Source organism: Sphingomonas sp. IC081 (assembly GCF_006874585.1).
In the GTDB taxonomy this organism is placed as follows: Bacteria; Pseudomonadota; Alphaproteobacteria; order Sphingomonadales; family Sphingomonadaceae; genus Novosphingobium.
In genome coordinates this window covers 855107-912492 of sequence record NZ_CP029762.1, presented here as the reverse complement: position 1 = coordinate 912492, position 57386 = coordinate 855107, and the positions used below count along the sequence as shown (strand labels likewise).

At 67.2% G+C, this 57386-nt stretch carries 50 protein-coding genes and 1 pseudogene (1 of these 51 cut by a window edge); 32 read left to right on the top strand and 19 right to left on the bottom strand.

The genetic code is table 11. The features are described from left to right. From DM450_RS22130 to ectA, 10 genes are all read right to left on the bottom strand, one after another. Positions 1 to 1331: the 5' portion of a DUF389 domain-containing protein gene (locus tag DM450_RS22130; protein WP_260610518.1), read on the bottom strand. The gene continues 202 nt to the left of window position 1, outside the view; only the first 1331 of its 1533 coding nucleotides appear in the window; the start codon lies at positions 1329 to 1331; its stop codon lies beyond the left edge, outside the window. A gap of 146 nt (positions 1332 to 1477) precedes the next feature. Next, positions 1478 to 2317: a hypothetical protein gene (locus DM450_RS22125; protein ID WP_142639169.1), complete on the bottom strand. Its 840-nt coding sequence runs from the start codon at positions 2315 to 2317 to the stop codon at positions 1478 to 1480. Positions 2318 to 2374: 57 nt separating this feature from the next. After that, the gene (locus tag DM450_RS22120) at positions 2375 to 3550 is read right to left on the bottom strand and encodes a mechanosensitive ion channel family protein (RefSeq protein WP_260610662.1); all 1176 of its coding nucleotides are present in this window, start codon (positions 3548 to 3550) and stop codon (positions 2375 to 2377) included. Positions 3551 to 3656: 106 nt separating this feature from the next. Beyond that, complete coding sequence (locus tag DM450_RS22115; RefSeq protein ID WP_409529369.1) at positions 3657 to 4982, bottom strand: MFS transporter; 1326 nt, start codon at positions 4980 to 4982, stop codon at positions 3657 to 3659. Next, positions 4979 to 6247, bottom strand: coding sequence for an MFS transporter (locus tag DM450_RS22110; protein WP_142639167.1), 1269 nt, complete (start codon positions 6245 to 6247; stop codon positions 4979 to 4981). Before DM450_RS22110 ends, DM450_RS22115 begins: the two co-directional genes overlap by 4 nt. 48 nt (positions 6248 to 6295) lie before the next feature. Then, on the bottom strand, positions 6296 to 7735 hold the full coding sequence (locus tag DM450_RS22105; protein WP_142639165.1) for an aspartate kinase: 1440 nt from the start codon (positions 7733 to 7735) through the stop codon (positions 6296 to 6298). After that, positions 7732 to 8658 (bottom strand): ectoine hydroxylase, encoded by a 927-nt coding sequence (gene thpD / locus DM450_RS22100; protein WP_142639163.1) that lies wholly within the window; start codon positions 8656 to 8658, stop codon positions 7732 to 7734. Before thpD ends, DM450_RS22105 begins: the two co-directional genes overlap by 4 nt. A gap of 21 nt (positions 8659 to 8679) precedes the next feature. Next, entirely contained in the window at positions 8680 to 9066 is a 387-nt protein-coding gene (locus tag DM450_RS22095) for an ectoine synthase (RefSeq protein ID WP_142639161.1), read from the bottom strand. 28 nt (positions 9067 to 9094) lie between these two features. Next, positions 9095 to 10411 (bottom strand): diaminobutyrate--2-oxoglutarate transaminase, encoded by a 1317-nt coding sequence (ectB, locus tag DM450_RS22090; RefSeq protein WP_142639159.1) that lies wholly within the window; start codon positions 10409 to 10411, stop codon positions 9095 to 9097. Between the two features lie 35 nt (positions 10412 to 10446). Further along, positions 10447 to 10935, bottom strand: a complete 489-nt coding sequence (gene ectA, locus DM450_RS22085; protein WP_142639520.1) for a diaminobutyrate acetyltransferase — start codon at positions 10933 to 10935, stop codon at positions 10447 to 10449. Between the two features lie 314 nt (positions 10936 to 11249). On the opposite strand from ectA, the gene DM450_RS22080 reads away from it, so the two are divergent. The 5 genes and pseudogenes from DM450_RS22080 to DM450_RS22055 all read left to right on the top strand — a co-directional run bounded on the left by DM450_RS22080 (position 11250) and on the right by DM450_RS22055 (position 16358). Then, positions 11250 to 11696 (top strand): MarR family winged helix-turn-helix transcriptional regulator, encoded by a 447-nt coding sequence (locus DM450_RS22080; protein ID WP_142639157.1) that lies wholly within the window; start codon positions 11250 to 11252, stop codon positions 11694 to 11696. 120 nt (positions 11697 to 11816) lie between these two features. After that, positions 11817 to 12113 (top strand): annotated as a pseudogene (locus tag DM450_RS22075) (chloride channel protein); the annotation flags it as partial. Positions 12114 to 13214: 1101 nt separating this feature from the next. After that, a complete protein-coding gene (locus tag DM450_RS22065) occupies positions 13215 to 14264 on the top strand; it encodes a hypothetical protein (protein ID WP_260610516.1) in 1050 nt (349 codons plus the stop codon). A gap of 512 nt (positions 14265 to 14776) precedes the next feature. Then, the gene (locus DM450_RS22060; RefSeq protein WP_185928813.1) at positions 14777 to 16126 is read left to right on the top strand and encodes an EAL domain-containing protein; all 1350 of its coding nucleotides are present in this window, start codon (positions 14777 to 14779) and stop codon (positions 16124 to 16126) included. Then, positions 16116 to 16358 carry a hypothetical protein gene (locus DM450_RS22055; protein ID WP_142639151.1) on the top strand — a complete coding sequence of 81 codons (243 nt, stop codon included), beginning with the start codon at positions 16116 to 16118 and terminating at the stop codon, positions 16356 to 16358. Before DM450_RS22060 ends, DM450_RS22055 begins: the two co-directional genes overlap by 11 nt. 23 nt (positions 16359 to 16381) lie before the next feature. Here the strand turns inward: DM450_RS22055 and DM450_RS22050 are convergent, their stop codons facing one another. Beyond that, positions 16382 to 17743 (bottom strand): HAMP domain-containing histidine kinase, encoded by a 1362-nt coding sequence (locus DM450_RS22050; RefSeq protein ID WP_142639149.1) that lies wholly within the window; start codon positions 17741 to 17743, stop codon positions 16382 to 16384. A gap of 602 nt (positions 17744 to 18345) precedes the next feature. Between DM450_RS22050 and cpaB the strand changes: the two genes are divergently transcribed. The 12 genes from cpaB to DM450_RS21990 all read left to right on the top strand — a co-directional run bounded on the left by cpaB (position 18346) and on the right by DM450_RS21990 (position 29780). Continuing rightward, a complete protein-coding gene (gene cpaB / locus DM450_RS22045; protein ID WP_142639147.1) occupies positions 18346 to 19350 on the top strand; it encodes a Flp pilus assembly protein CpaB in 1005 nt (334 codons plus the stop codon). Beyond that, positions 19347 to 20579 carry a type II and III secretion system protein family protein gene (locus DM450_RS22040; protein ID WP_409529368.1) on the top strand — a complete coding sequence of 411 codons (1233 nt, stop codon included), beginning with the start codon at positions 19347 to 19349 and terminating at the stop codon, positions 20577 to 20579. The genes cpaB and DM450_RS22040 overlap by 4 nt, the downstream gene beginning before the upstream one ends. A gap of 1 nt (position 20580) precedes the next feature. Next, positions 20581 to 21747, top strand: a complete 1167-nt coding sequence (locus tag DM450_RS22035; RefSeq protein WP_142639143.1) for a histidine kinase — start codon at positions 20581 to 20583, stop codon at positions 21745 to 21747. Then, on the top strand, positions 21744 to 23102 hold the full coding sequence (locus DM450_RS22030) for a CpaF family protein (RefSeq protein WP_142639141.1): 1359 nt from the start codon (positions 21744 to 21746) through the stop codon (positions 23100 to 23102). The genes DM450_RS22035 and DM450_RS22030 overlap by 4 nt, the downstream gene beginning before the upstream one ends. After that, a complete protein-coding gene (locus DM450_RS22025) occupies positions 23096 to 23998 on the top strand; it encodes a type II secretion system F family protein (protein WP_142639139.1) in 903 nt (300 codons plus the stop codon). Before DM450_RS22030 ends, DM450_RS22025 begins: the two co-directional genes overlap by 7 nt. Beyond that, on the top strand, positions 23998 to 24903 hold the full coding sequence (locus tag DM450_RS22020) for a type II secretion system F family protein (protein ID WP_142639137.1): 906 nt from the start codon (positions 23998 to 24000) through the stop codon (positions 24901 to 24903). Before DM450_RS22025 ends, DM450_RS22020 begins: the two co-directional genes overlap by 1 nt. Further along, positions 24900 to 25682: a tetratricopeptide repeat protein gene (locus DM450_RS22015; RefSeq protein ID WP_142639135.1), complete on the top strand. Its 783-nt coding sequence runs from the start codon at positions 24900 to 24902 to the stop codon at positions 25680 to 25682. The genes DM450_RS22020 and DM450_RS22015 overlap by 4 nt, the downstream gene beginning before the upstream one ends. Next, on the top strand, positions 25675 to 27513 hold the full coding sequence (locus DM450_RS22010) for a TadG family pilus assembly protein (RefSeq protein ID WP_142639133.1): 1839 nt from the start codon (positions 25675 to 25677) through the stop codon (positions 27511 to 27513). Before DM450_RS22015 ends, DM450_RS22010 begins: the two co-directional genes overlap by 8 nt. Positions 27514 to 27589: 76 nt before the next feature. Continuing rightward, a complete protein-coding gene (locus tag DM450_RS22005; protein ID WP_142639131.1) occupies positions 27590 to 27763 on the top strand; it encodes a Flp family type IVb pilin in 174 nt (57 codons plus the stop codon). Between the two features lie 66 nt (positions 27764 to 27829). Continuing rightward, entirely contained in the window at positions 27830 to 28216 is a 387-nt protein-coding gene (locus DM450_RS22000; protein WP_260610514.1) for a TadE family protein, read from the top strand. A 1-nt stretch (position 28217) separates the two neighbouring features. Then, positions 28218 to 28682, top strand: coding sequence for a hypothetical protein (locus tag DM450_RS21995; protein WP_142639127.1), 465 nt, complete (start codon positions 28218 to 28220; stop codon positions 28680 to 28682). Between the two features lie 120 nt (positions 28683 to 28802). Next, positions 28803 to 29780 (top strand): response regulator, encoded by a 978-nt coding sequence (locus DM450_RS21990; RefSeq protein ID WP_242526494.1) that lies wholly within the window; start codon positions 28803 to 28805, stop codon positions 29778 to 29780. Positions 29781 to 30121: 341 nt separating this feature from the next. Here DM450_RS21990 and DM450_RS26500 read toward each other — a convergent pair whose 3' ends face one another. Both DM450_RS26500 and DM450_RS21980 read right to left on the bottom strand, forming a co-directional pair. Next, positions 30122 to 31165, bottom strand: a complete 1044-nt coding sequence (locus DM450_RS26500; RefSeq protein ID WP_142639125.1) for a MucR family transcriptional regulator — start codon at positions 31163 to 31165, stop codon at positions 30122 to 30124. 188 nt (positions 31166 to 31353) lie between these two features. Continuing rightward, complete coding sequence (locus tag DM450_RS21980; RefSeq protein WP_185928812.1) at positions 31354 to 31554, bottom strand: hypothetical protein; 201 nt, start codon at positions 31552 to 31554, stop codon at positions 31354 to 31356. A gap of 142 nt (positions 31555 to 31696) precedes the next feature. Here DM450_RS21980 and DM450_RS21975 point away from each other — a divergent pair, with 142 nt between their 5' ends. The 3 genes from DM450_RS21975 (at position 31697) to DM450_RS21965 (ending at position 34648) form a co-directional block, all read left to right on the top strand. Further along, positions 31697 to 32857 (top strand): glycoside hydrolase family 76 protein, encoded by a 1161-nt coding sequence (locus tag DM450_RS21975; RefSeq protein ID WP_260610513.1) that lies wholly within the window; start codon positions 31697 to 31699, stop codon positions 32855 to 32857. Continuing rightward, positions 32854 to 34002, top strand: coding sequence for a DNA alkylation repair protein (locus DM450_RS21970; RefSeq protein ID WP_142639121.1), 1149 nt, complete (start codon positions 32854 to 32856; stop codon positions 34000 to 34002). Before DM450_RS21975 ends, DM450_RS21970 begins: the two co-directional genes overlap by 4 nt. A gap of 70 nt (positions 34003 to 34072) precedes the next feature. After that, positions 34073 to 34648: a hypothetical protein gene (locus tag DM450_RS21965; RefSeq protein ID WP_142639119.1), complete on the top strand. Its 576-nt coding sequence runs from the start codon at positions 34073 to 34075 to the stop codon at positions 34646 to 34648. Positions 34649 to 34687: 39 nt separating this feature from the next. Here the strand turns inward: DM450_RS21965 and DM450_RS21960 are convergent, their stop codons facing one another. The 3 genes from DM450_RS21960 to DM450_RS21950 form a co-directional block, all read right to left on the bottom strand. After that, on the bottom strand, positions 34688 to 34903 hold the full coding sequence (locus DM450_RS21960) for a hypothetical protein (RefSeq protein WP_142639117.1): 216 nt from the start codon (positions 34901 to 34903) through the stop codon (positions 34688 to 34690). A gap of 130 nt (positions 34904 to 35033) precedes the next feature. Next, the gene (locus tag DM450_RS21955; protein WP_142639115.1) at positions 35034 to 36410 is read right to left on the bottom strand and encodes a sensor histidine kinase; all 1377 of its coding nucleotides are present in this window, start codon (positions 36408 to 36410) and stop codon (positions 35034 to 35036) included. Then, on the bottom strand, positions 36407 to 37075 hold the full coding sequence (locus DM450_RS21950; protein ID WP_207080541.1) for a response regulator transcription factor: 669 nt from the start codon (positions 37073 to 37075) through the stop codon (positions 36407 to 36409). Before DM450_RS21950 ends, DM450_RS21955 begins: the two co-directional genes overlap by 4 nt. Before the next feature lie 233 nt (positions 37076 to 37308). On the opposite strand from DM450_RS21950, the gene DM450_RS21945 reads away from it, so the two are divergent. From DM450_RS21945 to DM450_RS21930, 4 genes are read left to right on the top strand one after another with little or no spacing between them, the layout of a single operon-like run. Beyond that, on the top strand, positions 37309 to 38106 hold the full coding sequence (locus DM450_RS21945; RefSeq protein ID WP_185928811.1) for a hypothetical protein: 798 nt from the start codon (positions 37309 to 37311) through the stop codon (positions 38104 to 38106). A gap of 29 nt (positions 38107 to 38135) precedes the next feature. Beyond that, the gene (locus DM450_RS21940) at positions 38136 to 38852 is read left to right on the top strand and encodes a nucleoside triphosphate hydrolase (protein WP_142639113.1); all 717 of its coding nucleotides are present in this window, start codon (positions 38136 to 38138) and stop codon (positions 38850 to 38852) included. Next, a complete protein-coding gene (locus tag DM450_RS21935; RefSeq protein WP_242526492.1) occupies positions 38852 to 40234 on the top strand; it encodes a lipopolysaccharide biosynthesis protein in 1383 nt (460 codons plus the stop codon). The genes DM450_RS21940 and DM450_RS21935 overlap by 1 nt, the downstream gene beginning before the upstream one ends. Continuing rightward, positions 40231 to 41070 carry a hypothetical protein gene (locus tag DM450_RS21930; protein ID WP_142639111.1) on the top strand — a complete coding sequence of 280 codons (840 nt, stop codon included), beginning with the start codon at positions 40231 to 40233 and terminating at the stop codon, positions 41068 to 41070. The genes DM450_RS21935 and DM450_RS21930 overlap by 4 nt, the downstream gene beginning before the upstream one ends. Before the next feature lie 46 nt (positions 41071 to 41116). Here DM450_RS21930 and DM450_RS21925 read toward each other — a convergent pair whose 3' ends face one another. From DM450_RS21925 to DM450_RS21915, 3 genes are all read right to left on the bottom strand, one after another. After that, entirely contained in the window at positions 41117 to 42124 is a 1008-nt protein-coding gene (locus DM450_RS21925) for a class 1 fructose-bisphosphatase (RefSeq protein ID WP_142639109.1), read from the bottom strand. A 73-nt stretch (positions 42125 to 42197) separates the two neighbouring features. After that, the gene (locus DM450_RS21920) at positions 42198 to 43061 is read right to left on the bottom strand and encodes a shikimate 5-dehydrogenase (protein WP_142639107.1); all 864 of its coding nucleotides are present in this window, start codon (positions 43059 to 43061) and stop codon (positions 42198 to 42200) included. A 6-nt stretch (positions 43062 to 43067) separates the two neighbouring features. Continuing rightward, a complete protein-coding gene (locus DM450_RS21915) occupies positions 43068 to 44078 on the bottom strand; it encodes a LacI family DNA-binding transcriptional regulator (protein WP_142639105.1) in 1011 nt (336 codons plus the stop codon). 178 nt (positions 44079 to 44256) lie between these two features. Between DM450_RS21915 and ptsP the strand changes: the two genes are divergently transcribed. The 8 genes from ptsP to DM450_RS21875 all read left to right on the top strand — a co-directional run bounded on the left by ptsP (position 44257) and on the right by DM450_RS21875 (position 57139). Then, positions 44257 to 46779, top strand: a complete 2523-nt coding sequence (ptsP, locus tag DM450_RS21910; RefSeq protein ID WP_142639103.1) for a phosphoenolpyruvate--protein phosphotransferase — start codon at positions 44257 to 44259, stop codon at positions 46777 to 46779. After that, positions 46779 to 47771 carry a 1-phosphofructokinase gene (pfkB, locus tag DM450_RS21905; RefSeq protein ID WP_142639101.1) on the top strand — a complete coding sequence of 331 codons (993 nt, stop codon included), beginning with the start codon at positions 46779 to 46781 and terminating at the stop codon, positions 47769 to 47771. The genes ptsP and pfkB overlap by 1 nt, the downstream gene beginning before the upstream one ends. Next, positions 47771 to 49465 (top strand): fructose-specific PTS transporter subunit EIIC, encoded by a 1695-nt coding sequence (locus tag DM450_RS21900; protein WP_142639099.1) that lies wholly within the window; start codon positions 47771 to 47773, stop codon positions 49463 to 49465. The genes pfkB and DM450_RS21900 overlap by 1 nt, the downstream gene beginning before the upstream one ends. A gap of 53 nt (positions 49466 to 49518) precedes the next feature. Then, positions 49519 to 50892 (top strand): carbohydrate porin, encoded by a 1374-nt coding sequence (locus DM450_RS21895; protein ID WP_142639097.1) that lies wholly within the window; start codon positions 49519 to 49521, stop codon positions 50890 to 50892. A 91-nt stretch (positions 50893 to 50983) separates the two neighbouring features. After that, entirely contained in the window at positions 50984 to 51601 is a 618-nt protein-coding gene (locus DM450_RS21890; RefSeq protein ID WP_185928810.1) for an RNA polymerase sigma factor, read from the top strand. After that, positions 51588 to 52514, top strand: coding sequence for a FecR family protein (locus DM450_RS21885; RefSeq protein ID WP_185928809.1), 927 nt, complete (start codon positions 51588 to 51590; stop codon positions 52512 to 52514). The genes DM450_RS21890 and DM450_RS21885 overlap by 14 nt, the downstream gene beginning before the upstream one ends. Before the next feature lie 80 nt (positions 52515 to 52594). After that, entirely contained in the window at positions 52595 to 55450 is a 2856-nt protein-coding gene (locus DM450_RS21880) for a TonB-dependent receptor (RefSeq protein ID WP_142639091.1), read from the top strand. 54 nt (positions 55451 to 55504) lie between these two features. Then, complete coding sequence (locus DM450_RS21875; RefSeq protein WP_142639089.1) at positions 55505 to 57139, top strand: alkaline phosphatase D family protein; 1635 nt, start codon at positions 55505 to 55507, stop codon at positions 57137 to 57139. The last annotated feature ends 247 nt before the right edge of the window (positions 57140 to 57386 follow it).

The window sequence follows — 57386 nt, the reverse complement described above, 5'->3', positions numbered from 1 at the left end:
CACGCCGAGGTCAGGACCGCCTCGCGAGAAGGCGCGTCCAGCTGGTCGTCGGTGCCGACAAAGGCGATTTGCGGATAGGCCATTTGCGGCGGGATCAGGACAATGTCCCAGCCTTGCGCCTGCGCGGCGACGCGGCGCTCCAATGTGCGGTAGGTTGCCAGCGAGGCTCCGGGCAAGGGACCCGCCGTTGCCATGGCGCGGTGATGGTCGCGGTCGATGGTGACACTGTCAGGGGCAATGCCGGCCGTAAGCGCCAGAACCTGCGAAAGCGCGGCAATACGCTGGCTCTCGATTGCGGCGGCTTCACCTGCCTGGCGCAGCTCTTCGCGCTGCGCATCGATGGCGCCCGCTCCTGGCTCCAGGACGACCTGATCCAGCCGCAGTTTCAACGGCCGTCCGAGCCTTTCGGTCAAATCCTGTTGCAAGCCGCTGGATCGTTCGAGGCTTGCGCGCGGAGCGATGACGACGGCACGCACGACCAGCGGCTTGCTGTCGAAGTCGATGTCGAGCTGGGTAATGCGCGCGTCCGCGCCGAAGCGCTGCGCCAGGAACGTCCGGGTCTGGTTGAGGGTCACGGTTTCACTGGCGATTTGCCGCAGGGAAATGCCGAGCGGGATTGCCATGCCCATGAAGACGAAGAGCAGCACGAAAGTCTGCGTCCAGGTCTGCTGACTGCTGAGGTGGTGTCCAAAGCCATAGAAGCGCGCCATGACCATGGCGGACAATGCGATCGTCACGAAGTTTGTCACGAACAGGGCAAAGGCGCCGCCGAGGATCGGCATGTTCCAGGTCGCAAGGCCGTAACCCACGACTGCAAGCGGCGGCATGAGGGCCGTAGCGATCGCGACGCCGACAATCGTGTCGCCGCGCCCCCGGATGATCGCGAATGTTCCGGCGAGCGCCGCGAACAGCGCGACGGCAAGGTCGAACAGGTTGGGCCGGGTGCGCGCGATGATCTCGGCAGTCGGGGCCTGCAGCGGCGAAAGCGCGACGATAAGCGCGGTGAAGACGACGGCAGCTACCGCGCCGATGGCCAGAGCCGTCAGCGAACGGCGCATTTCGGAGAAATCGAAGAGGGCGAGGCTGAAGCCGAGCCCCAGGATCGGGCTCATCAGGGGGGAAATCAGCATCGCGCCGATTACCACTGCCGGAGACGACAGGAGCAGGCCGAGAACTGCGATCCCCGCGGACATCATCACCATGAAGGCATAGCGCGGTGACCAGCCACTATCCTCCTGGATACGCTCCAGAACGAGAGCGTGATCGACGCGGCCGACGATCGCGCGCCGCCACCAGCGATAGAGCGGCACGTGCTGGAAATGTGCTGCCACGTTATCCTGCGATGGCAATGGCGCGCTCGCTTTGTCCAAATCCGCTCTCCGTGTCGGCTTGTTCGATCAGGGTAACAACGTCCCTGATATTATGCTGTTTCCGTCATAAAGTCGGCAATTTTCAAGCGCGTTTCGGTTCGGATCATTCACTGGCTGCGTTCGCATGGGCCGAGCGCTGCAAGGACCATGCGATAGTCCGCATAAGCCTGCTGCTTGGAGGGAAAGCTGCCTGACACGTAAGCACTTTGCGGCGGCGAAGCCGGCATGAAACAGGCAAGGTTGTACCATTCGAGGGTGTCTCTGGCAGGGGGACGCAGATCGCCTCCCGTCACTTCCGAAAGCGAGACGCCCCAAGTCTCGGCCTGGCCGGGCAGGTGGCGAACGGCGATGGTCACCGGCCCCTTTTTCGTATCGAGGAAGATCTGCGTGCGCCCTTGCCCTGCAAGATTGCCCGGAACGTAGCTGAGTTCCCTGACCCCCGTGACCGGGGCCGGGGCGTGCGGCGAGACCAGAGCACGAAGGACGGCGCGCAGCCGATCTTCCCGTTCCGGCGACCACAGTTGCTGTGCCGTAGGTTCCACCAGCTTTATTTCCTCGGGGCGGCCGGGAACGGGCGAGGCGAAAAGAAACACATCCTTGCCTGTCAAATCGGCGCTGCCTTGGCCTGGCGCCACCGGCAGGTCGACCAGATATCGCAGCGAGCCCCCGATCCCGCTCTGGCCGTACAGCAGCGCCTTGGTGCTGGCTTCTGCATAGTAGCGGCGATGGCTTGGCACCAGTGCGCCTGGCGTCGAGGTCGGCACAGGCTTCATTTGCGTTACCCTCGCCAGTACGACCAGATCGGCCTTTTGGGAGAGCTCTACCGTGTCGACGTATGTTCCCTGATCCGCCGAATGGGAGCGGACCTGAGCCGGAGCGGCGCTCGGCGCGAGCGAACAGGTGGCGGCCGCAAGGCCGATCAGCTGGGTTGAGAGGCGGGGGGGCATGGTCAGGGGTTCCGCTGAAAGGACATGGAGGCGGGCGACAGGAACGTGCGTTCAGGGCTAGGCGGCGTGGACAAAGGCAAAATCCGCCCCGGTCGGATGCTGGAACACTCGTAGGCCGAATTCGGGCATGATCGCGATGAGATGATCGAAGATATCCGCCTGGATGTCCTCGTAATGCGCCCAGGCAGTGGTCGCGGCAAAAGCGTAGATCTCAAGCGGCAGGCCGTGTTCACCGGGCGCGAGTTGGCGGACCAGCAGGGTCTTGTCTTCGGCGATGTCCGGCCGGGCTTTCAGATAGGCCAGCACGTAGGCGCGGTAGGTGCCGATGTTGGTGAGGCGGCGTGCGTCGAGGATTTCCGAGGGTGCGTTCCTTTCGTTCCAGTTGCGGACCTGCGCCTGACGGTCGCGCAGATAGTCGCCAAGCAGGCCGAAGCGCGCGACCTTGGCGAGACCCTCATCATCGAGAAAGCCGATCGAGGTCTGGTCGATCATGAGCGCACGCATGATGCGGCGGCCGCCCGATTCCGACATTCCCCGCCAGTTCCGGAAGCTTTCCGTGATTAGCCGATGCGTGGGGATGGTGGTGATGGTCTTGTCGAAGTTCTGAACCTTCACCGTGTGCAGCGCGATATCTATCACATCGCCGTTGGCGTCGAGCTTGGGCATTTCGATCCAGTCGCCCACGCGCACCATGTCGTTGGAGCCGATCTGGACCGAGGCGACCAATGAGAGAATGGTGTCCTTGAACACCAGCAGGAGTACGGCAGCCATCGCACCAAGCCCCGAGAGGAGCAGCAGCGGGGACTGGTTCATGAGCGCCGCCAGCACGAGGATCGCGGCGGCGGCATAGACCAGCAGGTTGGCAACCTGGACATAGCCCTTGATCGGCCGGTTACCTGCATCGGGCCGCCGCTGGTACAATTCGTTGCCCAGCGTCAGCGTTGTCGTCACAGCCAGCGCCAGGGTGAGGATGATGAACGCGGCGCTCAGGCTGTGGACGAAGGCGACCAATTCGGCCGGCAATCCGGGGACCGCGGCGATTCCGGACTGGACGATCAGTGCGGGCAGGATGTTGGACAGGCGCGCGACGATGGCACCGACATGCTGCGCTTCGGCCTCGAACGGGCTGCGGCCGAGCAGCCGCAGCACGCCTTTCAGGACGATGCGCTTGGCCACCCAGTTCGCAAGGCAGGCGCCTCCGGCAAGGGCGAGGAGCGTGAGGCCCGTCTGCATCCAGGGCTCGCGGGCCCAGGGCATGTTGGTGCCGGCGAAGACGATGGTCGATACGAAAGGCTGGTCAGGCAAGGGAGAATACTCGAGACGGGAGGCGGAAGGGGCTTCAGGTGCGCGGAAGGGGTTTTCCCGCGCTTTCGGGTGTGAAACGCAGCGCCAGCAGGCCGCAGAGGCAGGCGGCGATCATGACATAGGCGGGAACGAGCGGATTGCCCGTCACATCGATCAGCCAGGAATTGAACGCCGGCGCGGTTCCTCCGAACAGCGAGGTGGAAAGATTGTAGGCAAGCGCGAAACCCGCAAAGCGAACCGGTGTCGGAAAGAATGCCGGAAACGTTGCCGAGATCGTGGCGAGTTGCGGCACATAGAGCAGGCCAAGCAGGACGTAGCCGATCGCGGTCGGCGCCGTGCCCAGACCCATGAGATGGTAGAGCGGGATGACCAGCAGGATCAGCCCCAGCAGCGAGAAACGCCACATCGGCTTGCGGCCGATCCGGTCGGACAGCGAACCGGCCAGGGGTAGGAGAACCATCATGAACACCATGCCCGCGATCGGTACCATCAGCGCGGTGTCGGTGGCGAGGCCCAGCCGGCGTTCGAGATACGTCGGCATGTAGCTGAGCAGCGTGTAGTTGACGACGTTGAGCGCAATGACGAGGCCGCTCATCGCCAGAAGCGGGCGGCGATGGCGCTTCAGCAGGTGGCCGAGGCCTCCATGGCCGGCCGGGCTGTCGTCGCGGTGTGCTTCCGCTTCCTGAAACAACGGCGTTTCCGCCATGCGCGCACGCAGGTAGACGCCGACAAGGCCGAGCGGCCCGGCGAGCAGAAACGGCAGGCGCCAGGCCCATTGGCGCATGGCCTCCTCGCCCAGCGCCAGCGAAAAGCCCAGCATCAGCAGGGCGCCCGCACAAAAGCCCGCCAGCGTGCCGACTTCTAGGAAACTTCCATAGAAGCCGCGCTTCTCGTCCGGGGCGTACTCCGCCATGAAGATGGCGGCACCGCCATATTCGCCGCCCGTGGAGAAACCCTGGAGCATGCGCATCGCGATGAGGAGGGCCGGCGCCCAGACGCCGATCGCAGCGTAGGAGGGGATCAGGCCCACGCCCACGGTCGCCCCGGCCATGAGCAGGATCGTCAGCCCGAGAACGGCCTTGCGGCCATAGCGGTCGCCGAGCGGTCCCCAGAAGAGGCCGCCCAGTGGGCGAACCAGGAAAGAGATCGCGAACGTGGCAAGCGCAAACAGGGTGGCGTCGGCAGTGTCGCCGGGAAAGAGCGCGGCGGAGATGTAGCTCACACCGTAAGCATAGATGCCGTAGTCGAACCATTCGGTGGCATTGCCGATGGCAGAGGCGGCGATCGCCCGGCGCAGTGCGCGTGGACTTGCTGACAGGTTTGCAGATGGGCTGGCGGGTTTGGGGATGGGCGGGTTCAATGGGTGCTCCCTGTTTTGGTTTGCTCAGCCGATCCGGTCGCCGGATCCAAGGCGAGGGGATCAAGCGAGGCGGCCAGCGGCGACGTGCGCGGCAGGATGACGAAGTCTTCCTGCAGATGAGCCGGCACGGGCTCGGATCTGGCCTGCCGCATCAGCGCAAACGAAAGGGCAGCGCTGGCGCAGGCGGCGATGAACAGGAACAGGCCCGAAGCTCCGGCCAGCGCCACTGCAAGAGATCCGATCGCCGGACCGGCCGCTGCACCCAGCGAATAGACAAGCACGAGGCCGCCGCTTGCCGCCACGCGCCGGTCCGCGGAGAGGTGATCGTTGGTGTGCGCCACGCACAAGGGATAGAGCGCGAAGCTCAGTCCGCCGAACAAGGCGCCCAGACCAAGCAGCAACGATCCGGGGGCTGCCGCAAGGACGATCGTCAGCGCTGCGGCAAGCGTACCTGCAAGAACGAGCACGATCACCTTGCGCCGGTCGATACGGTCGGACAGCCAGCCGAGCGGCCATTGCAGGATCACGCCGCCCAGGATCACCGCACTCATGAAAAGGGTGGTATCGGCAAGGTCCATGCCCAGCCGGCGCGCGAACACCGCACCGAGTGCGTAGAACGCGCCGAGCATCATGCCGGTCAGTCCTGCGCCGACCATTCCGAGCGGGGATGCCTTGTAGAGTTCGGCAAATGGCAGCGGGGCCAGTGCGCCGGTATCGGGTGCGGCGATACGGGTAAGGAGCACCGGGATCGCCGCGACGGAAACGAGGATCGAGCCGATCAGCAGCGGCATGGCCGGATTGCCGGCGCCGAGGCGGATCAGGAATTGCCCCGCCGCCTGCCCGCCGTAGAGCAGGATCATGTAGCCTGTCAGCACTACGCCCCGGCGCTCGGGACTGGCCCGTTCGTTCAGCCAGCTTTCGATGCAAACGTAGATCCCGGCGAGGCAAAGCCCGTCGACAAGGCGCAGCGCTCCCCAGAACAGCGCGTGGGTATAAAGCGCGTAAGCGAGGGTGTCAGCGCTCAGCAGCGCCACGAACGTCGCAAAGGCGCGGATATGGCCGATGCGGCCGACAAGTGCCGGAACCCGGATCGAACCCAGGGTCAGGCCAGCGAAATAGGCCGTGCCGACAAGACCGATCGTCAGGGCACCGCTTCCCGACCGCTCCAGTCGCAGGGCGACGAGCGTGTTGAGGAAGCCGCCCCCCGCCATCAGCAGGAAAATGGCGGCCAGCAAGCTGCGGACAGGAAGAATGGCGCTGAGCATGAAACGGCCCCCCTTGCTGCCGGTCGCGGCAGCAAGGGGGCTTTCCCATCAAGCCGCGGCGCGGTCGGTCAGGGCGTCGCTCTCGACGAGTGCCGCGTGCAGCGCCTGGATCGCGCCTTCGAAATCCGCCGGATCGACGATGAACTGGATGTCGACGCCCTGGATCTGGTGCTGGAGCGCGACAAGACCGATGCCCGCCCGGTCGAGCGCGGCGAGCGCGCGCGGCACCAGTGTCGGTTCGGACAAGGCGCTGCCGATCACCGATACCATCGCCACTTCCTGCGCTGTCACTTGCGCGCCCGGCCATTGCCGGCGCAAGTCCTCGACGATCCGTGCAGCCTGTTCGGCACCGGTTCCGCTGAGGTAGTGGGTAATCGTATTGGCGTTGGAGCTCTTGCTGACGATCCAGGCGCCATGGCGCGTGAGTGTTTCGAGGATCGCGGCGTCGTAACCCTTCTCCCCCACCATGTCCTGCTCGAAGAACTGCAATGCCTGGACCGAGGCGAGCCCGGTGACGATTTCCACGCGGGGCGTTTTCGAAACGAAGTCCCCTTCGATCAAGGTGCCCTCGTCATGGCGTTCGAAGGTGTTGCGAACCCTGAGCGGGATGCCCGATTGGCGCAGGCCCCGGCCCGCGCGCGGATGGATGGCTTCCATGCCGAGATTGGCGAGCTGATCGGCGACGTCGTAGTTGGTGCGACCGATCTTGCGCGCCCGCTCTTCACCCACAAGGCGCGGATCGGCGCTGGAGAGATGGAACTCCTTGTGGATGATGGCTTCGCGGGCGCTGGTGACGACGGCAATGCGCGAAAACGTCATTTCGGAATAACCGCGCGCGTAACGGCGGACCATTCCGCCCTCGCAGCCTGCGTATCCAGTGACGATCGGCATTTCGCGCGACAGGTCTATGGTGTCGAATGCGGCGTGGATGCGTTCATCCAGACTGACCAGATCGTCGTGGTTCCAGACGGAAAGGTCGACGAAGACGGCGTTGACGCCGCGATCGCGCAGCAGCAGCGCGGTAGAGTGCGCGGCATGAGCTTCGCCGAGCCCTGCCAGCATCTCGCGCACGGTGCTCATCTGTTCACTGAGGCAGAAATGGCCGCGACTGCGCAGCCGGTCGAGATCCTCGAGGCAGGCATCGAGCGTCGCAATCCGCGCGGCCACGAAACGGTCCGCTTCCTCGCGGCTTTCCGGGCGGGCGAACATCTCGGCATTGCGGGCCCACATCGCGCCGAGCACGTCGGTCAGGGCCGTGCGCCAGGCACCCGGCGTTTCATTGCGGAGAAAATGACCATGGACGCCGGGGGCGCCGGTCTTCTTGTTTTCGAGCAGCAGGTCGGTCATCCCGGCATAGGCAGAGACAACGAAGATCCGATTGTAGAGCTCCGCGCCCTCCCGCCCGGCGATCAAGACGTTTTCGAACACGGTGGAGGTTGCCGCCATCGATGTGCCGCCGATCTTTTCGACGCAGTGTGTTCTCGTCATGCCGGTGCTCCCTGGGTAATGCCGCCAATCGGGCCGGAAACCGGCGTGATGGGACGAACGAAGCGGGTCGCAATGAATTCGGGGCGACGGGCAGGGGCCGCGAAGGGATCTTTCAACCGGTTGCTGACCGCGTTGTAGACGAGGAACGCATTGGCGCGGGGGAAAGGCGTGATGTTGCCGTTCGAACCGTGCATCGTGTTGCAGTCGAACAGCACCACGGTGCCCGGCTTGCCGACAGGGGCGACGATCCCGTGCCGATGGGCCAGTTCGGCAAGGCTCATCTCGTCGGGCACGCCATATTCCTGGCGTCGCAGGGACTGGCGGTAGTGATCGGGCGGGGTCTCGCCGACGCAGGAGACAAAAGTGCGATGCGAACCGGGCAAGACCATGAGCGGTCCGTTGTTCGGCGTGTTCTCGGCCAGCAGGACCGACATCGACAGAGCCCGCATGGAGGGCATCCCGTCTTCGGCGTGCCAGGTTTCGAAGTCGGAATGCCAGTAGAATTCCTTGCCCGCGAAGCCCGGCTTGTAGTTGAGCCTCGACTGGTGGAGATAGACTTCATCGTCGAGCAGGAAGCTGGCCACGCCCGCCAGTCGCGCGTCGGCAACCAGGCGAGCCATCACCGCGCTCTGCAGATGGATTTCGAAGATCGAGCGCACTTCGCGGCTGCCGGGCTCGATCACGACCGTCTCATCCTTGAGGCCGGCCGGATCGGCCAGAAGGCTTCCGGTTTCGGCCTGCAGGGCGGCGACTTCCTGCGGTGAAAACACGTTCTCCAGAACGAGGAAGCCGTCCCGGTCGAATTGTTCGATTTGTGCCGCGCTCAGCGGCGCCTGCGGGGTCCAGTCCCGGCGCGCGACGGGTTCGCCGCGCGGCAACAGCCGGGGTTCGCTTGCGCACCGGGTCGGATAGAGATCCTGCATCTTGAACCTGTCCCTCCCTGTTCAGTCCGCGAGCGCCGGGTAGGCGCCGTTCTCGTCGTGCACCTCGCGGCCGGTGACCGGCGGGTTGAAGGCGCAGGCACACAGGATGTCCTGCGTCGGCCGGACGATGTGGCGGTCATGGGCGTTGAGCGCATACATCACGCCCGGCTTCAGTTCGTGGGTGAGCCCGGTGCCGAGATCCTCGATGGTGCCGGTGCCCTGAAGGACAAGCACGGCTTCCAGGTGGTTCTGGTAGTGCATGTGCAGTTCCTCGCCCGCGAACATCGTCGTGACGTGGAAGGAAAAGCCCATCTGGTCGTCCTTGAGCAGCAGGCGGTCACTGACCCAGCCTTTGCCCTCGACGTGGCGGTCGGACGTGCGGATATCTTCGAGATTGCGAACGATCATGCGTGAATTCCTTTTGGTGGGAGGAGGCTCAGGCCGCGACGCCGAGCGCGTGCTGCTCGGCCGAGGCAGGCAGCGCCTCGGCGACGGCTTCTTCCAGAATGTCGAGACCGGCATTGAGCACGGCATCGTCGATGACGAGCGGGGCAAGCACCTTGACGATCTCGTCATGCGCGCCGCTGGTCTCGATGATGAGCCCCTGCGCGAAGCAGGCGGAGGTGATCTTCGCGGCGATCTCGCCGCTCCCCACGTCAATTCCGCGCATCATGCCCCGCCCGCGCGTCGAGAGACCATGGCGCGTAGCCATGCGTTCCAGCCGCCGCTCCAGGATATCGCCGCGCCGGGTGATATCGTCCTGGAAAGCGGGATCGGCCCAGAACTCGCGCAAGGCGGCCGTGGCGGTGACGAAGGCGTGATTGTTGCCGCGGAACGTCCCGTTGTGCTCGCCCGGCGCCCACTGGTCGAGGTGGGGGCGCATCAGCGTGAGCGCGAAAGGCAGGCCCATGCCCGAGAGCGATTTGGCAAGCGTCACGATGTCGGGTGTGAAACCCATTGCATCGAAGCTGAAGAAGCTGCCGGTCCGCCCGCAGCCGGCCTGGATGTCATCGACGATCAGCAAGGCGCCATGCTTGCGGGCGATCGCGGCAATGCGGCGCAGCCACTCAGGCGATGCCGCGTTGAGGCCGCCTTCGCCTTGCACGGTCTCGACAAGGAAGGCGGCGGGTGAGTCGAGCCCGCTCGAAGGGTCCGACAGGCGCTGTTCGAGCAGGTCCGCGGTATCGACGTCGGGTCCGTAGTAGCCGTCGAAGGGCTCGTGGCTGACGTGGCTCAGCGGGACACCGGCGCCGCTGCGTTTTCCGGCATTGCCGGTGCAGGCCAGCGCGCCCAGGGTCATGCCGTGGAAACCGTTGGTGAAGGCGATGACCATCTCGCGTCCGGTCACCTTGCGGGCCAGCTTGATGGCCGCTTCCACCGCGTTGGTCCCGGTCGGCCCGGTGAACATAGCGCGGTAATCGAGCCCGCGCGGCTCCAGGATTATGTCCTCGAACGCGCGCAGGAACCGGGTTTTGGCCTCGGTATGCAGATCGAGCGCATGGGTCACGCCGTCGCGCGCGATGTAGTCGATCAGTGCCTGCTTCAGTACCGGATGGTTGTGACCGTAGTTCAATGAGGAACAGCCCGAGAGGAAGTCGAGGTAGCGCCCGCCCTTGCTGTCGTGCAGCCATACGCCTTCGGCGCGGTCGAACTGGCGCGGCATGGCGCGCGAATAGCTGCGCACCTGCGATTCTCGGCGGTCATAGATGCTGGTGTCCGGCGCATCGGCGCTCGGTGTGGGAATCGTCGTCATGTGGAGGAAACCCCCTGTTCGTTTGGAAGTGACGTTCAGTTGGACGAATTGAAGGGCAGGGGGGCGATGCACGCCTGCCATTCGGTATCGTGTGCTCCGGCAAAGTGGCTTTCGCGATCGAAGCGCACGGAGCGGGTCAGCACGGCGCCGTGGCGCCGCGCGAAGGCCGTGAAGAGGGCCCAGGAAGCCGGATTGGCCTCGGTAATGGTGGTGGTGAGTTCGCAGGCGCCGCGCGATGCCGGGCGCACGATCAGCGCGTCGAGCATGCGCCCGCCGAGGCCTTGGCCGCGCGCTTCGGCCGCGACGGCAACCTGCCAGACGAACAGCCGCTCGGGATGCGAAGGAGGCCGATAGGCGGAAATCCAACCGACAATGCGGCCGTTCCTCTCGGCAACGACGCAAGTGCCGGCGAAATCGCTGCACTGCAGGAGATTGCAATAAGCCGAGTTGCCGTCGAGCGGCGGCGAGGCGGCGATCAGTGCGGAAACGGCCGGTCCATCCTCTGCTTTGGGTTCGCGCAGGATAATCGCTGCGCCCGCGTCCACTGAAGTGCGACGGCCGACGGCGTGCGCGCGGATCGGGCCCGCGGAATCGCTCCGCAGGCGGGCATTGTTTACATCATCATCAAATATTACTTCACCCTCCGAAGCACGTTCGCGTGCTTGGCTGTTGCCATGTCATCCGTGGTTCTCGGCCATTACCATAGGCATTACGAGAAGATGCGCAACAGTACGGAGTCGAAAATGACCTCTCAAAGCTGTCATTGAAGTGCAATTAATTCGACAATCGAAGCATCTTCACGCTTGGCGCAAACCCGCAGGAAAGCTAGCTGTCGGGCATGGAAATCGACCTCACGCCGGCGGCCCTTCTGGCCCTGCGAAAAATTCTTGACGCGGCCGAGTTGGAGAACCGGAAAATGGCTGCCGCGACGGGCCTGACCTCCTCGCAGGCATTGGTGCTGCGGCAGATCGGCGGCCATGAGACGATTACGCCGAGCGCCGTCGCCAGCGTCCTGGGCTTTGGGCAGGCGACGATCACCAATATTGTCGATCGTCTCGTGGCAGCGCAGCTCGTAACGCGAACGCGCGGTCTTGCCGATAAGCGGCAGGTCCTGTTGCAGGTCACCGAACTGGGGCGGGAAAAGCTCAGGGCTTCGCCGTTTCCGCTCCAGATGCGCTTCAGTCAGGGGTTTGCCGGTCTTGCTGCCTGGGAACAGGCGATGATCCTGGCCGGGCTCGAGCGGCTCGATGCCTTGCTCGCGCCCGAGGTGGCAGGCCCGAACTGACAGAGCGGCTTGTTCCCGGCAGCGGCGATAGGCGGAACAATCCAGAGCGGGGAGAAATATCGGACTTGCCAGGTGGACATCCAGCCGGTTGAGCGTGATGTGGCGCGAGGCCGCCTGTGAATAGTTCTTCGTCGGCATGGTCCTGAAGCGGAAGTTTGGCGACATCGCATTGCCAAGTTCTTCCTCACGATCGGCGCGCTACCGATCGGCGCTTCGGTCGGGAGGGAAGGGCCCACTGTCCAGATTGCGGCTGCCGTGATGGGCCGCATTCACAAGATATTCCGAATTCCTCTGAAATCGTCGGTTTACATCGCTGGCGGTGCGGCAGGCGTCGCGGCTGCCTTCAACACGCCGCTCGCCGGAGTGGCATTTGCGATCGAGGAACTGGCCGCAGCCTACGAGCAACGCATGACCTTGTCAGGTCGTAAACGCATAAACGGGACCATCGAGGTTTGATGGCAAAATGGCCCAGCGCTGCGTCGGGAAGTCTTGAAATATCGACATAGTCCTGCGCCTCCTCTCCTTGAATTGACGGGTTTTGCCTCCGGTCGTGACCTCGAGGAATTTGTCCACGCCGCCTAGCGAAGCCATCTCCCTTGCGGCCACCACCCCCGTCCTGAGGGCGCGGCAATTGCCCTCGCACCGGCGCTAATGGTGCGGGGCGCCCTTTGCGTCCGAGGCGGCGCCCTTGCGGCGGTTTTCCCTCGCCAGAACATCCCCAAGCACGGGACGCGGCTTGGCCGGTCGCCATTTGCGCGCCTGCGATGACGCCTTGCGCAAACGCGCGCGGACGGGGTGCACGGCGGGCATCTCGCCACATTCCCGGTGGCTTCTTCTTCGCGCGATCCAACCGATTGGACTGCCTAGGCTCCTTCGAACTGGGCAAATTCCAAGGAGGTTGTGAACATGAGAGGCGAACGGACAAACGGCGCGAGGAGGGGCGCAAGGAGCGGCGCAACGATGCGCTCCATCACCAGACATGCATTGCTGTGCGCAACGGCGATCCCGGCTCTGTTGCTGGCCGGATGCGCCGATGGCGTGGGCTTCAAGCTGGGCGCCGGTGGTTCGCCGTCCGGACCTGGCAGTCCCAGCGGACCCAGCGGCCCGAGTGGCCCCAATGGTCCGACCGGCCCCGGCGGTCCGACTGGCCCCGATGGTCCGACCGGCCCCGGCGGTCCGACCGGCCCCGATGGTCCGACTGGCCCCGGCGGTCCGACTGGCCCCGGCGGTCCGACTGGCCCCGGTGGTCCGACTGGCCCCGATGGTCCGACTGGCCCCGGTGGTCCGACTGGCCCCGATGGTCCGACTGGCCCCGATGGTCCGACTGGCCCCGGCGGTCCGACTGGCCCCGGCGGTCCGACTGGCCCCGGCGGTCCGACTGGCCCCGGTGGTCCGACTGGCCCCGATGGTCCGACTGGCCCCGATGGTCCGACCGGCCCCGGCGGTCCGACCGGCCCCGGAGGCCCGACCGGTCCCTCGGACCCGTCGTCGTCCGGCTATACCGGGCCGATCGCGGGGGTGTCCGTCGGCGACGGCGCGCTATTGGGGCCGAGCGGTTCCGGCACGCTGATCGACGTCAATCTGGCGCCTGCGACGACGACGGCCAGTGGTGGCGGCCTGGCGGTCGATCTGCTCACCGGCGACGGCAATGTCGTGGCCGTCAACCTGCCCACCATCACCGCGCAGACCCAGGCGGTCCTGGCGCCGGTCGGCTCCCTGACCGGAGCGCTGCTCGGCGATCAGGTCGGCGGCACCGTGACCCAGCTCACCGACGGGCTCTCGCCGGTCGTCGCCACGGTGACGTCGACCGTCGACGGCATCGCTTCGCCGGTGCTGGGCACGGTGAACGGGTTGCTGGCCCCGGTCGTGGGTGAAGGCGGCGTGCTGGCGCCGGTGACCGCGCCGCTTGGCGGGCTGGTCGATGGCCTTACCGGTACGCTTGGCGGCAGCGGCGATCCGGCGAGCAGCTACAATGGACCGCTCATCGGCCTCGACCTCGCCGACCATGCCATTACCGGGGCCAGCACGGCGGATACCCTTGCCGGGGTGAACCTGCTGTCCAGCGATCCGGGACTGGTGTCCGGCCAGCTGGTCACGGCCGACGTGCTCTCGGACGGCAAGGTGCTCGACCTGACGCTGCCGACCACCAGCGAGGCCGTCGTCGCCGGGCTGGCGCCGGTCGGCAACCTGGCGGGCGCGTTGCTTGGCGAGCAGGTGGGCAGCGGGGTCGACCAGCTGGCCGGCGGTCTGGCGCCGGTGGTGGCGACGGTGACGGCAACGGTCGATACCGTGGCCGCGCCGATCCTCGATACCGTCAACGGCTCGCTGGGAGACCTGACCGGGCAACTCGGCACGGCAACGGGAGCGGGCACGGACGCCGGTTCGATCCTCGCGCCGGTCACGGGCGTGGTGAGCACGGTGCTGGGGGCGGGTTCCGGCGGCGATGCGCTGGCCCCCGTTACCGGACCTGTTGAGGGTGTGCTGGGCGGGCTGGGCACCGGTTCCACCAGCACCGAGCCGCCGCTGGCACCGGTGACCGGACTGCTCGGGGGGCTGCTTGGCAGATAGTGTCCTGACGTGCTCGGTGCCCAGGAACCCCCGATGGCCGAGCACGTCACACCCCGGTTGTTGACGGGGTGGGGTGAGGGGGCGGCCCGGTGTCTCCGGCCGCCTCCTCATTTCGGGATCAGGCCCGGGCCGCGCGGATGGCGCGGTCCGGGCCTTTTTTGTGGGGCTGCCGTGGCCTGGCGTACCATCAGAATGAACCGGAGTGGGGATTTAACCATTCCTTCAGAGTTTCCCGCCGCATCGGCGCCTTGGCGTGCCGCGCCCGGCGGTATGCGTTCCCGTCCTGTCCGTTTTCCCGGCTTTTGCGCATGCACCGCGCCCGCTTGCGTGCCGGCGCGCAGCCGGTCCGCACGCCCCGCGCGGCGATGCGCGCACCGGAGCGGCGGACAGGGCCGGGGCGGCTCCTTCTCGGTGCGACACGCGCTGTCGCCGCGCCCTATGGTTTGCGGACGGAGAGGGCGATGGAACGCGTGCACCGCGTTTTTCAGGCCCCACAGAGGGGAAGGCTCGACATGATAGACCTAGACCGGATCACCCCGCCCGATCGCCGCGGCAACTATCTGCTTGCCGTGCGGATCGACAATGCCCGCGCCATCGAGGCGGCCTATGGCAGTGCCGCCCTGTCGGCGGCGCTCGACCATGTCCGCGCCGGGCTGCGCGCGCAGATCGAGACGGCCGAGATCGTCGAGACACGCGCGGCCGGATTGACCGCGACGGCCCATGCACCGCTGCTGGGCCCCGAGTTCCCGCGCCAGCAGGCCGATGCGCTGTGCATGGCCATCAGCACCGCGCCGCTGCGTTTCGGCAGGGCGCGGATCCTGCTCTCGGTTTCGGCCGGCTACAGCGATCCCTTCGAGGTCGGCGCCGAAGGCCACTACGCGCAGGCCCGGCGGCTTGCGCATCGGCGGCTGGAGGGCAGCCGCGCGCCCGCGCGCGCGGTGCTGCCGTGCAACCCCGGCGACGAGGCCCGCTACCGCGAGGACATGCAACTGGCCGCCCAGCTGATCGAGCGGCATCGCGCCGGCGAGACGTTTTTTGCCTGGCGGCCGATCTTCAGCCCGGACGATCCCGGTGTTGTCCTGCGCCACGAGGCCCTGCTGCGCTACGCGGGCGAGCGGGGCGAACAGTTCGATTGCGGGCGCTACTACCGCGCCCTGACGCGGCTCGGGCTGGCGCACCTGCTGGATCGGCTGCTGGTCACGCGAGTCCTTGACGAGCTTGCCGCCGATGCCGACGCGGAGCTGTCGCTGGAGATCTCGATGCAGAGCCTGTCGTTTGATCTCAACGGTCAGGACAGCGCCTGGACCGAACTGATGGGGCGGCTCGAACATCGCCCGGATCTGGCGGCGCGGCTGGTGCTGGAGGTCCACGAAGGTACGGCCCGCGCCGCGCGCGAGGACATTTTCACGTTTCTCGGCGTGTTCCGGGCGCTGGGCGGGCGGCTGGCCTTGTCCGGGTTCGGGTCGTGCAGCGCCTCGATCCGCGAGGTGGCGCGGCTGCGGCCCGACACGCTCAAGCTCGACAGCGCCTTCCTGCGCACCGCCGCCAGTTCCGGTCCGAACCGCGCGCGGTTTGCCGATCTGGCCGGCCTTGCCCGAAGCCTGGCGACGACGGTGATCGCCGATGGCGCGGAAACGCCCGATCAATGGGCGATCGTTGCCGAACAGGGCGTGCGCTGGATCGCCGCTGCCCGCCGCAATCGGGCCAGCACCCGCCGGGGCTGGGCTGCCGCCCGCCCGGCCAGCCCGGCGCCCGAGCGGCTTGCGCCCCTGAATCCACTGCCGCTGCCCGCCCATGCGACGGGCATTTCGGCACTGACCGTTCTCTTGACGTCACAGAAAGGAACCGGACATGAGCGTTGATGCCCTCCAGCGTGCGCACAGCCTTCTGGCCATCGTGCTCGACATTCTCGACGAAAGCGATGTCGACCTCAGCGCGGCCCTGGTTTCCAGTGCCATCGATGCGCTTGGCGAGGAGCGTCTCGGCAGGATGCGCGCGGCACGGACGAAGGCTCCTGCGGCGGCGCCTCGGCCTGCCCCCCGGCTTGGTGTGGGCGTGGGCGTGGTTGTGCCGCTGCGGCGCAGCTGCGCCTGAGTGACCGCTTGGAAATTCGCGGCTCAGATGTCGTCGCGGCCGAGCCGGATCAGGAAGCGGGTACCCTTGCCGTCCCGGTGCTGGACGCGAAAGTCGCCCGATGCGGCGGCGGCGACCTGCTCGACCAGCCAGTGCGTGGCGGGGTCGAGCATTGGCCCGGTCAGCGGCAGGCCGTGCTCGTCGCTGCATTGCACGGTGATCGACACGAAGGCAGGGCCCAGCGAGGCGGCCACCCGCACCGTGCCCTTGCGCTTGCTGCCGTCGGCGCGGATGTAGGCGGCAAAGGCATTGAGCAGGGCGGCCACCGCCATCATCTCCAGCGCGCCGTGATGGGCGGGCACGGGATGGTCCAGCGCGTCGCCGCCAATGTCGAGCACGACGCCGTGGTGGCGCACGTTGGACCTGGTGGCGGCGATCGCCCGGGCCAGCACGTCGCGCACGGCCAAATGGCCAGGCTCGCCCTGGCTGTCGCGCCCGAAGCCCCGAAACAGCGCGAGGATCTGCGCGGCCGCCTCGGTATGCGTGGAGATCCGGGCGATCCGGTCGGCGAGATTGGCCTTGGTCTGGGCGTCGATGTCCAGCTGGTCGATGATGTAGCCCATGTTGCCATTGGCCATCGAGATGACGTTGAGCGGCTGGGCCAGATCGTGGAGCATGCCGCTGGTGACGCGGCCAAGCAGCAGGTCGCGGGTGACCGGCACCAGCCCGTCGTCGCCCCACGACAGCAGGCGCGCGTCGCCCACCGCCAGATGACGGGCCAGGCCGGCGCCGAGATAGGCGGCCAAGGGCATGCCGATGATCGTGATGGCCGCGTCGGAAAGGCCGATTGGCGTCAGGCCGGATTGCTGCAGCGCGGCGGCGCGGCAGACGATCACCAGGGCAAGCACCACGACCCAGGCCCAGCGGGGCGGTTGCAGCGAAGGGGTCAGCAGCCGCTGCGGCATGAACAGACCGGCCATCGCCAGGCCCACCAGGGTCCAGGATTCCGGGGCCTGCTGGGCCTGGCCGCTCACCAGCAGGTTGATGCCCAGGACAAGCGTGACCAGCCCCAGCTTGAGCCGCCGGTTGAGCACCACCAGCGCGCCCACGGCGAGGGCGGCCAGCATGGCGGTTTCCGGTGCATGGGGGATCGCCAGGCCAAAGACGATCGTGCCCAGCGCGGTGACCAGCGGGAAGAACCGGGTGCCGTCCTCCCAGGCGCGCATCCGCAGCATCAGTGAGCCCCGGCCCTTACCCCGGCCCTTACCCCAGCCCTTACTCTTGCCCGGGCTGCTCGGGACCTTGCCGGCAGGCGGGGGCGCACCGGGATCACCATCGGCGGCATCCCGGTCACGCCGGGCGGTAAAGTCCGCCAGTTCGACCACGGTGCTGGTTGATCTGGTCATGCCCTGTGTACTCCCGCAAGCTGACGCCGACCGGCAGTCGATAACGTCGCTGGCTCAGTCTTCATTGCCATGAGCCGTGCCGGCAATTGCAATCGCGCCAAGATCGCAGCACCGCTGCGCGTCTGTAATGAACATGAATATTTCCTTGGACCAGAAGGCAAGTCTTCAATGCGCAGGATTTTGTTTATTGGCGTCCCGTCCATCTGCCGATCAAGGCCTTGATCGTCCGTTGAAGTGGCGATGAATCAGGCGATTTGTGCGCTGCGACACTCTTTTCCACCAGGACGGGGACCAAGAACACACCGTAAAAGAACCAATCCGAACACGATCGGAAGCAGATCCCCGCTGGGAAACCGGTCCGGAAGCCAGCATTTGGCGCGTGTTTGAGGCAAGCATCGGTTTGTGCGGGCAAGTGTAAAGTCATCGTATACCGAACAATGCCCTCGCATCGGCTTTTTCTCCATGCCCCGATGTATCCCGATCCGGATACTCTGTGCACGCAACATCGGTATTCGATCGTGCAACCGGGGGAAACATTCATTCGTGGATGTCGGTGCTGACGATGGGATTTGCGTAAGCGCAAGATCTTTGGGGGTTATTGCATGCGCTTGGGTTCGAAAGCGAAACTGACGATCGGCATCGGCCTTGTTGCGGCGGCTGGTTTCGCGGCTCTCGGGCTGCGGGAGATGGGCAAGGCCGGACGGGACGTGGCCGATCTGGCGGCCAGGGCCGCGGTCCAGCCCTCCACGCCGGCAAGGCCGCTGCTGGTCGCCACCACCCGCCCGATCCGGACCGGCGAGACGATCCGCGCCGACATGATCCGCAATGCCAAAGCCGATCCGATGCGGTTCCCCACCGCCGTTTCGGCCGCCGAGATCCTCGGAAAAGTGGCGACGCGCGACATTGCGGGCAATTCCCTGATCCCGCGCGAGGCGATCGGCGAGGAGACCAAGCTGGCCATCCGCGTGCCGATGGGCATGCGCGCGATCAGCATCGACACGACCGCCGAGATCGCGGTGGCGGGGCTCGTGCGGCCGGGTGACCGGGTCGACGTGCAGGTCGTCTATCCCGGCGAGGATGCGATCACCGGCGCGCGCGGCATGGGCCGCAGCGAGGCGCGGACGCTGCTGCAGATGGTGCCGGTCCTTGCCGTGGGCGACGTGGTTGTCGGTACTTCCGTGGAGAGCGGGATCGGGCAAAGTGGGATCGGGCAAAGTGGGATCGGGAGCGGGATCGGGCAGGGCGGCGGGACTGCCGAGGTCCGCGCCCCGGCGGCGCCGGCGCGCACGGTGACGCTGGCGCTGTCGCCCGAACAGGTCTCGCGCCTCTCGCTCGCGAAGAGCACCGGCGCGCTCTACCTTTCGCTGCGCAATCCCGACGACAAGGCCGAAGTCGCGCTGGCCGGGGAGGACGGTCCGCGTCCGCTCGCCCGGGCGGTGCCGCGCGATCCCTCGCCGGTGCGAACCGCGCACAGGGGCGCAGCCCGGTCCCCCGCAGGCGGCCCGCGCGCGCCCCGTTCCGCGCCTACTGCCCCCAAGCCCCACGCCATTGAACTCGTGGTCGGCGGCAACAGCGCAACCATCTATTCCGGGAGTGCCTCGCAGTGAAACCCATGACGGCATCCGGTCTCGTGCTTGCAGCGGCGCTGCTTGCGCTTCCTGCCGCGCAGGCCCGCGCAGCAGCAGACGGCGGAAAGGCGGACGGCGGAAACGCGCGGCGCGACACCCTGCAGGTCGGCGAGAAGCGGACCCTGTCCTATCCGCGCGACATCGGCCGCATCGAGGTGAGCCGCGAGGGCGTGCTCTCGGTCGCGGCGCCGACTTCCAGATCGCTCAAGGTGAACGGCATCGGCGCCGGAGAGGCCGAACTGACCGTCTATGCCGCCGACGGCAGCGTGCTGGGGCAGTCGCTGGTGGCGGTGGGCAGGGCGCAAGCGCCCTCCGCCGGTGACCGTTCGGGCTTCACGGCGGGCGAGAAAGTCGTGGCGGTGGACGTGCAGTTCGCCGCCGTCTCCAGTTCGACGCTCAAGGAACTGGGCTTCAGCTTCACCAAGCTGGCGGGGGATCTGCAAGGCGCGGTGATCTCGCCCAGCAGCCTCAACGGCTTCAGCGCGGGCAGCGGCGGCCTCAGCATCGACGCTTCCGCGCCGATCCAGAGCGCGTTCAACCTGTTCCTGTCCTCGTCGAGACACGGCATCGGCGCGGTGCTCAGCGCGCTGTCGTCGAACGGGCTGTCGCAGCTGCTCGCCCAGCCGACGCTGCTGGTGCGCTCGGGCGAGCAGGCGAGTTTCCTGGCCGGCGGCGAGTTTCCGGTGCCGGTGCCGCAGTCCAACGGCGGCAACGGCAACACGATCTCGATCCAGTACAAGGAATTCGGGGTAAGACTGTCGGTCACCCCCTATGTACTGTCCAGTGACCATATTGTTCTCAAGCTGGCGCCCGAAGTCAGCGAGCTTGACTATGGCAACGGTGTCCAGCTTCAGGGCTATACCGTGCCCGGAATCCGCCGCCGTTCGGCGGAAACGACGGTGGAACTGGGCAGCGGGCAGAGCTTCGTGATCGCCGGGCTCAACTACAGCAACAGCCAGGTGACCAAGGGCAAGGTTCCGCTGCTGGGCGACATTCCGGTGCTGGGGGCGTTCTTCAAGCGCCAGCAGAACCAGAAGGAACGGCAGGAACTCATCATCGTGGCGACGCCGCGACTGGTCGAGCCCGAAGCGGTGCCGCCCAGCCTGCCTGCGGCGATGAAACCGCTCGACCCCTCGATCGGCCAGATGGTCCTGAACACCGACGGGGTCGAGCAGGCGACCAATTCCTTTGGCGTGGTGAGGCGCTGACATGCCGACGATCAACCTTCTTTCCGTCGACCGCGCGCTGGAACGCCGCCTTGTCGAGGCGGTGGGCGAGCATGTCGAGGTCGAGATGATCCAGTCGCTCGAACTGGCGGACCTGTCCGCACCGGGCCTCATCGTCATCGATCATGCCTCGGTTCCGTCCGAGCGCTCGCTGGCATCGTCGATCGGGCAGGTGCTGCACGGCGCGCCGGGGCGCAGCGTGGTGGTCGCCACCGACGACATGTATGCCGAGCACGTGCTGGGCGCGATCCGCGCCGGTGCCGCCGATGTCTTTGCCCGCAACGCCGAGAGCAGGCAGATCGGCGAGGTCATGACGCGGCTGCTCAACACGGCGCTGACCGCGCAGGGGCGGCTCGGCCGCTTCACCCTGGTCCTGGGCACCGATCCCGAGGCCATGGCGGTGCTGGCGACCGACATGGCGCTGGCGCACAGCCGGAACGAGACGCCCAGCCTGCTGATCGATTGCAGCCTGCCGTCGAGCACGGCGGAGGCCTATCTCGACCTCAAGGTCGATTACGGCATTGCCGCCGCGGTCGCCGATCTGGGCCGCATGGATACCAGCCTGCTCTCCGATGCCCTGGCCCGGCACGAGGCGAGCGGGCTGTCGCTGCTCACCTTCGACGGCGGCACCGGCGCCGAGCCGACCGGGATCGGGCCGAGCGACATCGTCGGGCTGGTGCAACTGCTGCGCGCCAGTTTCGGGCAGGTCGTGCTGGGGGCGGGCAGCCTGCGTCATCCGGGGCTCCTGCGCGAGCTGGCGGCGCAGGCGACCGCGGTGGAAGTGGTGTGCAGCCAGTCGATCCGCGAACTCGACGCCTGCCGCCGCCTGCTGGAAAAGACCGCGCTCGATACCGCCACGGCGGCGCGCCAGCGGCTGATCGTGTGGGACTATGATCCCCGCATCCTGCTCGACGGGCGGCGCATGGCGGACGTGCTGGGCATCGATGCGGTGCTGGGCGTGCAGGTGGACCGGGTGCGGGCGCGCAATGCGCTCAATGCCGGACGGCCGATGCTGCTCGACCGCGAGGCCGGGCCTTACGTGCAGGCGGTGCGCCGTGCCTGCAACATCGCCGCGCCGGTCACCGGCGCCCGCCTCAGGATCGACAGGATGCGCCAGGCGGTGCTGCGCCGGATGGAGAAGAGGGCATGAGCCTGCTGACCGCAGACGACGAGATCCTGCGCCACGCCGGTTCCGGCCGCCGCCATGCGGTGGCCCAGCCCACCGCGCAGCGCATGAGCGACAGCTATCAGGCGGTCAAGGCGCTCACCTGCCAGCAGGTGATCGACCAGTTGGAAGCGCAGGGCGTGACCGCCGAGGCGCTCGACCAGCGGGCGCTGCGCCAGGAGATCGAGCAGGTCATCTCCAGCCGCAGCCGCCGCGGCCAGCTGGCGCTCAACAGCGCCGAGCGGCTGGTGCTGATCGAGGATGTCGAGGACGAGGTGGTCGGCCTCGGGCCGCTGGCGCCCTTGCTGCGCGATCCCGGCATCGACGACATCATCGTCAACGGCGCCCACACCATCTACGTCGAGCGCGCGGGCCTGCTGGAGCAGGTGGAAACGCGCTTTCGCGACGATGCCCACCTGATGAACATCATCCAGCGGATCGTCGGCCCGATCGGCCGCCGGGTCGACGAGGCGACGCCGTTTGTCGACGCCCGGCTGGCCGACGGATCGCGCGTCAACATCGTCATCCCGCCGATCGCGCTCGACGGGCCGCTGGTCTCGATCCGCAAGTTCCGGCTGCAGGCGCTGACGCTGGAAGACTGCGTGGGCGGCGGGGTGATGAGCGCGGCGATGGCCGCCTATCTTTCGGCCGCCGTGCGCTCGCGCCTGAATATCCTGATCTGCGGCGGCACCGGGGCGGGCAAGTCGACGCTGCTCAACGTGCTGTCGGGCTGCATCGGCGAGCGCGAGCGGCTGGTCACCATCGAGGACGCGGCCGAACTGCAACTGCATCAGCGCCATGTCGTGCGCCTCGAAACGCGCCCGCCCAATGTCGAGGGCAGCCGCGAGGTCAGCGCCCGCGACCTGCTGCGCAATGCCCTGCGCATGCGGCCGGATCGCATCATCCTGGGCGAAGTGCGCGGGATCGAGGCGGTGGAGATGCTGCAGGCGATGTCGACCGGGCACGACGGCTCGATGGCGACGCTGCACGGCAATACCCCGCGCGATGCGCTGGCCCGCCTCGAGATGCTGCTGGGCTTTGCCGGACAGCAGAGCGACGTGCGCGCGATCCGCCGTTTCGTGGCCAACAGCGTCCACGTGATCGTCAACATCCAGCGCCTTGCCAACGGCACCCGGCGGATCACCAGCGTCACCGAAGTGACCGGCGTGGAGGGCGATGCCTATTCGCTCAACGACCTGTTCCGCTTCGAGGAGCTGCCGCCTTTGTCGGGCGAGGGCACGTTCCGCACGCTGTCCCCCCGGCCCTATCACGCCGCGCGCCTGCGCGATTTTGTCATGCCCGGCGCGCCGGGCGGCACCGGGGGGAACGCGCCGTGGTGAGGGCAGGGGCCTATCTCGTGCTGGCGCTGCTGACGCTCGGCGGCCTCGCCTGGTACCTCCTGGCCGAACGGGCGCGCGGTATCGCCGCGGTGGACCGGCGGCTGGCGCAGATGGTCGCGCCGAGCCGGACCGCGGCCCCCGGTGCGGCGCGGATCTCGGTGCCCGAACGCATGGCGCCGCTGCTGGCGCAGGCCCAGGTCGAGATGACGCGGCAGGGCCTGCGCCATCTGGCGCTGGCCGCGCTGGCGGTGGTGCTGGCGGCGTTGCTGCTGGCCGGGCCGGTCGCGGCGCTGGTGCTGGTGATCGGCGTGCCGATGGCCGGATATTCCTGGCTCCAGTCCCGTGCCCGCAAGCGGATCGAGGCGCTGACCGATGCCTTGCCGCTCTATCTCGACGGGGTGCGGCAGCTGCAGGCGGTGGGCAATTCGCTGGCGCAGGCGCTCGAACGGGCGCTGGCCGATGCCCCGGACGCGGTGCGCGGCTACTTCGCGGCGACCGGACGGCGGCTGGAGATGGGCGCGCCGGTTGCCGAGACCATGCAGCAGCTGGCCGACCGGTTGCGCGTTCCCGAAGTATCGATGCTGGCCGCCGCGATCCGCACCAACTTGCGGTTCGGCGGCTCGCTGGGAACCGCGCTGACCAACCTTGCCGCGATCCTGCGCGAGCGGGTGCGGATCCGGCGCGAGCTTTCGGCGGCCACGTCGGAATCGCGGATCAGCGCGCGCGTGCTGATCGCGATGCCGCTGCTCGCCATGGCGCTGCTGATGTTCATGAACCCGGGCTACCTCGATTTCTTCACCGGCGATCCGCGCGGGCAGAAGCTCTCGGTCTTTGCCATCGGTCTCGAGGCGCTGGGCATCGTCGTGGTGCGGCGGATGATGAGGCTCGAATTCTGATGGCCTCGCTCGCCTCGCTTGTGCTGTTGTCGTTCGCTGCGGGCAGTCTGGCCGTGGCGGGGCTTGGCTTGCGGCTTCTGCGCGCGGATGCGCGGCTGCAGGAGCGGGTGAACGCGGCGGGGCGGGGCGCCGCCGCGCCGCGTCCGCAAGGCGGGCTGTTGCGCTACCCGTTGCCGCGCATCTTTGCCGTGCGGGGGCGCGACCGGGACGAAGTGGAGCAGCGTCTGCGCAAGGCGGGCTATTTCGATCCGTCCGCGATCGAGGTCTTTGCCTGGCTGCGGGTCGGCGCGGCGGCGATGGCGGGTCTTGCCAGCATGGCCGTCTGCCTTGCGGTGACCGGCAATCCCTTCAAGCCGCTGTTCCCGACTTTTGCGCTGGCCGGTCTCACGTACATCGCGGCCAAGTACGTGCTCAGGATGCGGGCGGCGGGGCGCGAGCGGGTTCTCACCGCCGAGTTTCCATTCCTGCTCGATCTCATGCTGATGATGCTCGAAAGCGGCGTATCGCTCGACCAGTGTTTCCGCGCCATCGCGCGCGAGGAACAGGTGGCGGTGCCCCGCCATGCGCGCCTTGTCGCCATGCTGGTCGACGATCTCGATCGCGGGCAGGACTACCAGCTTGCGTTCGACCGCTGGGCGGCGCGGGTGGCGGTGAGCGGTTCGCGCGAACTGGCCACGGTTTTCCGCCAGTCGCTGTTCCACGGCATGGAACTGGTCCCGGCCTTGCGCGAATTCGTGCGCGAGTTCTCGCAGCGCCGGGTCGCGCGTGCGCGCGAGGCGATCGGCGCGATCACCGTGCGCATGGTGATCCTGATGCTGGTCTTTTTCATGCCCGCGCTGTTCATCGTGCTGGCCGGGCCGCCGGTCGCCGCGATCCTCGATACCTTGCGGAGTTCGGCCCCATGATCGTACCCCTCGCGTTTTGTCGCCATGGCCGCGTGTTGCTGGCGCTGGCGCTTGTTGCCCCCGCTGCCTCACCGGCGCTGGCGGCCGAGCACGGCTCGCCGGCGGCGGGGCTGAGCGATCCGGCCGTGCAGGGCTCCACCCGCACGCTCTACCTGTCGCTGATCCGGCAGGCGCGGGTGGACGGGCGGGCACGGGCGGCGCTGGCCTATCTCGACGATTTCGACCGCCAGTATCCGCGCGACCGCGATGCCCTGATGCTGCGCGTCAATTGCTTGCTCGACCTTGGCCAGACCGATGCGGCGGAGGCGGCTCTGAAGCGCATTGCGCAAAACCCGCAAGACGGCGGCGTGCTGGAAGTGCGCGGCCATGTCGCGGCCGCGCAAGGCCGCTGGCAGCAGGCCGCCACAGACTATGCCGAGGCGCTGGTGCAAAGCCCGGCCAATCCCCTGATCGGCAATGCGCTGGGGTATGCGCGGCTGCGTTCCGGCCAGCCGGAGCTGGCGGTGGAAGCGCTGAAAGCGGCGTACGATCTGGCCCCGCGCGAAGCGGTGATCCGCAACAATCTGGTGCTCGCGCTCACCGTGGCGGGGCGCGGCGGCGAGGCCGACACCGTGCTGGGATCGGTGCGCGACCCGGCCGCCCGCGCCCGGATCCGGCGCGAGGTCGCCGCGCAGGCGCCGTCGCTGGCAGCGCCCGTGCCCGCTGTTCCTGGCCCCGTCCTTGGCCCTGTCCCTGCCCCTGCCCCTGCCCCTGCCGAGACGGGAGGGCAGCATGGCTAGCGCCGGGCACGCATTCCTGCGCCGTTTTGCCCGCCGGCTGGCGCGCGACCAGCGGGGCGTCGTCGGGCCGGCGGTGGCGGTCCTGGGGGTCATGCTGCTGTCGGCGGCGGGCATGGCGCTGGACAGCGGCCTCTACTATTTCGGCAATCGCGAACTGCGCTCGGCCACCGAAGCGGCGGCGCTGGCCGCGGCCATGTATCCCGACCAGGCCGGCGCCCGCGCGCAGGACTATCTGGTGCGCAACGGCTATTCCGATACGACCATCCTGCAATCGGTCGAAGTCGGCCGGTACTGTGCGGATTCGGGTCTCGACGCGGCAGACCGCTTCGACAGGAGCTATGCGCGCTGCCCGGGCAACGGCCTCAGCACGGCGGTGCGCATTCACACAACCAAGCCGAGCCGCCGCTATTTTTCCAAGCTGCTCGGCCCGATCAACCCGATCCCCGATCTGGCCGCCACCGCCACGGCGGCGCGGATCGACGAGGCGGGCGTCGGCGTCACCTCGGACGTGCTGACGAACGTCGTCTCGCCGCTGCTGGATTCGATCACGACGCCGCTGGTCTCGACGCTCAACAGCCTGCTGAGTTCGCTGCTGGGCATTCCGATCTCGCTCGGCAAGACCGACGTGCAGTGGCTGATGCAGGGCAATGTCAACGCGGGCCTGTTCTTCGACAAGCTCGCCGCGAAAGAAGGGTTCGAGGGCACCTACGGCGAACTGGTGAGCCGCTCCCACGGGCTGAAGGACATCGCCGAGGCCGCGGCCGAGGCGGCGGCCGACGCCGATACCCGGGCCGCGCTCACCGTCTTTGCGGGGCAGGTCGGCAATGGCTACAAGGTTCCGTTCAGCGGGCTGTTCGGCCTCGGCGTGTGGAAGAATATGCCGGTGGGAGGCGCCGCCAATCCGCAGGCGCTGCGTGCCGGGATGAACGCCTATCAACTGCTGATCTACGCGGTGCAGGCCGGGCCGACCGCCGTCGACCTTTCCACCGCGGTGAGCCAGCTGGTGCCGGTCAGCACCGTCAGGATCGGCCTGGTGTCTAGCGGTGCGGGCGATCGTCCCCGTTTCGCCTTCGGGCCTGCGGGGGAAACTTTCGTCGCCACCTCGGCGCTGCGGGTGCAGGTGCTGATCGACCTGCCGGTCAATCTCGCGGTCGCCTCGGTCAACGTGCACCTGCCCGTCATCCTCGACGTTGCCGCGGCGCAGGCGCAAGTGACCGGGATCAACTGCCCCGACACCGGCGAACAGGCCAGCGACACCACGGTGAACGTCCTGGCCAGTTCCGGCCTCGTCAATGCCTATGTCGGCGATGTGCCTGCCTTCGATCCGATGGCCAGGACGCTGCCGGCGCTGCAGGCGGCGGACTTCAAGCAGACCGAGATCGCCGGCATCTCGCTGCTGGGCATCGGCGCCACCGTCAGCGGCAGGGCGGTGGTGCAGCCGGTCGCCGGGGCGCAGAGCGCGGCGCTGACGTTCGGCCCCGGCGCCGGCACGCCCGCGCAGCCCACGCATGCGCAGACGATCGGCAATGCGGTGAAGATCGGCCAGACCCTCAGCAGCGTCACCACCAGCCTGCTGCGCTCGGACGGGCTCGACGTGAAGCTCGACGTTCTGGGGGCCTGCCTGCCGCTCGCCTGCTCGCTGCTGGAATCGACCGGCCTTTCGACCGTCACCGGCACCGTCCTGCCCGCGCTCGTGCAGCCGGTGACCGATCTGGTCGGCACGGTGGTCGATCCGCTGCTGACCAATGTGCTGACCGCGCTCGGCATCCAGCTCGGCACCGCGCGGGTCTGGACCACCGGGGCACGCTGCGGGGTGCCCGTGCTGGTGTGACATTCACGGACACCGATGCCGGGCAAGCCCCCGTCCGGCATCGGTACTCTCAAGGGGGGCAATGGGGAGAAATACGATGAAGGACATGGTTCTCAAGTTCCTGGTCCGCCTCAAGACCGATGAACGCGGCCTCACGGCCGTTGAATACGCGGTTCTCGGCGCCATCGTAGTGGGCGGGATCGTTGCGGTCGGCGATGCGTTCCAGGCCGATCTTTCGACGGCATTCGGGCATCTGTTCGACCAGACCTGAACGGGAGGTTCTGCCATGCGCATGTCCGCCGGATGCTTGTCCCGGTTACGGAGGTGCACGCGCGGGATGGCGGCGCTGGAGTTCGTTTTCCTGGCTCCGGCGCTGCTTCTCCTGGTCTTCGGCACCATCGTCTATTCGATCTATTTCAGCGCGCTGATCGGCGTGCGGCAGGCCGCTGCCGAAGGCGCGCGGGCGGCGGTTGCCGGGCTCTCGTCCCCGGAACGGGCGAGCCTCGCCCGGGCCCGGGCGGCGGCGGTGATGGACAATTACAAGACGCTGCTCGGCAACAGCAGCACGCCGGTTATCACCGCCAGCGCCGACGGCACCGGCGCCTTCACCGTCGCGGTCAGCTATGACATGAGCAGGAGCCCGATCATGCGTTACGGCAACATGGTTCCGCTGCCGACGGCGAACCTCAGTGCCAGCGTCACCGTGACCAACGGCGGCTATTGAGATGGTGGCGCTGGACTATATCCGCCTGGCGGTATTGATCGTGCTGGTCCTGCCGCCGGTGGTATTGCCATGGGAAGGGCGCCGGGCACCGGATGCGGCTTATGCCGCGATCGCCCTGGCGGGGTTGGCCTTTGGCTTTGCCCGCTCGGGCCCCGAAGGCGCGGCCCTGGCCCTTGCCACCGGGGCGGCATGCCTTGCGCTTATCCTGTCTCAGGTTGCGGCACTGCGGTTTGCCAGTGGAATGCAAATCCTCACCGGTGGACAAATTAAACTTCTGTCATCGGCGGCCTTATACCTCGGGCCTGTCGCCGCTTGCGCCATGGTATTGATAACAGGGTTAATGCTATTTATTATGGGGGCAATTTATAGCATAAGCAGTAAAGGGAGGCGCCCGGATGCAAATGCTATCGCAGTCATGGCGATACTTTGCACTGGATTCGGCCAGATCATGATGCTGGTTCGATAATCGGGGGATGCCTGGATAACGGACCGAAAAGGCTTTCGGAGGTCTTTGGCGTATATGAATGAAATGACACCGAACTGGAGAGCGCGGCTGGGGGCCATCCTCAGCCCGGCAAACGCAACGGTGACAAGACCCGTGGAAGAAGAGATCGCCGGTTCGCTTCCGATCGAGACGGTGCTGATCGTCGATGACGATGCGGACTGGTGCGAGGAATGCGCCTTCAGCCTGCGGGCGATGGGATATGCCCCGCTGGTGGCCGGTAGCGCGCGCGAGGCGGAACGCCTCTATGCCGAGAATGACGTCGCCATCGTCATCGTCGATTACAACATGCCCGGGCAGGACGGCATCTCGCTGATCTACGAGCTGTCGCAAAGGGCTGACCTGCGCGGGCGGCGGCTGCAGTTCATCATGGTCACCGGTAATGCCAGCAAGGACGTCGCGGTTGACGCGATGCGCGCCTCGGCGATCGATTTCCTGGAAAAGCCGGTGCAGCAGGCCGATCTGCGGCGGGCGCTGCAGCGCACCAAGGGGCTGCGCGATGCGCCCGGCGCGCGCGGGGACCTGCTGGGCAAGATCAGCAATCTCAGCCAGGAACTGCGCAGCCTGGCGCAATTGCTGGATGAACCGGAGGAGCAGCAGGGTGCCGCGGCCGCCCAGGGCGCTGCCGGCGGGCCGATCGGCCCGGCCCAGGCCTCCGTCCGCCTGTCGCACGATCACCAGCCGGGCGAGCTTACCGCCTATATCCGCGAAATCCTGCGCAAGGAAAGCAAGCGCCGCGAGATCGGCGGGGGCGAACTGTTTGGCGATCCGGCCTGGGAAATGCTGCTGGATCTGCTGCTGGCCAAGATCGAGGGGCGCGAAGTGGCGGTTTCCAGCGCCTGCATTGCCTCGGGCGCGCCGATGAGCACGGCCCTGCGGCTGGTTCGGCGGCTTGTCGCGGAAGACGTCCTGTGCCGCCTGCCCGACGAGCATGACCGGCGGCGGCACTTCCTGGTCATCAACCCCAATCTCGAACAGCCACTGATCGACTATCTGTCCGAGCAGCTGCACGCGCGCAAGGTCGGTGCAGCCCTCAGGGCGCCGGGGCTGGTGGGCCAGTAACGGGATCCGTAACGGGATCCGTAACGGGGCGGGCGAGACCGGAGCTTGTCGGGAAGACACGGTGCGTCTGCGCCTGCGCGCCCTGCGCGGTGATGAGCTGCGCGGTCATGTCGGCCGTATGGGGGCGGTGAACAGTGCTGACGCAGTCGCTCCGATGCTATCGGACCTGACACTGCTGTACTGGCACACATCGTCCCGGAACACGCACGATCCTAGACGGTATTCGTGAAGCCCAGGATGGAAAACGATCCGGTTGATGCCGGTTCTGCTTCCAGGCCCTGCCGCATCATGAGCAAAGGAGCATCACGAGGCCGGTCCGGCTGAACCGGCCTCGAAGCCTTTTACGCGTCAGGGGCCGGGCTGCTCGCAGCTGGTTTTGCGGCCGGCTTTGCGGCGGGCTTTTCCTTGGCGGTCCTGGTCGCATCCGGCTTGGCCTTGGCGCCTGCTTTTGCCGCTGCCTTGGCCGGAGCCTTCTTTTCCGCGGGCGTCGCCTGCCTGGCTGCGGGAGCCACGGGCTTGTCCTTGGGCGCGGCCTTGGCGTTCTTGGGTTTGGCGCTTTGGGGCTTGGCGGCAGCAGCCTTGGCCGGAGTGGGTTTGGACTTGGTTGCAGCGGTCTTGGCGGGCGCAGCCTTGGCGGCGGCGGCCTTGGCCGGCGTGGATGGCGGCGAAGCGGGCCGGGCCATGCGGCGGGGCTTCTTGGCGCCGCCTGTCGCGGGCGCAGCCTTGGCGGGGGTGGCAACCGCGGCAACCGCCGGGGCCGAGGCGATCGCGGGCGCCGGGCTGTCCTTGGCGGCGGCGGCAGCCGGGGCGGCGGCCTTCTTGGCAGTCACCTTGCGGGCAGGCTTGGCGGCCTGCGCTTTTGCCGCCGGAGCTTTCTCGGCCAGAGTTTCGGTAGGCGGAGTTTCGGTGGCCGGCGCCTTGGTGGTCGCAGCCTTGGCAGGCGCCTTGCTGGCAGGCTTTGCCGCGATGGCGGGCGTTGCCGCCTCTGCCGGACGTCCGCCAAGACCGAGCTTGCGGGCAAAGTTGCGGCGCAATACGGAATAGTCCGGGGCGACGAGAGGATAGTCGGCGGGCAGGTTGTAGCGCGCCTTGTATTGCTCGGGCGTGAGACCGTTGTTCGACAGATGCCGCTTGAGCGTCTTGTAACCCTTGCCGTCGATCATGCTGAGGATGTGCTGCGGCGAAGCCAGGCTTTCCTCGATCGTGACGGCGGCGACGTAAGTCTCGATCACCTCCTCGCCGGGCGCAGGCGCGCCGCGCAGCGCGGTCCTTGTGGCTTCGATCAGGCTGGGCAGCTCGCTGCTGGGGACACTGTTGTTGGCGAAGTAGGCGCTCAGCAATTCTACGGTGAGGCGTGCCAGTTCCGGTTGATCGTTGTCAGACATCGGTGAAGCTCCCGAATACCATTTTGGACAGCAGGTATCGTTCCTTCCGCGCGAACGGCCGATAAGTAAAGCTATAATATTGCAATCGTCCGTTCGGACGCCGGTGCGGGTCCGGTGAAATGGCAAGGGGGAGTGCCTGGACCGGCCTCCCCCTTTTTTGTGTTCGTCTTGCGATGCGGCGGCGGGATCTATCCCTTGGGGGTCACCCAGACCTCGACCGGGGTGATGAACTTGCCCGGCGCCGGCTTGCCGACGTGGACGCGGTCGGCGGTGACCTGTTCGCCGTTTTCGAGGTGGAAGGTGACCCAGGGCTTGGGCATGCGCTCGAACTTCATCTTCTGGATGAGCTGGCCGGTGGTGGAATTCATGATCTGGGCAATGATACTCATGCGCGCGCCGCTAGCGCCGGGCAGGGGGCGGCGTCCATGCCGGTGAGGAGGGTTATCCCGCGTTCTCGTGCGGGGGGCGCTTGGATCGACCCGGGACTTGGCGCTATCCGGGAGGCGGATGACTGACCCGCGCGGAGTGACTGTGCCGAAATCGAGATGGCTGCTGCTGGCCGTGCCCCTTGCGCTTTGCGGCGCCGATCCCGCCATCGCGGGCGCTTCCGGCGAGACCGGCGCCGGCGTACGGGAGGGCGCACGGGCAGCTGAGCGGGCGGGTGCGGCGGCGGCCTATCTCGACGCGCAATGGGGCAGGCCGGGCGGCTGGAACGCCAGCGAGAACTGGCAGCGCTTCGTGATCGTCGATGCCCTGCTCGACTACCAGCAGCGCACCGGCGAGCGACAATGGAGCCCCCGGATCGCCGCGGCCGTGCGCAACCGCGAGGGGCTCTATCTCAACGACGACGCGCTCTGGGCGGTCATCGCCAGTGTCCATGCCTGGCAGGTCGATCGCGATCCGGCGCTGCTCGACTATGCGGGCACGACGTTCGGCACGCTGGTGACGACCTATTGGGACGATCGCTGCGGTGGCGGCATCTGGTGGGATCCCAAGCGCAGCTACAAGAACGCGATCACCAACGAACTGCTGTTCTACGCCGCGACGCAGCTCTACCTGGCGACGGGGCAGGCGGGTTACCGGGACTGGGCGCTGCGCAGCTGGCAGTGGTTTCGCGCCTCCTCGATGATCGGTGCCGACGGCCTGGTCAACGACGGGCTCGACGGGCTTTGCCGCAACAACGGGCAGGCGCGCTTCACCTACAACCAGGGCGTGCTGATCGGCGCGCTGAACGACCTGACGGCCATCACCGGCGATCCGCAGTACCGCGGCGTCGCGGTGGCCGCGGCGCTGGCGGCGACGCGCAGGCTGTCGACTCCCGCCGGAATCCTGCGCGAGCCGGTCGGCTCGCTCGGTGCCGACGGGCTGATGTTCAAGGGCGTGTTTGCCTATCACCTGGGCCATCTGCTCGACGCCATGCCCGACAGCGCCGAGCGGCGTGAACTCGCCCGCTGGACCGCTGCCAATGCCGAGGCGGTATGGCGGCTGAGCGCGGCGGGCACGCGGGGGATCGCGGCGGACTGGTCGCTCGACGCGGCGACCTGGGATGCCGCCCGCGACGGCCAGACCGCCACCGCCGCCGCCGCGGCACAGGTCTCCGGGCTCGCCATGCTGCTGGCCGCCATGGCCGCGGGCGGCCCGCCGCCGCGAGCGGTGGTGCAGGCCGAGGGCGGGCCGGAGCAGGCACGATGAGCGAGCCGCGTCCCGCCGCGCCGCTGATGAAGGACATGCTCGGCGAGGCGGCGCTCGGCGTCATCGCGGCGGCCGGTGCGGCGGCGGCCGCCTCCACCGCAGCTGCCACCGCAGCTGCAACCTCTGGCCGGTTCGATCACGACGGGTTTCTCGAAACCGCCCGGGCCGGGCTGGCATCGCTCTCGATCATGGAACGGGTGCGCCATATTGCCGATGCCCTGGCGGCGGCCTTGCCTCCGGCCTATCCCGAGGCGCTGGAGATCGTTGTCGCCATGGGGCCGCACCTTGGCCATGCCTTCCAGGCCGTCGCGGTCACCGAATTTGTCGCCCGGCGCGGCCTCGATCATTTCGACCTGTCGATGGCCGCGCTCGCCCGCCTCACCCGCCACGGCACGGCCGAATTCGCGGTGCGGCCGTTCCTGGCCGCCGACCCCGCGCGCACGCTGGACACGATGCTGGAATGGAGCGGGCACGAGGACGCGCATGTCCGCCGCCTCGCCAGCGAAGGCTGCCGCCCGCGCCTGCCGTGGGCCGGGCGGATTCCGGCGCTGACCGCCGATCCCACGCTGGCCGCGGCGATCCTCGAACGGCTGAAGGCGGACCCCAGCCTCTATGTGCGCAAGTCGGTCGCCAATCATCTCAACGACATCGCCAAGGACGCGCCGGACTGGGTCGTCGCGCGGCTGGGCCAGTGGCCGCAGGACGATGCGCGGACCCGCTGGATCGTCCGCCATGCCTTGCGCACACTGATCAAGCACGGCGATCCCCGCGCGCTTGCGCTGATCGGGGCCGGGCACGGGGCGGAGGTGACACCGGGCGAGTTCACCGTCACCCCGGCCCGGCTGCGGCTGGGCGGGGAGATCACGATCGCCGCCGAACTGACCTCGACCGGCCGGGACGTGCAGCGGCTGGTGGTGGATTACCGCCTCCACTATGCGCGGCCCTCGGGCAAGAGCGCTGCCAAGGTGTTCAAGCTCAGGACTTTCGACCTTGCCGCGGGCGAGACGGTGCGTCTGGCCATCCGCCAGACGATCCGCGACTTTTCCACGCGGCGGCATCATCCCGGCGTCCACGCGATCGACCTGCTGGTCAACGGCAAGGCGGTGGCAAGGGGCGAATTTGTTTTGGAACAGGATCTCCCCTAAGCGGGCTTGGCCGGGTGGGCGCCGTCGCCTACGGGCACGGCTTCTCTTCCCTCAGGCATTCGGACATTTCATGACTTCGGCAAAGGACCTCATCCAGCTCGGCAAGCTCGTCGCCCAGGCGCAGGGCTGGGACGAGGCGCGGGCCTTCAAGGCCTTCGAGATGACCGATGCCGACCGCGCGCGCATCGCCGGCAGCGCGGTCGACCTGCTGAAAGTGTTCCCCCGGGCGCCGGGCAGCGGCGCGCAGCTCGCCGCCGCCTTTGCGGTGCAGCTCGGCCGGGTGCTGGACGCGCCGATCCAGGTGGTTGCCGGAACCCTGACCGTCGACGGCGTGCCGGTGCTGGGCAGCCGCCAGCCGGTGACGGCGGCCGATGTCTGCGCGGATGGCTTTAGCGGCCACGTCTGGGTCATGATCGGGCCGAACATTGCCGAGCTGGCGCTGTTCCGCCGCGCCAACGAGCGGGACTGTCCGCCGGTGCTGGCCCGCCACGTCCATTCGGTGTTTGGCCATGACAAGGGGCTCTACGTCGACCAGTGGCGCAAGGTGCGCAGGCAAGGGCTTGGTTACGAGCCGCAATGCGTGCTGGGCACCGAGGCGGTCGATGCGCTGATGGCCGGGGCGTTCCGGCTGATCAAGGGCGCCTGATCGGGCGCCCTCCCGCCGCTCTACCGCCGCTCTTCCGCCTTAGGGGCTCGCGCGCCAGACGTCGTTGGCGGGCTGCATGATCGAGCAGAGCTTGCGCTCGCCCTGCCACAGTTCCGCCTGCCATGGCTGATGGTCGTGCAGCTGCGCCTCGCGGTGCGCCTGCACGAGGGCCCCGCCGGCATCCGGCGCCTCGAACACGATCTGGGTTGCCGGTCCCGGGCCTTCCGCATCGAATCTCAGTGTATATCTTGCCATTCGCGACCTCCGTTCAGGCACACGATTCCCCACGCCATCATCCTACGCCGGATGGGCGCGCTGCGCACGGGGCGATGCGATGGGGCGCCTCAGCGGCGCGGTACGTCCAGAAGGGCTGTCAATCGGGGCGTCAATCGGGACGGGCGGGCAGGGTGAGCACGACCAGCAGGCCGGGTCCGTCCTGCCGGTCCTCGAGGCGGATGGTGCCGCCGCCCAGCGCCATCGCCTTGACCGCGATCGACAGGCCGAGCCCGCTGCCGGGCCGGGGCGAGGCGCCGCGCTCGAAGCGGCGCAGCACCCGCTCGCGATCGGTGCTGGCGACGCCGCTGCCCCGGTCCCCGACCGTGATCACCAGCCGGTCGCCGCCGCGCACCACGGCGATGTCGATGTGGCCGCCCTCGCAGGCATGGAGCGCGGCATTGGCGATCACCGCCGAGAGCGCGATCTGCAAGGCCCCCGGATCGCAGCGCCAGCGCACGATGTGATCGGGCGTGACGGTGAATTCCATCGCCTCGGGGGGCAGGTTCATCACCGCTTCGGCCACCACGTCGGCCACCAGCGCATGGACGTCGACCGAGCGGCTGGCCACCGAGGTGGCGTTGAGGCGGGCGAGCGTGAGCAGGCCGTCGATCAGGGCATTGGCGCGGTCGACGGCGGCGAGCAGGCGGCGCAGGTCCTCGTGCAGCGCGTCCGGCGCGGTGCGGTGGATCAGCTGCGCCTGCGCGCGAATGGCGGCCAGCGGCGTGCGCAGTTCGTGGGCGACATCGTCGGTAAAGGCCTGCTCCAGCTCGTAAGCCTGTTCGAGCCGGGCGAACAACGTGTTGAGCGCGGTGATCAGCGGCCCGAGATCGCGCGACCAGTCCTCGGGCTGCAACGGCGTGAGATCGGCCAGCGAGCGCGCGCTGAGCGAGGAGGCCAGCCGCTCCACTTCCGAGAGGCTCTTGCGCAGCGTCCACCAGAGCACGATCATGGCCGCGCCGATCAGCAGGATCAGCGGCACCGCCAGCTTGCGGATCACCGGCACCATCGAGAACTGGCGCATGGAATCGCGCTCGGCGACGACCACCAGCAGGCGCGGATCGCTGCCGAGCAGGCCGTAGCCGCGCCAGCGGTCGCCCATGGCGGTGAAGCCGTGCAGCCCGGGCGTCCTGGGGATGAGGTCGATCGGCGCCCCCCAGCCCGACCGCGCGACCGGCTGGCCCTGCCAGAACACCGCGAACATGCACCAGTCGTACGAGGCGTGGAACGCCTTGCGCTCTTCGGAGGAGAGCAGGGGATCGGTCTCGGCGCCCAGCCCCCCGCCGCGTGCGGCCAGCGCTCCGGCGGTGAGTTCGTCCTGCATCATCATGTAGAGCAGGCGCGAGGCGTTGACGAGCTGGGCGTCCGCAGCCCGGCCGACTTCGACATTGGCGACCGAGTAGATCACCGCGCCCATGGCGAGCCCGGTCAGCGCCAGCAGGATCAGCACGCGGCGATAGAGCCGGGTCGAGAGCGAGGAGCGCCTCACGCCTCGATGCCGCCGACCATGTAGCCAAGCCCCCGCGCGGTGCGGATGAAATCGCGCCCGAACTTGCGGCGCAGGGCCGAGATGGCGACCTCGATGGTGTTCGATTCCACCCACTGGTCCTGGTCGTAGAGCTCGCCCTCGAGGTCGGCCTTGGACACGAAGCGGCGGCTGCGCCGCATCAGGAGCGCGAGGACGCGGAATTCCTTGGCGGTGAGCGGGACTTCCTCGCCGTCCATGCTGGCGACATGGCCCGCGAAGTCGAGCGTGACCCGGCCCACGCACAGGCTGTCGTCATGGCGGCGGTCGCGCCGGCGCAGCTGCGCGCGGATGCGGGCGGCCAGTTCCTCGAGGTCGACGGGCTTGACCACATAGTCGTCCGCCCCGGCATCGAGCCCGGCGACGCGGTGGGTGGTGCGGTCGAGCGCGGTGATGACGATGACCGGCGTCGCGTTGCGCTGCGAACGCAGTTCGCGCAGCACTTCGAGGCCGGTCATGTGCGGCAAGCCGATGTCGAGCAGGACAACGTCGTAAGCGCTGGCGGCGAGCGCGGCGCCGACTTCGTCGCCGCGCGCGACGAGGTCGACAACGTAGCCGTCGAGCTCCAGCGCGCGTTTCATCGCCGGGCCAAGGTCGGCATCGTCTTCGGCGATCAGCAGGCGCGGCAAGGGAGGGCTCCGGTACGCTTGAGGCCCGTCTAGGGTCGGTTCAGCCCCCTCTAGGGGCGTTTCAGCCCGGGACCTACGACAGCTGTTGCCCCGGCGTCAAACGGGCAAAAAACTTTTCCGGCGCATCAGCTTCGCATCAGTTTCGGGGTCTAGCCGCGGTTCCCCGACCCGAAGAAACGCGCCTTTTTCGCAGCCCCCCGCTTCGCGAAGGCCCAGAAACGGCCAACGAAATCATGACCTTGCACAAGTCCCCCCGCGAGCTCGCGTCCCATTCCGCCTTCGCGCCTGCGGCGGACGGCAAACTTGCCCGCCCCCGTACCGGTCTCGCCCCCTGCGTGGCGCTGATCGGCTGCGATGGTTCGGGAAAATCGACGCTCGCCAGCGACCTCGTGGCCCTGCTGAACCGCGAGGCGCCGACCCGTTCGATGTACCTCGGCCTCGGCACCGGCGACCTCGGGCGGCGGATCGGCGGGATCCCGCTGATCGGCCCGATCGCCGAGCGTTTCCTCACCGGCAAGGCGAGCAAGGCGCACGAAGGGCAGGCGGCTTCGCGCCGGAACAACACGGAAAAGCGCCTGCCCGGCCTTGCCACGGCGCTGGCGATGTTCGGCTTCTCGCTCGCGCGTTATCGGCGCTTCCGGCAGGTGCTGGGCTATCGGCGGCAGGGCGTGCAGGTGATCACCGATCGCTATCCGCAGGCCGAAGTGCCCGGCAGCTTCGATGGCCCCGGCCTCTCGTGGACGCGCAAGGGCTCGGCGCTGGTGGAGCGGCTCGCCCAGCGCGAACGGGCGCTTTACGAGGACATGGCCTCCTATCGGCCGACGCTGGTGATCCGCCTCAACGTCGACGTGGACACCGCACTGGCGCGCAAGTCCGACCACCAGCGCGCCATGCTGGAAAAGAAGATCGCGGTCGTGCCGACGCTGCGCTTCGGCGGGGCCCAGATCGTCGATGTCGATGCGACCCGCCCCTATCACGACGTGCTGGAAGGCATCCGCGCCGTGCTGCGCCGCCACGGCATGCCGTCCTGACCCGCAATTCGAGTACCCCAGGTTCCTCCATGAAATTCGAAACCCTGCCTCCCCTCATCGCCGTCGTCGGTTGCGACGGCTCGGGCAAGTCGACCGTGACCGAGGCGCTCTGCGCCTGGATGAACGAGCGCCGTCCCACGCGGATCTGCCACCTCGGCAAGCAGTCCGGCAATATCGGCCGCGCCATCGCGCGCCTGCCGCTGCTCGGCGGCAGGCTCGACAAGTCGATCCATGCCAAGGCGCAGAAAGCCCAGACCGACAAGGGCCCCGGCCTGCTCGCGGCGCTGGTGATCTACCTCTTCTCGATGCGCCGGGTGTACCGCTTTGCGCGCATGATGAAGCTGCGGCGCGAAGGTTTCGCCGTGATCGGCGACCGTTTCCCGCAGCTCGGGGTCCCCGGGCCGATGGACGGGCTGGGACTGGCCAGTTCGATGGAGGCCTCGGGCCTTGTCGGCCTGCTCGCGCGGGCCGAACACCGGCGTTACGCGGCGATGGTCGCCAATCGCCCTGATCTCGTGCTGCGGCTCAATGTCTCGCTCGACGTGGCGGTCGCCCGCAAGCCCGACCACCGGCTCTCCTCGCTTGCCCGCAAGGTCGCCGACGTGCCGCGCCTGACCTTTGAAGGGGCGCCGATCGTCGAAATCGACGCGGAGCAGCCGCTGGAACAGGTTCTTGCACAGGCCCGCGCTGCCATCGCCGAGCGGCTGCTTGCGCTGGGCGCGGCCCCTGCGCAGGAGGCCGCGTGATGAAAAGCCTCTCGATCAAGTCGTTCAACCGCAATACGCTCAACGTGAAGCACTGGTTCGCCGACGGGGTGTTCCGCACGATCGTGCGCAATGCCTCCTACCTCGGCTCGGGCAAGCTGGTGGCGGCGCTTCTGGGCCTTGTCGCGCTGGCCTGTGCCGGGCGGGGGATGACGCCGGGGCTGTTCGGTACGCTGGTCATCATCCATTCCTATGCCAATGGCGTGGGCGCGCTGGTCAAGTTCCAGACCTGGCAGTTCATCGTGCGCTACGGCACTCCGGCGCTCGGGCGCGGGGATATCGATGAACTGCGCGACGTGACCGGCTTTGCCTTCGGGCTGGACCTTGCCAGCGGGCTTGTGGGCCTGGTCGGCGGCCTGGCGCTGCTGCCGTTTCTGGCCGACTGGTTCGACATTCCGGCCGAGGACGTCCACCTCGCCATGGTCTATTGCCTGTTGATCCCGACGATGACCGCCGCGACGCCCACGGGTGTCCTGCGTGTGCTGGACCGCTTTGACCAGCTGGCCCTGCAGCAGCTGGTCACCCCGGCCCTGCGGGCCCTGGGCGGCGTGGTCTCGTACTTCGGCAATTTCGGCTTCATCGGCTTCATGATCACCTGGTTTGTCGCGGATCTTGCCGGTGACGTGTGCCTGTGGATCATGTCGGTGATCGAACTGCGGCGCCGCGGCATCGCCGGCGCCCTGCGTCCGGGCCTGATCGGTCCGGGACGGCGGCTCAAGACGGCCTGGAACTTCGTGTGGACGACCAACATCGCCCATTCGATCTGGGCGGCCTGGGGGCCGGTGAGCAACCTCATCGTCGGCGCCATGCTCGGACCGACGAGTGCGGGCCTGTTCAAGATCGCCGCGACCTTTTTCGATTCCGCCAGCAAGCCGGCCGACCTCATGTCGCGCAGCTTCTATCCCGAGATCATGCGCCTCGACCCCGCCAGCCGGCATCCCTGGCAGCTGGCGATCCGCAGCGCCTTCATCTCGGGCGGCATGGGGCTCCTGATCCTGCTGGTGGTGATGGTCGGCGGCGAACCGGTGATCGGCCTGGTGTTCGGCAAGCGTTATGTCGAGGCTTATGACCTGCTTCAGCTGATGACCGCTTCGCTGATCGTGACGATGGCCAGTTTCCCGCTGGAATCGCTGCTCTACATGGCCGGGCGCCAGCGTTCCGCGCTGGTCTCGGAAGGCACGGCGGCGGCGGGTTATGCGCTATTGCTGTTTGTGCTGATCCATTTCTTCGGCATCACCGGCGCGGGCCTTGCCTATGTGGCGGGGGTGTCGCTCAAGGCGCTGTTCATGTTGCTGCCCACGCTCTGGGCCTACCGGGAGCGGGACATGCTCGTTTCCGTGATGGCGCCGGAGGCGCAGGCATGAGCGCGCGTCACCGCTACAAGGCCGAGACCCTTGCCGCGCTGTTCCAGGCGGTGGAGATGGACGACGTGGTCGATCCCGTCGTCAGTCTTCCCGACCCGGTCCCCGTCGCCTGCAGCGAGGAGGACATGAAGGCCTGCTTCGATCTCTGCGTACAGTTCTGGCACGAACATGCGGACCGCCGGGCCCTATGCGATCTTGTCGCGACACTGCTGGTCACCGGCGATCTGCCGCAGGATGCACGGGTGCGCTACAAGCATATCCGCGCTTCCTACAAGCAACTGCGCTTTGCCCTGGTGCTGTATGGCCGCCGCCACAAGGCACCCCTGCTGTTCCGCTCGACGGTGGCGCTGATGGGGCACTTGCAGGATGCCTTCCGCAATCGGCGGCGGCTGGCGGTGCCTGCTTACGCGCTCCTGCTGCGCCTTCTCCTGCTCTGGCCTGCATGGCTGGCGGTGCGCCGCGAGGTCGAGCAGGTCCGTCTCGACGATGCCATGGGCTTTCTCGCCTTCCGCAAGCTCGAATTCCGGCGTCTGGCGTCCTGGCTTGGTGAAGGCGCGCTCACCGGGCACCGTTTTCACATGATGCGCAAGGTCGTGAGCCGGCAGGTGTCGTTCTACGATGCGATGCGCACGTTGCGACCGGACGAGCAGGTCTATCGCATGTCCCGCTTCCTCAGCGCCATCAACGGGCTGATGGGCAGCATGCATGACGATCTGGTGGAGCAGGCCGGCAACGGCCACCGCGACTACAACCGCGACCGTTTCCCGATGCCCGCGGACATCCGCTGGCGGCTTGAAGCGCTGACGGCCAGCTATCCGCTGGCTTCGGCCGCGTGAACGGAAAGGAGGCCGCGCCCAATTCCGGACGCGGCCTCCTTGCGCGTCAGGCGGGAACTGCGCTGCGCAGTTCGGCCACCTGGTCCTTGTCGCCCAGAATCAGGCCGACACGCTGGTGCAGGCCGACCGGCGTGACCTCCATGATGCGTCCGGCACCGTCGATCGAGGCGCCGCCGGCCTGTTCGACGAGGAAGCTCATCGGATTGGCTTCGTAGAGCAGGCGCAGGCGGGCCTTGCCGGGGGTACGATGGTCGGCGGGATAGAGGAACACGCCGCCGCGCTTGAGGATGCGGTGGACGTCGGCCACCATCGAGGCGGTCCAGCGCATGTTGTAATCTCGCCCGCACGGCCCCTTGCCGGAGGTCAGGCGGTCGTCGATGAACGTGGCCACTTCGGGTGCCCATTGCGGACGGCGCGCCATGTTGATGGCGATCTCGCAGTTGCCCGCGGGGATCTGCATCGGGCCGTCGGTCATGATCCAGGCGCCGAGTTCACGGTCGAGCGTGAATTCGTAGACGCCCGAACCGATCGTCAGCACCAGCAGCGTCTGCGGGCCGTAGATCGCGTAGCCGGCGGCGACCTGCGCGGTGCCGGGCTGCAGGAAATCTTCCTCGCGCACTTCCCGTCCGGCGCAGGCCTCGGGCGCGCGCAGAACCGAAAAGATCGTGCCGACCGACAGGTTGACGTCGACATTGCTGGAACCATCGATCGGATCATAGACCAGCAGGTATTCGCCTCTGGGGTAGCGGTTCGGAATGGGGTGGATCGTCTCCATCTCTTCCGAGGCCATGCCGGCCAGATGGCCGCCCCACTCGTTGGCATCGACCAGCAGTTCGTTGGCGAGCACATCGAGCTTCTTCTGGACTTCGCCCTGGACGTTCTCGCTGTCGAGGCTGCCAAGCACGTCGCCCAGCGCGCCCTTGGCGATGGCATGGTTGATCGCCTTGCAGGCGCGGGCGACCGTCTCGATCAGCAGGCGCAGTTCGGGCGGACAGGTCGAGTTCGGCTCGCGCTGCTTTTCAAGCAGGAAACGGGTGAGTGTGGTTGGTCTCATGATGGTTCCCTTACCCCATGTTCCGGACAGTTCGATGGCATTGCCGGCGCGGGTTCACCCCTTGGGGCAGGCGTTACGCCGCGTCGCGCAGCCGCTGGGCTACGGCAGGGCCATGCGCGAAGGCGGTGGCCTTGGCAATGGCTTCATCGTCGGGACGAATGCCGGTGTAGAGAAAGAATTGTTCGACGGCCTGAAGAACGATTACTTCGGCGCCGGAAATAATCGTCTTGTCGGCCGCGAGAGCAGCCTTGATGAACGGTGTCTCCGCGGGCTGCGCGACAACGTCGAAAGCGATTTCGCAGGCCGCGATCTGCGCGGGCGTGAAGGCGAGTTCGCCGGCCTGGGCGCCTTCCATGCCGATCGGGGTCACGTTGACCAGCATGGCCGCATTTTGTTCGGGCAGTTCGGGTAGCCAGCGGAAACCGTATTGGGCAGCAAGTGCGGGGCCGGCCTCGGCATTGCGGGCGATCACGGTTCCGTCGCGGAAGCCGAGGTCGCGCAGGGCTGCAGCCACGGCCTTGGCCATGCCGCCGCTGCCGCGCAGCAGGAAGGGGGTGGCGGGATCGATGCCGCGCCGGGCGACCAGATCGCGCACCGCCGTATAGTCGGTATTGTAGCCGGTCAGCACTCCGTCTTCATTGACGATGGTGTTCACGCTGTCGATCGCGCGGGCCGAATCCTCAAGCCCGTCAAGCAGCGGGATCACCGCTTCCTTGAACGGCATCGAGATCGCGCAGCCGCGAATGCCAAGCGCCCGCACGCCGCCGATGGCGGCCGGCAGATCGGTAGTGGAGAAGGACTTGTAGACGAAGTCCAGCCCCAGCAGTCCGTAAAGCGTGTTGTGCAGGCGCGACCCGGCGTTGCCGGGGCGTGCCGAAAGCGACATGCAGAGATGCGTGTCGCGGCCGATCGATTGCTTGGCGCTGAAGTCGGTCATGGTTGGTCAGGCTCCGATAGGTTGGGCGGCGGCGCCGCGGGGCCCGCTCGATCCACGCGTGATGAGGCGCCCTGCCAGCACGACCTTGCGGGCCGGTGCATCGGGATGGTCGAGCCGGTCCAGCAGCATGGTCATCGCGGTCCGGCCGATCTCCTCGACCGGCTGTTCGATGACGCTGAGGCCGCCGCCGACGAATTCCATCCAGTCGTTGTTGTCGAACCCGGCAAGGGCTATGTCGCTGGGCGCTTCGAGACCGAGGGTCCGCAGGGCGCGCAGGACCGTCAGCAGCATGACGCCGTTGCTGGCGACAAGCGCGTCGGGCCGGACCGGGCCGGACAGCAAGTCGGTGACGACACGCTGTGCCGCCTCGGTGGCATGCGGCATTTCCACGGCGGTGGCTTCCATGCCCAGCTTGCGTGCGGCCCGTTCGAACCCGGCGCGACGCTCGATGCCCGTGCTGCTGGCGGCGCCGAACAGCCCCGCTATCCGGCGATGGCCCTGTGCGTGGAGGTGGGCGACCAGCTCGGCGGCCATGCTTTCATTGTCGAGCAGGACACTGTCGAGCCCCGCCGAGGGCAGGCTGCGGTCGATGAGGACGACGGGAAAGCCCGGCTCCAGTCTCTCCGCCTTCTCCACCCATTGGCGGCAGGGCGCGAAGATTACCCCCGTGACGCGTTCCTCGTGCATGAGTTCGAGGTAGGCGGCTTCCTTGGCCGGGTCCTCGTCGGTGTTGCACAGGATCACCCGCAGTCCCTGCGCGGTGGCCAGGTTTTCGATGGCGCGCGAGACGGCGGTGAAGAAGGGGTTGCGGATATCGGCAACGATCAGGCCGATGGTGTTGGTATGCTGCGAGCGCAGCCGCCGCGCGGCGAGGTTGGGGCGGTAGCCGGTGGACTTGACCGCGGCGAGCACCCGTTCCTGCATCGCCGGATCGACACTGCGTCCCGACAGCACCCGCGAAACGGTGGCGGGCGACACTTCGGCGACCCGGGCTACGTCCTTGATTCCAACTGCCATCAGTGGTGCACCATTCGAGAAATCGTTCTCACTTGCTGGAGCGTTTCGCCCCTCTCCTGCGGCGGACTATGCCTCATCTCTTCGCATGATCGCAAGCATTCTCTTGACAACGATCGCGAGAAAACGTTTTCTAGAGTCATCGAAGACTCGTTATCAAAACGGTCAGGAGAGGCTTGAAATGCTCGCAGATGCGCCCGCCTCGGGGGTCGAGGATCTCGTACGAATTGACGCCAGTGCGGCAGACAAGGTCGATGCGATTCGCCAGGTCGGCCAGCTTCTGGTCGCCGCCGGATGCGTCGCACCCGGATACGAGGACAGCATGGTCCGCCGTGAGGGTGTGGCCAACACCTTCCTTGGCGCGGGCGTCGCGATTCCGCATGGTCTGGGTGAGGACAAGGGGCTGGTCCGCCGCGACGGCGTGGCGATCCTCCAGCTGCGCGACGGGGTGGAATGGAACCCCGGCCAGCGCGCTCATCTGGTGGTCGGTATTGCTGCCAATTCGGACAGCCACATTGCCATCCTGCGCCGCCTGACCCGCCTCATTCAGGACGAGCCGCGCCTTGCCGCGCTTGTCGCTACCGACGATCCGGCCGCCTTTTCGCGCGCCCTGTGGGAAGACGGGGAGGCGTCCTCCCCGTCCGAACCGGCGGCCGACTATGCTGAAACCATTGAATGGACGGTCGATTACCCAACCGGCCTCCATGCCCGTCCCGCTTCGGCCTGGGTCGAAGCGGCGCGTGCCTCTGGCGTGCGCCTGCGCGTACGTCACGGCGGGGAGAGCGCCGATCCTCGCAGCCTCGTTTCCCTCCTCCAACTGGGGCTGCGTGCTGGTGATCGGGTGACTCTCTCCGCCGAAGGGGCAGGGGGCCGTGCGGCGCTGGACAGCTTTGCCGCCGTGGTCCGCCGCCTGACCGCGCGCGAGAAGGAAGACGCCGCGCGCGCTGCCGAGAAGGCCGCCGCGCCGATCCGGGGCTGGAAGCCGGTGGGCGAGCCGCAGATGATTGCCGGCGTCGCCGCCAGCCCGGGCCTCGCCATCGGCAAGGTCCATGTGCTCTCCGCGCAGGAACTCGACGTGCCCGACCGGCCGACCGATCTGGCCAGTGGTGGCACCCAGCTCAACGATGCGCTCACCCGCACCCGCGCACAGATGAAGGCGCTGATCGACGATACCACCCGCCGTCTGGGCGCAGGCGATGCGGCGATCTTCAAGGCGCAGGCCGAACTGCTCGACGATACCGACCTCATCACGCTCACCTGCCAGTTGATGGTGGAGGGGCACGGGGTCGCATGGTCGTGGCATCAGGCGGTGGACCGGATCGCCGGGCAACTTTCGGCTCTGGGCAATCCGGTGCTCGCCGCCCGCGCGGCCGACCTTCACGACATCGGCCGCCGCGTTCTGGCCGAGATCGATCCCGTGCTTGCGGCCGGGTCGCTGACCGATCTGCCCGAGGAGCCTTGCGTGCTGGTTGCCGCGGACCTTTCGCCTTCGGATACCGCCACGCTCGATACCGCGCGGGTTGCCGGCATTGCGACGGCACTCGGCGGGCCGACCTCGCACAGTGCGATCCTGGCCCGCACGCTGGGCCTGCCTTCGGTGGTGGCGGGCGGTGCGGACCTGCTCGGCCTTGCCGCCGGAGCCACCGCCATCGTCGATGGTGACAGTGGCCGCGTCTGGCTGAACCCGTCCGACGCCGATCTTTCCTCTGCCCGCGCGTGGATCGCGGACCTTGCCGAAAAGCGCGCCGCCGAAGAGGCCGAGCGCGGCAAGCCTGCCGAAACCCGCGACGGCCACCGCGTGGAGATCGCTGCCAACGTCAACCGCCCCGATCAGGTCGCGTTCGCGCTGGCGCAGGGCGGTGAGGGCGTCGGCCTGATGCGCACCGAATTCCTGTTCCTCGAACGCGGCGACAGCCCGGGCGAGGATGAGCAGGCCGAAATCTACCGTGCCATGACCGAGGCGCTCGGCGATCGCCCGCTGATCGTCCGCGCGCTCGACATCGGCGGCGACAAGCAGGTGCCGCATCTCGACCTGCCGCGCGAGGAGAACCCCTTCCTCGGCGTGCGCGGCGCGCGGCTGCTGCTGCGTCGGCCAGATTTGCTGGAGCCGCAGCTTCGCGCGCTTTACCGCGCGGCCAAGGCAGGCGGCGATCTTTCGATCATGTTCCCGATGATCACCTCGGTTCACGAACTGATTGCCTTGCGCGCCCGGTGCGAGGCGATCCGCGCCGAACTCGATGCGCCGGTGGTGCCGGTGGGCATCATGATCGAGGTTCCCGCGGCCGCCATTCAGGCGCGCTCGCTGGCGGCCCATGCCGATTTCTTCTCGATCGGCACCAATGACCTTACCCAATATGTCCTCGCCATCGACCGGCAGAACCCGGAACTGGCGGGCGATGCCGAAAGCCTGCACCCGGCCGTCCTGCGCATGATCGCGGCGACGGTGGAGGGCGCAAAGGCGCATGGCCGCTGGGTCGGCGTCTGCGGCGGCATTGCCGGTGATCCCTTCGGCGCGGCGCTGCTGGTGGGGCTCGGCGTCAGCGAACTGTCGATGACCCCGCGCGACATTCCGGCAGTGAAGGCGCGCATTCGCGGCGCCAGCCTCGAAGGGCTGCGCACGCTCGCTGCCAGGGCGCTCGATATGGAAAGCGCGGGCGACATCCGCGCTCTCGATGTGCCAGCAATCGAACAGGGGGAAGGCTGATGCGCACTCTTACGGTCACCTTCAACCCGGCCATCGACCAGACCGTCCTGCTGGATCGGCTGGTCGTGGGCGAAGTCCACCGCGCCCGCTCGGTGCGCCAGAACGCGGGCGGCAAGGGCGTGAACGTCGCCAGTTGCCTGGCCGACTGGGGCATGCCGGTTGCCGCCTATGGCCTGCTCGGCAGCGACAACGCCGCCGCTTTCGACGCGCTGTTTGCCGCCAAGGCCATCGAGGACCGCTTCATCCGCATTGCCGGAGCCACGCGGGTCAATCTCAAGCTGGTCGATGTGACGGGCACGACCGATATCAATCTGGACGGGATCGCCGTCGACGCAGGCCGCGCCGAAATGGTGGCGGCGACGATCTGCGAAGCCGCGCGTGAGGGCGATCTGGTGGTGCTGGCGGGAAGCCTGCCGCCGGGCTGTCCGCCGGATAGCTATGTCACGCTGGTGGCGCGGCTGCGCGCCTCCGGGTGCCGTGTGGTGCTCGACACCAGCGGGTTGCCGCTGAAGTGCGCGCTGACGGCCGATGTGCTGCCCGATGTAGTGAAACCCAACCGGGAGGAACTCGCGCAGTTGCTGGGCCGTCCTCTCCCCGATCTGGCGGCGCTTTCCGAAGCGGCCAGTGAATTGCACGCGCGCGGTGTTTCGCTGGTGGTCGTGTCGATGGGTGAGGAAGGGGCATTGTTCCTTTCGGCAGAAGGGGCAGCCACGGCGCGCCTCGCCATCGGGCAAGTGGCGAGCACGGTCGGCGCCGGGGATGCCATGGTTGCCGGGATCGTCGCGGCGCTGGGCGAGGGGGCGGGCCTTGAGCGTACCGCGCGCCTCGCCACGGCTTTCGCGGTCGCCAAGCTGGGCATGGCCGGGCCGAACCTACCCGATCTGCCGACTGTCCATGCGCTTGCCGAAGAAGTCAGCGTCGCCCCGTTCATGCCGCGCGGCTGGATGGAGCAGCAGAAAGCCACAACGGGGATTGGGGCTGGAGAGGAATAATGGCCAAGCTCTACGCAGTTATCGATGCGGCGGATTCCGCCGTACAGGGCGTGCTTGCCGGGGAGGCGCTGCGCAAGGCGGCGCGGGCCAGGGGCCGCGATATCGAGATCGAGGTGCGCACCGGACAGGGCGTGCTTAACCCTCTGCCCGAGGAATTGCAGGCAGGCGACACGCTGTTGCTGGTCGCCGCCAATGACGAGGCTGGAACAGCGCTTCCGCTCGCCCCGCATCGCCGGGTGACGCTGGAGGCCGTGCTGGCCGATCCGGCCGCCGCGCTGGTGCAGGAACCGCAGGCGTCCACCGATACGCCGCGCGTGGTGGCAATCACCTCGTGCCCCACCGGCATTGCGCATACCTTCATGGCGGCGGAGGGCCTTCAGGAAGGCGCGAAGCAGCTGGGCTATGCGATCCGCGTGGAAACGCAGGGCTCGGTCGGCGCCGGTTCGCCGCTGACGGCGGAAGAGATCGCTGCGGCCGATGTTGTCATCATCGCCGCGGACCGTGAGGTCGACCGTGCGCGCTTCGCCGGGAAGCGGGTCTTCGCATCGAGCACCAAGCCTGCCATCTCGGGCGGCAAGGCGCTGATCGAACGCGCGCTGACCGAAGCAAAAGTGCAGGGCGGCGCGGCTTCGGCCGAGACCGCCGGTGCCGCTGCCGAGCGGGCCGGTCCCTACAAGCACCTGATGACCGGCGTTTCCTTCATGTTGCCCTTCGTGGTCGCGGGCGGCCTGATGATTGCCATGGCCTTTGCGCTGGGGGGCATCAAAGCCAACGACGCAGCGGCCGAGGGTACACTTGCGGGTGCCCTGTTCCGCATCGGCGCGCAGGGCGGCTTCGCGCTGATCGTGCCGGCGCTGGCGGGCTATATCGCCTATTCGGTGGCCGACCGTCCCGGCATCGCGCCGGGCATGATCGGCGGGATGCTGGCCGCCAATCTGGGCGCGGGTTTCCTGGGCGGCATCGTTGCGGGCTTCATCGCCGGTTACGGCGTCGAATGGCTCAACCGGCTCATCAAGCTGCCCAAGAACCTTGCGGGCCTGAAGCCGGTGCTGATCCTGCCGCTGCTGGGCACGCTGCTGACCGGGCTGCTGATGATCTACGCGGTCGGCACGCCGGTCGCCGCCGCGCTGGCGTTCCTGACCGAGTGGCTGCGATCGATGCAGGGATCGAGCGCGATCCTGCTGGGCGTGATCCTGGGCGCGATGTCGGCCTTCGACATGGGCGGGCCGGTCAACAAGGCGGGTTATGCCTTCTCGGTCGGGCTGATTTCCAGTCAGGTCTACACGCCGATGGCCGCGACGATGGCGGCAGGCATGGTGCCGCCGCTCGCCGTGGGCCTTGCCACCCGCCTGTTCCGCGATCGTTTCACGACCGAGGAACGCGAGGCCGGAGGCGCCGCTGCCGTGCTGGGCCTCGCCTTCATCACCGAGGGCGCGATTCCCTTCGCCGCGCGCGATCCGTTCCGGGTGATCCCCTCGCTGATGGCGGGCTCGGCGATTGCCGGGGCGATTTCGATGGCGGCGGGTGTCGAACTCAAGGTGCCGCATGGCGGCGTGTTTGTCCTGCCGATCCCCGGCGCGGTCACGCATCTGGCGGTCTACGGGCTTGCCATTCTGGCGGGCGTGCTGGTGAGCGGGGTCCTTGTCGGCCTGCTCAAGCCGCGCCCGGCCTCGGCGGAAGCTGCCGCCGGCTGACATAATTCTGGTCCGGCACAAGACCGGACCGATCCATGAGAGGATACGTTTCGATGCGGTTCGCACTGCTCAAGGGCGCCTGCTGCGCAGGTGCCATCGCCCTTTCCTTGTCTGCTGGCATGTCTGCTGGCATGTCTGCTGCCATGGCGCAGGAGGCGGTTTCAGAGGACACAACGGCCACAGAGACACAGGCTGAAGCTACCAAGCCGTGGCAGCCGCTGGCCGATGACGGCATAACCCTCGCGCTCAGCTATACCGGAGAGGCGGCAACGAACGTCACCGGCGGTCTGCGCCGCGATGCCGCTTATGCCGGGCAGATCTATGTCGGGGCGGACCTCGACATGGACCGTATCGTCGGCATCGGCGGCGCTACCATCCATGCCGCGATCACCAACCGCCATGGCGACAGCCTTTCGGCGCTGGCGCTGGGCAACAACACCTCGGTTCAGGAAATCTGGGGCACCCAGAACACCCACCTCGCGATCCTGACCTGGGAGCAGAAGCTGCTGAACGACCGACTGATGATCGAGGCGGGGCGCAGCCAGGCGAACATCCATTTCCTGAACTCGCCGATCTACTGCAACTTCCAGGGCAACTCGGGCTGCGGCAACCCGACGTTCGTCTTCAAGAACAGCAACTTCACCTATTTTCCGGCATCGAGCTGGATGATCCGCGCCAAGGCCGAAGTCCTGCCGCACGTGACCGTCCATGTCGGCGCTTACGAGGTCAACCCGGACCGCAAGCGGGCCAGCGACCACGGCTTCAACCCGAGCATCAAGAACGCCACCGGCGTGATCGTGCCGTGGGAACTGGGCTACTCCAATGAAGGCAAGGGCGTGCGCCTGCCCGGCCACTACATCGTCGGCGGCTGGTTCGACCGGGGCGACTATGCCGATCCGCTGCGTGACGATCAGGGCGGCATCGCCATCCTCACCGGGCGCGAGGCGCAGACCCGCAACGGCCGCTCAGGCATTTACTTCCGCTTCGATCAGCGCCTGACCCGGCCCGATCCCAATTCAGAGCGCGGCCTCAGTGTCTTTGGGGTGGCGATGACGAACCTGTCCGGCCGCGTCGAGGAGAGCCGCTTCTTCGACTTTGGCGTGGTGCAGACCGGCACTTTCGCGGGGCGCGATGCTGATACCATCGGCTTCATGATCAGCGATCAGCGCTTCAGCGACCTTGCCATGGAGCGCATGCGCGCCGCGCGGGTCTCGGCGGGCGGCGACGGCAAAATCCAGCGTCACCAGTACATGATGGAACTGGCCTATGGCGCCCAGCTCGGCCCGGCGATCCGCATATCGCCCAATGTCCAGTACATCCTGCATCCCGACCAGACCGGCGCGCCCTTCCGCACCAGGGACATCAAGGACGCGTTGATCTTCGGCTTCAAGTTCACCATCGATGCGCCGACCCTGCTGGGACGATGACGTAAAAAATCGCGTAATGTCATGAATGTGTCGCACCGTTGTGGCTTTGGGGCGCCGGACCGTCCAGGTCCTAGGTCAATGGGTCGCACTGGTGTCCGCACAGGATTTGCGCGAGGAGAGGATCCGCTGGATCACCTCGCAGATATTGCCGCATGAGGCGGAAGTCCGCGCGTGGCTGCGCAGGAGCCTGCGCGGGCAGGGGGATGTCGACGACGTTGTCCAGGAGGCCTATTGCCGGCTGTCCGAACTGCCAGACCACCGGCATATCCTGAACGGCCGTGCCTACTTCTTCGCCACGGTTCGCTCGATCGTTGTCCACGGCGTGCGCCGGGCGCGGCTGGTGCCTTTCGAGGCGGCGGATCAGGCCGAAATCGACGGGATGCCGGACGAAGCGCCTTCACCCGAGCAGGCGGTCGGCGCGCGGCTGCAACTGCGCCGGGCGCTCGACCTGATCGCCGCGCTGCCGCCGGCCTATCGCCATGCGCTGGAAATGCGCCGGCTCCATGGATTTTCGCAGAAGGAAACCGCCAGCTACCTTGGCGTGACCGAGAAAGTGGTCGAGAATAATGCCTTGCGCGGATTGCGCCTGCTGATGAAAATGATGGCCGGTGACGATGACCGGCATGACGACTGCAAGCCCGACAGCGCCCGCACTCCCGACCCGAAGCCCGATACCCGAGACGAGCCTGCCATCCATGCCCTCCATTGACGATATCGCCAGTGCCTGGGCCATGCGCGGCGACGCGGGAGTGCTCGATGCGGCGGAGCAGGCCGAACTCGATGCCTGGCTCGATGCGGATCGCCGCCATCGCGGCGCTTTTGTGCGCGCGCAGGCGGTTCTGAACCTGCTCGATGCGGTGCCTCGTCCGGAAGCGGAGCAGGCGGGGCCCCGCTGGCAGCGGTGGATACGCCCGGCTGCGGTGGCGGCTGCGGTGGGCGGCCTGGCCGCCATGGCTGCTTCACTGGCGCTGTTCCTGCTGGGGCCCACCGCGCCGGACTATGCCACCGAAATCGGCGAACAGCGTCAGGTCACGCTGGCGGACGGCTCGCTTGCCGCGCTCAACACCGGTAGCCAGCTCGACGTTGCCTATTCGCACGCGCGCCGCGATCTGACGCTGCGGCAGGGGGAAGCGTGGTTCAGGGTTGCGCACAACCGCGCGCGGCCGTTCGAAGTCACGGTGGGCCGCGTGCATGTGCGGGCTACCGGCACCGCGTTTTCGGTGCGCAGTGTCGCGCAGGGCGTGCGGGTGGTCGTCAGCGAAGGACGGGTTCTGGCCTGGGTCGACGGCTCGGGGCAACGCCCCATGGCCATCGCGCGCGGGGACGAGGCGCTGCTGCGCACCGACATCGCCGTGCAGGCACCGCCGGTGGCGGTGGACGTGGATCAGGCGCTGGCCTGGCGGCGGGGCGAGATCGGGCTGGATGGCGAGACGGGTCTGCAGGCGGCGGCGGAATTCAACCGCTATAGCCTGCGCCCGATCCGCATCCGGAACCCGCGTGCGGCACAGTACCGGCTGGTCGGCTATTTCCAGACCAGCCAGGCACAGGAATTCGCACAGGCGCTGGCAAGTCTGACGCACGCTAAAGTGTCATCAAATGGAAATGAAATAGTCATCGAATAGTAATCTGAAATTTTTCTGAATAAAAGTGAGGGGTTTGTTTTTGTCGATACTCTTCCTGTGCAGCAACAGGTGGAGGTTTCATGTTTTCGGTTTCGCGTACTTCGATATGGATGCTTGGCGCCGGGCTGGCAGCGATCTGCGCGCCCGTGGCCGTGGAGGCCCGCACCGCATCGATCGATGTACCCGCCCAGCCCGCCGCCGCGGGCATCCAGAGCTTTGCGCGGCAGGCCGGGGTGCAGGTCCTTGTCGAAAAGGACCTGACGCGGGGCAGGCGCACCAATGCGGTGAAGGGCAATCTGGATATCGATGAAGCGCTGGGCCGGCTGCTGCGCGGCACCGGGCTGGACGTCATGTCGATCGACGGCACCGTCATCACGCTGGGGCGGCGTGACGGCACGGCGGTTGCCGCGCCGAACCGTGGCGGTGCGATCCTTGTCGAAGCCCGCCGCGTGCCCTCGCGCATGACCCGCAAGGCGACGGCGGTGGTCGATACCGTGCGGTTCGACGATGTGGCGACACTGGCGGGCGGCGATGGCTCGGTGGTCGAGCAGCTGGTCACCCTGCCCGGTGTGACCGGCATCGAGGAAGGCGATACCCCGCGCTTCATCTCGATCCGCGGCATTTCCGCCAATCTCAACGCGACCACCATCGACGGTCTTTCCATCGCCTCGATCGGTTCGGACGGCGATGGTTCGCGGCAGGTGAACCTGCAACTGCTGCCCTCGAACATGAGCGCGGGAAACGAGGTCTACAAGAGCTTTACCCCCGAGCTTCCCGGTGACGCCATCGGCGGCGTCGTCAACGTCGCCACCCGCAGCGCCTTCGATCACGACGGGCTCTACAAGGTGATCGACCTGAACGGCATCTATTCGACCTATCGCGGACCGGCGCACATCAACGCCATTACGGGTTCGGGCGCGCACTGGGGCGAAGGCATCAAGGGTGTCGTCAGCGATCGCTTCGGCCCCGGCGGCCAGTTCGGCATCGTGCTTTCCGGTGAATACCAGAAGCGCATCCGCAACTCGGCCAAGTACTGGCAGGCAACCAAGTACTACTTCAGCGATGCCGGCAAGAAGCTGGCCAGCCCGCAGGATCCCAATTGGAACGGCCTGATCGTGCCGTACGACCAGCAATATGCCAGCTATACCAATACGCTGCGTTCTTACGGCGGTTCGGCCAAACTCGAATGGCAGTCGGCCGACGAGAGCCTCTATGCCTCGATCATGGTCTTCGGACGGCGCCGCTACGAAGATTCCACCATGAACAAGCAGGACTACTACACCAAGAGCGCGATCTATGACCAGACCGAGGACGGCGGCCGCCAGCAGCTCAATTCGATCTATACGCGCTATCGTCACGACAACTGGGACCGCCGGTTGTTCGGCGTGATCGGCGATCTTTCGTGGAAGGCCGGTGCGGGTGTTCTCGAAATCCGGGGCGGCTACAACAAGGCGCTCTACGACAATCACCAGTACTCGATCGTCGCGCGGGCCTATCCCAAATCGGCCTATATCACCTATGCCTCGAACGGTGGGCCGGGCAATCTGCCTTACGTGACCTCGCTCAGCGATGTGAACGCGCTCGATCCGGCAAAGACGACCTACAACCTCAGCACGGCCTACGACATGTTTCGCGTCGCCCGCGAGGACATGGGCAATGCGCGCATCGACTATACCTGGAATGCCGAGGAGGACGATCGCGGGCTGGGTTTTGCGGTCGGCGCGGAATGGCGCAACCTGATCCTGCGCCGCAACCTCGACGAGACCGAATACAAGACCGGCATGGTCATGACCGACTACCTGTTCACGCCGGACTATACCGCGCTGGGGGCGATCGGGGCGATGCCGTGGATCGACTATCGCTTTGTCGACAAGATGGCGGAACTGACGGTCGATGCGAGCAATTCGGCTTACGACAGCCTGATCTCCGACTATCGTTATGACGAGACCACGCTGACGCCCTATGCCGCGTTGCACTACCGAACGGACAGGCTGGCGCTCGTCTGGGGCGTGCGGCTCGACCATACGCGCTTTGCGGCGGACACGCCTTACGTCTCGGAAGGCGCGATCGATGGCATGACCCGCAATCGCGGCGGCTATGATTTCCCGCTGCCCTCGTTCTCGGCGGAATACAGGCTGGCCCGCCGCACCGTGCTCAGCGGTTCGGCCAGTCGCACCATCGGCCGCCCGACGCCCGGCGATGTCGCCCAGGCCCGCAGCGTGAGCTGCGGCGAGACCGACGACGGCGGCGAGGGCTGCACGATCAGCCAGGGCAACCCCGACCTCAAGCCCCGCCGGGCGACCAATCTCGACGTGACCTTCACGCAGGGCTTCCACGGCGACAAGGGCCTGTTCGGGGTGAGTGCCTTCGCCAAGTGGATCGCCGACGACATCTACGACCTCACCAGCTACACGACGGTTGACGATACCACCTACAAGATCAGCCAGCCCCTCAACGCTTCCGGTTCGCGCATCTTCGGTATCGAGGGCCGGATCGAGAACAAGGGCATCAAGTTTGCCGGCCAGAAGTTCGACCTCTTCGCCAACCTGACCTGGATGAAGGGGCACATGGACGTGGTGAGCGACAGCGGCACCCGCAGCATCGACCGGATGCTCTATCAGCCCGAGATCCTCGCCAATGCCGGGGTGACCTGGCACACCCCGTTCCTGCGCAGCGCCTTCACCGCGCGCTACAACTATCGCGGCAAGTATCTCGAGAGCGTCGGCGCCTCGCCCTGGCTGGACGAAGGCCGTGCGGGCTATGGCACGGTGGACCTCAGCCTCACCCAGAAGATCACCTCGTTCGCAACACTCAAGTACGAGTTCTACAACGTGCTGGGGGAGAAGCCGAAGTGGCTGATGGGCGACAAGCTCCAGCACTACACCGAGGTGGACGATTACGGCCGCACCGCCTTCATCCACCTTATAATCCGTTGACCGGAAACTGCTCTAGACCCGCCTTTCCGACTGATCCCTGCAGAAAGCCAGCCCATGCGCCCCTTCGATCGTCGCCACGCCCTTCAGTTGCTCGGTGCCGGCGGTGCCGGCCTGATCGGCACCCTGCCGTTTACAGCTTTCGGGCAGGAGCGCCCTTATCCGCGCAACCTCATGGCCGATCCGAAATTCGGCAGCGATCCCTTCACGCTGGGTGTGGCCTCGGGCGATCCGGCAAGCGACGGCTTCGTGATCTGGACCCGGCTCGCGCCCAACCCGCTCGAACCCTATGGCGGCATGGCGCTGAAGCCCGTCGCGGTGCTGTGGGAAGTGGCTGAGGACGAACATTTCGCGACGATCGCCATGAGGGGCGAGGCGCTGGCACATCCGGAGCTTGCCCATTCGGTCCATGTCGAAGTCGCGGGGCTGCGCCCTGATCGGCCCTATTGGTACCGCTTCCGCGTCGGCAGCGAGCAAAGCATGACCGGCCGCAGCCGCACTTTGCCTGCTGCGGGTGCCAAGGTCCAGCGTCTGCGTTTCGTCGCCGCCGGTTGCCAGCACTACGAGCAGGGCCTTTACACGGCATGGCGTCATATCGCCGACGAGGCGCTGGACTTCGTGTTCCACTACGGCGACTACATTTACGAGGGCCCGGACCACGGTGCGGGGCCGTTCAAGGCCAATGGCCGCAGCTACGACGAAGTGCGCCGCCATGTGGGCGGGGAGATCTATACCCTCGACGACTATCGACGCCGCTATGCGCTCTACAAGTCGGATGCCGACCTCAAGGCCGCACATGCCTCGGCGCCGTTCTGGATGAGCTTCGACGATCACGAGATCGACAACAACTGGGCCGCCGATTTCGATCAGGACGGTACGCCGCCCGAAGTCTTTGCCTTTCGCCGCGCGATGGCGATGCAGGCCTATTACGAACACATGCCGCTGCGCCGCACTTCAATGCCGCAGGGCGGCCATATGCGCATGTATCGCGGGGCCCGTTATGGCGATCTGCTGAACGCCTTCGTGCTGGATACGCGCCAGTATCGTGCCGACCAGCTTTACGGGGATACCCTCGCTCCGCTCGGCCCTGAGGCTTTCGCGGAACGCAGTATCATGGGCGCCGCGCAGGAGAAGTGGCTCTACGAGGGCCTCGGAGCATCCGACACGCGCTGGAACCTGATCGCGCATCAGGTCATGGTGATGAACCTCGATCAGCGGAAGGTCTCGCCAAAGAAGGGCGCGAGCGATCACGCGACATATTCGATGGACCAGTGGCCGGGCTATATGGCCAACCGCCGCCGTCTGCTCGACTGCATCGACAAGCGCTGTCCGGGCAATGTCGTGAACGTGACGGGCGACGCGCACCGTCATTATGCAGGCGATCTCGTGCAGGACGAACATGCACCGGGAGCCGATGGAAAGGTGATTTCGAGCGAGTTTCTGGCAACCTCGGTCTCGTCGGGCGCCGACGGGCAGGGCGACGAAGACGCCTATAGCCGCCAGATCCGGGCCGATAATGCCTTCCTCAGGGCGACCACCGACCAGCGCGGCTATCTCCTTTGCGACGTGTCTCCCGCCGAATGGGTTGGCGAACTCAAGGTGTTGGACAGGGTGACGACATCTGGCGGCAGCCTCTCGACTTATGCGCGTTTTGCCATCGAACATGGGAAGCCGGGTCTGCAGCGGGCGTGATCCGGCGATTCTCCGGCATTTTTCGAAGGCGGGCGTGCCGGGGGGCGGGGGGGCTGTCCTGCGGGGAAGTCGGTGGATCAATAAAATACTGAATTTATGTGATTTTCAACAAAATGTCGTTTTTTTGAAAAAGGTGTTTGACCGAATCACGGGTGGGTCTTAGAGGGCCTCTCACCGCAGCGGACCACACGGTTTAGCTGAGGTCGCCAACAGAGACGGGCAACATGCTCCCCCATCGCAAGAAGCG

What these genes read in the sequence shown, in the direction of transcription:
- DM450_RS22010 (WP_142639133.1), top strand. Translation starts at nt 25,675, where the DNA reads ATGGCTAGCGCCGGGCACGCATTCCTGCGCCGTTTTGCCCGCCGGCTG.
- DM450_RS26500 (WP_142639125.1), bottom strand. Translation starts at nt 31,165, where the DNA reads ATGTCTGACAACGATCAACCGGAACTGGCACGCCTCACCGTAGAATTG.
- DM450_RS22030 (WP_142639141.1), top strand. Translation starts at nt 21,744, where the DNA reads ATGAGCCTGCTGACCGCAGACGACGAGATCCTGCGCCACGCCGGTTCC.
- DM450_RS22005 (WP_142639131.1), top strand. Translation starts at nt 27,590, where the DNA reads ATGAAGGACATGGTTCTCAAGTTCCTGGTCCGCCTCAAGACCGATGAA.
- ectB (WP_142639159.1), bottom strand. Translation starts at nt 10,411, where the DNA reads ATGACGACGATTCCCACACCGAGCGCCGATGCGCCGGACACCAGCATC.
- DM450_RS21875 (WP_142639089.1), top strand. Translation starts at nt 55,505, where the DNA reads ATGCGCCCCTTCGATCGTCGCCACGCCCTTCAGTTGCTCGGTGCCGGC.
- DM450_RS22110 (WP_142639167.1), bottom strand. Translation starts at nt 6,247, where the DNA reads ATGCTCAGCGCCATTCTTCCTGTCCGCAGCTTGCTGGCCGCCATTTTC.
- DM450_RS21940 (WP_142639113.1), top strand. Translation starts at nt 38,136, where the DNA reads ATGAAATTCGAAACCCTGCCTCCCCTCATCGCCGTCGTCGGTTGCGAC.
- cpaB (WP_142639147.1), top strand. Translation starts at nt 18,346, where the DNA reads ATGCGCTTGGGTTCGAAAGCGAAACTGACGATCGGCATCGGCCTTGTT.
- DM450_RS22050 (WP_142639149.1), bottom strand. Translation starts at nt 17,743, where the DNA reads ATGACCAGATCAACCAGCACCGTGGTCGAACTGGCGGACTTTACCGCC.
- DM450_RS21945 (WP_185928811.1), top strand. Translation starts at nt 37,309, where the DNA reads ATGACCTTGCACAAGTCCCCCCGCGAGCTCGCGTCCCATTCCGCCTTC.
- DM450_RS22080 (WP_142639157.1), top strand. Translation starts at nt 11,250, where the DNA reads ATGGAAATCGACCTCACGCCGGCGGCCCTTCTGGCCCTGCGAAAAATT.
- DM450_RS22020 (WP_142639137.1), top strand. Translation starts at nt 23,998, where the DNA reads ATGGCCTCGCTCGCCTCGCTTGTGCTGTTGTCGTTCGCTGCGGGCAGT.
- DM450_RS21965 (WP_142639119.1), top strand. Translation starts at nt 34,073, where the DNA reads ATGACTTCGGCAAAGGACCTCATCCAGCTCGGCAAGCTCGTCGCCCAG.
- DM450_RS21885 (WP_185928809.1), top strand. Translation starts at nt 51,588, where the DNA reads ATGCCCTCCATTGACGATATCGCCAGTGCCTGGGCCATGCGCGGCGAC.
- DM450_RS21930 (WP_142639111.1), top strand. Translation starts at nt 40,231, where the DNA reads ATGAGCGCGCGTCACCGCTACAAGGCCGAGACCCTTGCCGCGCTGTTC.
- DM450_RS22105 (WP_142639165.1), bottom strand. Translation starts at nt 7,735, where the DNA reads ATGACGAGAACACACTGCGTCGAAAAGATCGGCGGCACATCGATGGCG.
- DM450_RS22000 (WP_260610514.1), top strand. Translation starts at nt 27,830, where the DNA reads ATGGCGGCGCTGGAGTTCGTTTTCCTGGCTCCGGCGCTGCTTCTCCTG.
- DM450_RS21970 (WP_142639121.1), top strand. Translation starts at nt 32,854, where the DNA reads ATGAGCGAGCCGCGTCCCGCCGCGCCGCTGATGAAGGACATGCTCGGC.
- DM450_RS22095 (WP_142639161.1), bottom strand. Translation starts at nt 9,066, where the DNA reads ATGATCGTTCGCAATCTCGAAGATATCCGCACGTCCGACCGCCACGTC.
- ptsP (WP_142639103.1), top strand. Translation starts at nt 44,257, where the DNA reads ATGCTCGCAGATGCGCCCGCCTCGGGGGTCGAGGATCTCGTACGAATT.
- DM450_RS22035 (WP_142639143.1), top strand. Translation starts at nt 20,581, where the DNA reads ATGCCGACGATCAACCTTCTTTCCGTCGACCGCGCGCTGGAACGCCGC.
- DM450_RS21900 (WP_142639099.1), top strand. Translation starts at nt 47,771, where the DNA reads ATGGCCAAGCTCTACGCAGTTATCGATGCGGCGGATTCCGCCGTACAG.
- DM450_RS21980 (WP_185928812.1), bottom strand. Translation starts at nt 31,554, where the DNA reads ATGAGTATCATTGCCCAGATCATGAATTCCACCACCGGCCAGCTCATC.
- DM450_RS21880 (WP_142639091.1), top strand. Translation starts at nt 52,595, where the DNA reads ATGTTTTCGGTTTCGCGTACTTCGATATGGATGCTTGGCGCCGGGCTG.
- thpD (WP_142639163.1), bottom strand. Translation starts at nt 8,658, where the DNA reads ATGCAGGATCTCTATCCGACCCGGTGCGCAAGCGAACCCCGGCTGTTG.
- DM450_RS22055 (WP_142639151.1), top strand. Translation starts at nt 16,116, where the DNA reads ATGAGCGTTGATGCCCTCCAGCGTGCGCACAGCCTTCTGGCCATCGTG.
- DM450_RS22060 (WP_185928813.1), top strand. Translation starts at nt 14,777, where the DNA reads ATGATAGACCTAGACCGGATCACCCCGCCCGATCGCCGCGGCAACTAT.
- DM450_RS22015 (WP_142639135.1), top strand. Translation starts at nt 24,900, where the DNA reads ATGATCGTACCCCTCGCGTTTTGTCGCCATGGCCGCGTGTTGCTGGCG.
- pfkB (WP_142639101.1), top strand. Translation starts at nt 46,779, where the DNA reads ATGCGCACTCTTACGGTCACCTTCAACCCGGCCATCGACCAGACCGTC.
- DM450_RS21995 (WP_142639127.1), top strand. Translation starts at nt 28,218, where the DNA reads ATGGTGGCGCTGGACTATATCCGCCTGGCGGTATTGATCGTGCTGGTC.
- DM450_RS21920 (WP_142639107.1), bottom strand. Translation starts at nt 43,061, where the DNA reads ATGACCGACTTCAGCGCCAAGCAATCGATCGGCCGCGACACGCATCTC.
- DM450_RS22120 (WP_260610662.1), bottom strand. Translation starts at nt 3,550, where the DNA reads ATGCAGACGGGCCTCACGCTCCTCGCCCTTGCCGGAGGCGCCTGCCTT.
- DM450_RS22125 (WP_142639169.1), bottom strand. Translation starts at nt 2,317, where the DNA reads ATGCCCCCCCGCCTCTCAACCCAGCTGATCGGCCTTGCGGCCGCCACC.
- DM450_RS21925 (WP_142639109.1), bottom strand. Translation starts at nt 42,124, where the DNA reads ATGAGACCAACCACACTCACCCGTTTCCTGCTTGAAAAGCAGCGCGAG.
- DM450_RS21960 (WP_142639117.1), bottom strand. Translation starts at nt 34,903, where the DNA reads ATGGCAAGATATACACTGAGATTCGATGCGGAAGGCCCGGGACCGGCA.
- DM450_RS21935 (WP_242526492.1), top strand. Translation starts at nt 38,852, where the DNA reads ATGAAAAGCCTCTCGATCAAGTCGTTCAACCGCAATACGCTCAACGTG.
- DM450_RS21895 (WP_142639097.1), top strand. Translation starts at nt 49,519, where the DNA reads ATGCGGTTCGCACTGCTCAAGGGCGCCTGCTGCGCAGGTGCCATCGCC.
- DM450_RS21915 (WP_142639105.1), bottom strand. Translation starts at nt 44,078, where the DNA reads ATGGCAGTTGGAATCAAGGACGTAGCCCGGGTCGCCGAAGTGTCGCCC.